Annotated in this window: 46 protein-coding genes and 1 pseudogene (1 of these 47 running past the window's edge); 12 read left to right on the plus strand and 35 right to left on the minus strand. The window is 71.0% G+C overall.

The window, feature by feature from the left end; translation table 11 throughout:
- Positions 1 to 252: 252 nt before the first annotated feature.
- From ACWC94_RS14675 to thyX, 3 genes are all read right to left on the minus strand, one after another.
- Positions 253 to 1,938 (minus strand): ribonuclease J, encoded by a 1,686-nt coding sequence (locus ACWC94_RS14675; protein WP_450796903.1) that lies wholly within the window; start codon positions 1,936 to 1,938, stop codon positions 253 to 255.
- A 155-nt stretch (positions 1,939 to 2,093) separates the two neighbouring features.
- Complete coding sequence (gene dapA / locus ACWC94_RS14680) at positions 2,094 to 2,993, minus strand: 4-hydroxy-tetrahydrodipicolinate synthase (RefSeq protein ID WP_450796904.1); 900 nt, start codon at positions 2,991 to 2,993, stop codon at positions 2,094 to 2,096.
- A gap of 222 nt (positions 2,994 to 3,215) precedes the next feature.
- Complete coding sequence (gene thyX, locus ACWC94_RS14685; RefSeq protein WP_450796905.1) at positions 3,216 to 3,965, minus strand: FAD-dependent thymidylate synthase; 750 nt, start codon at positions 3,963 to 3,965, stop codon at positions 3,216 to 3,218.
- A 170-nt stretch (positions 3,966 to 4,135) separates the two neighbouring features.
- Between thyX and ACWC94_RS14690 the strand changes: the two genes are divergently transcribed.
- Both ACWC94_RS14690 and ACWC94_RS14695 read left to right on the plus strand, forming a co-directional pair.
- A complete protein-coding gene (locus ACWC94_RS14690; RefSeq protein WP_450796906.1) occupies positions 4,136 to 4,372 on the plus strand; it encodes a hypothetical protein in 237 nt (78 codons plus the stop codon).
- 88 nt (positions 4,373 to 4,460) lie between these two features.
- Complete coding sequence (locus ACWC94_RS14695; protein WP_450796907.1) at positions 4,461 to 5,015, plus strand: hypothetical protein; 555 nt, start codon at positions 4,461 to 4,463, stop codon at positions 5,013 to 5,015.
- 124 nt (positions 5,016 to 5,139) lie between these two features.
- On the opposite strand, the gene ACWC94_RS14700 is transcribed toward ACWC94_RS14695, so the two are convergent.
- The 5 genes from ACWC94_RS14700 to rpsO all read right to left on the minus strand — a co-directional run bounded on the left by ACWC94_RS14700 (position 5,140) and on the right by rpsO (position 10,619).
- Entirely contained in the window at positions 5,140 to 5,592 is a 453-nt protein-coding gene (locus ACWC94_RS14700) for a hypothetical protein (RefSeq protein WP_450796908.1), read from the minus strand.
- Between the two features lie 13 nt (positions 5,593 to 5,605).
- Positions 5,606 to 6,358, minus strand: coding sequence for a 4-hydroxy-tetrahydrodipicolinate reductase (gene dapB, locus ACWC94_RS14705; protein WP_450796909.1), 753 nt, complete (start codon positions 6,356 to 6,358; stop codon positions 5,606 to 5,608).
- 33 nt (positions 6,359 to 6,391) lie between these two features.
- The gene (locus ACWC94_RS14710) at positions 6,392 to 7,771 is read right to left on the minus strand and encodes a M16 family metallopeptidase (protein ID WP_450796910.1); all 1,380 of its coding nucleotides are present in this window, start codon (positions 7,769 to 7,771) and stop codon (positions 6,392 to 6,394) included.
- Positions 7,768 to 9,993 carry a polyribonucleotide nucleotidyltransferase gene (locus ACWC94_RS14715; RefSeq protein ID WP_450796911.1) on the minus strand — a complete coding sequence of 742 codons (2,226 nt, stop codon included), beginning with the start codon at positions 9,991 to 9,993 and terminating at the stop codon, positions 7,768 to 7,770. The genes ACWC94_RS14710 and ACWC94_RS14715 overlap by 4 nt, the downstream gene beginning before the upstream one ends.
- A 338-nt stretch (positions 9,994 to 10,331) precedes the next feature.
- Positions 10,332 to 10,619 carry a 30S ribosomal protein S15 gene (rpsO, locus tag ACWC94_RS14720; RefSeq protein ID WP_053664877.1) on the minus strand — a complete coding sequence of 96 codons (288 nt, stop codon included), beginning with the start codon at positions 10,617 to 10,619 and terminating at the stop codon, positions 10,332 to 10,334.
- 266 nt (positions 10,620 to 10,885) lie between these two features.
- Between rpsO and ACWC94_RS14725 the strand changes: the two genes are divergently transcribed.
- Positions 10,886 to 11,179, plus strand: a complete 294-nt coding sequence (locus ACWC94_RS14725; protein WP_450796912.1) for a DUF397 domain-containing protein — start codon at positions 10,886 to 10,888, stop codon at positions 11,177 to 11,179.
- Between the two features lie 62 nt (positions 11,180 to 11,241).
- Here ACWC94_RS14725 and eccD read toward each other — a convergent pair whose 3' ends face one another.
- Positions 11,242 to 12,750 (minus strand): type VII secretion integral membrane protein EccD, encoded by a 1,509-nt coding sequence (gene eccD, locus ACWC94_RS14730; RefSeq protein WP_450797077.1) that lies wholly within the window; start codon positions 12,748 to 12,750, stop codon positions 11,242 to 11,244.
- 335 nt (positions 12,751 to 13,085) lie between these two features.
- Between eccD and eccCa the strand changes: the two genes are divergently transcribed.
- Positions 13,086 to 17,051 (plus strand): type VII secretion protein EccCa, encoded by a 3,966-nt coding sequence (gene eccCa, locus ACWC94_RS14735; RefSeq protein ID WP_450796913.1) that lies wholly within the window; start codon positions 13,086 to 13,088, stop codon positions 17,049 to 17,051.
- 220 nt (positions 17,052 to 17,271) lie between these two features.
- Here eccCa and ACWC94_RS14740 read toward each other — a convergent pair whose 3' ends face one another.
- The 9 genes and pseudogenes from ACWC94_RS14740 to ACWC94_RS14780 form a co-directional block, all read right to left on the minus strand.
- A complete protein-coding gene (locus ACWC94_RS14740) occupies positions 17,272 to 19,386 on the minus strand; it encodes a protein kinase domain-containing protein (RefSeq protein ID WP_450796914.1) in 2,115 nt (704 codons plus the stop codon).
- 104 nt (positions 19,387 to 19,490) lie between these two features.
- Positions 19,491 to 20,909 carry an outer membrane protein assembly factor BamB family protein gene (locus ACWC94_RS14745; RefSeq protein ID WP_450796915.1) on the minus strand — a complete coding sequence of 473 codons (1,419 nt, stop codon included), beginning with the start codon at positions 20,907 to 20,909 and terminating at the stop codon, positions 19,491 to 19,493.
- An 85-nt stretch (positions 20,910 to 20,994) separates the two neighbouring features.
- A pseudogene (locus ACWC94_RS14750) lies at positions 20,995 to 21,405 on the minus strand (serine/threonine-protein kinase); the annotation flags it as partial.
- Positions 21,406 to 21,700: 295 nt separating this feature from the next.
- On the minus strand, positions 21,701 to 22,630 hold the full coding sequence (locus ACWC94_RS14755; protein WP_450796916.1) for a serine/threonine protein kinase: 930 nt from the start codon (positions 22,628 to 22,630) through the stop codon (positions 21,701 to 21,703).
- Between the two features lie 169 nt (positions 22,631 to 22,799).
- Complete coding sequence (locus ACWC94_RS14760) at positions 22,800 to 23,099, minus strand: WXG100 family type VII secretion target (protein ID WP_450796917.1); 300 nt, start codon at positions 23,097 to 23,099, stop codon at positions 22,800 to 22,802.
- An 80-nt stretch (positions 23,100 to 23,179) separates the two neighbouring features.
- A complete protein-coding gene (locus ACWC94_RS14765; protein WP_450796918.1) occupies positions 23,180 to 23,530 on the minus strand; it encodes a WXG100 family type VII secretion target in 351 nt (116 codons plus the stop codon).
- Between the two features lie 141 nt (positions 23,531 to 23,671).
- Complete coding sequence (locus ACWC94_RS14770; protein ID WP_450796919.1) at positions 23,672 to 24,898, minus strand: S8 family serine peptidase; 1,227 nt, start codon at positions 24,896 to 24,898, stop codon at positions 23,672 to 23,674.
- A 90-nt stretch (positions 24,899 to 24,988) separates the two neighbouring features.
- Positions 24,989 to 26,596 (minus strand): hypothetical protein, encoded by a 1,608-nt coding sequence (locus ACWC94_RS14775; protein ID WP_450796920.1) that lies wholly within the window; start codon positions 26,594 to 26,596, stop codon positions 24,989 to 24,991.
- A 215-nt stretch (positions 26,597 to 26,811) separates the two neighbouring features.
- The gene (locus tag ACWC94_RS14780) at positions 26,812 to 27,279 is read right to left on the minus strand and encodes a hypothetical protein (protein WP_450796921.1); all 468 of its coding nucleotides are present in this window, start codon (positions 27,277 to 27,279) and stop codon (positions 26,812 to 26,814) included.
- 333 nt (positions 27,280 to 27,612) lie between these two features.
- On the opposite strand from ACWC94_RS14780, the gene ACWC94_RS14785 reads away from it, so the two are divergent.
- Positions 27,613 to 28,329, plus strand: coding sequence for a hypothetical protein (locus ACWC94_RS14785; protein WP_450796922.1), 717 nt, complete (start codon positions 27,613 to 27,615; stop codon positions 28,327 to 28,329).
- A gap of 4 nt (positions 28,330 to 28,333) precedes the next feature.
- Here the strand turns inward: ACWC94_RS14785 and ACWC94_RS14790 are convergent, their stop codons facing one another.
- The 3 genes from ACWC94_RS14790 to ACWC94_RS14800 are packed head-to-tail and all read right to left on the minus strand — an operon-like array spanning position 28,334 to position 30,494.
- Positions 28,334 to 28,846 (minus strand): hypothetical protein, encoded by a 513-nt coding sequence (locus ACWC94_RS14790; protein WP_450796923.1) that lies wholly within the window; start codon positions 28,844 to 28,846, stop codon positions 28,334 to 28,336.
- A 36-nt stretch (positions 28,847 to 28,882) separates the two neighbouring features.
- Positions 28,883 to 30,169: a putative T7SS-secreted protein gene (locus tag ACWC94_RS14795; RefSeq protein WP_450796924.1), complete on the minus strand. Its 1,287-nt coding sequence runs from the start codon at positions 30,167 to 30,169 to the stop codon at positions 28,883 to 28,885.
- Between the two features lie 19 nt (positions 30,170 to 30,188).
- Positions 30,189 to 30,494 carry a hypothetical protein gene (locus ACWC94_RS14800; RefSeq protein ID WP_450796925.1) on the minus strand — a complete coding sequence of 102 codons (306 nt, stop codon included), beginning with the start codon at positions 30,492 to 30,494 and terminating at the stop codon, positions 30,189 to 30,191.
- Positions 30,495 to 30,913: 419 nt separating this feature from the next.
- Between ACWC94_RS14800 and ACWC94_RS14805 the strand changes: the two genes are divergently transcribed.
- Positions 30,914 to 31,267 carry a DUF4333 domain-containing protein gene (locus tag ACWC94_RS14805; protein ID WP_450796926.1) on the plus strand — a complete coding sequence of 118 codons (354 nt, stop codon included), beginning with the start codon at positions 30,914 to 30,916 and terminating at the stop codon, positions 31,265 to 31,267.
- Between the two features lie 112 nt (positions 31,268 to 31,379).
- On the opposite strand, the gene ACWC94_RS14810 is transcribed toward ACWC94_RS14805, so the two are convergent.
- From ACWC94_RS14810 to eccB, 3 genes are all read right to left on the minus strand, one after another.
- Positions 31,380 to 31,523: a hypothetical protein gene (locus tag ACWC94_RS14810; RefSeq protein ID WP_450796927.1), complete on the minus strand. Its 144-nt coding sequence runs from the start codon at positions 31,521 to 31,523 to the stop codon at positions 31,380 to 31,382.
- Positions 31,524 to 31,717: 194 nt separating this feature from the next.
- Positions 31,718 to 33,007: a type VII secretion-associated serine protease mycosin gene (gene mycP, locus ACWC94_RS14815; protein ID WP_450796928.1), complete on the minus strand. Its 1,290-nt coding sequence runs from the start codon at positions 33,005 to 33,007 to the stop codon at positions 31,718 to 31,720.
- 25 nt (positions 33,008 to 33,032) lie between these two features.
- Positions 33,033 to 34,556 carry a type VII secretion protein EccB gene (eccB, locus tag ACWC94_RS14820; protein ID WP_450796929.1) on the minus strand — a complete coding sequence of 508 codons (1,524 nt, stop codon included), beginning with the start codon at positions 34,554 to 34,556 and terminating at the stop codon, positions 33,033 to 33,035.
- 207 nt (positions 34,557 to 34,763) lie between these two features.
- Between eccB and eccE the strand changes: the two genes are divergently transcribed.
- The 3 genes from eccE (at position 34,764) to ACWC94_RS14835 (ending at position 40,492) form a co-directional block, all read left to right on the plus strand.
- Positions 34,764 to 36,125 carry a type VII secretion protein EccE gene (gene eccE / locus ACWC94_RS14825; RefSeq protein ID WP_450796930.1) on the plus strand — a complete coding sequence of 454 codons (1,362 nt, stop codon included), beginning with the start codon at positions 34,764 to 34,766 and terminating at the stop codon, positions 36,123 to 36,125.
- Positions 36,125 to 36,889: a hypothetical protein gene (locus ACWC94_RS14830; protein ID WP_450796931.1), complete on the plus strand. Its 765-nt coding sequence runs from the start codon at positions 36,125 to 36,127 to the stop codon at positions 36,887 to 36,889. The genes eccE and ACWC94_RS14830 overlap by 1 nt, the downstream gene beginning before the upstream one ends.
- A 357-nt stretch (positions 36,890 to 37,246) precedes the next feature.
- Positions 37,247 to 40,492, plus strand: coding sequence for an SCO5717 family growth-regulating ATPase (locus tag ACWC94_RS14835; RefSeq protein WP_450796932.1), 3,246 nt, complete (start codon positions 37,247 to 37,249; stop codon positions 40,490 to 40,492).
- Positions 40,493 to 40,604: 112 nt separating this feature from the next.
- On the opposite strand, the gene ACWC94_RS14840 is transcribed toward ACWC94_RS14835, so the two are convergent.
- From ACWC94_RS14840 to rimP, 9 genes are all read right to left on the minus strand, one after another.
- Positions 40,605 to 41,552 carry a bifunctional riboflavin kinase/FAD synthetase gene (locus tag ACWC94_RS14840; RefSeq protein WP_450796933.1) on the minus strand — a complete coding sequence of 316 codons (948 nt, stop codon included), beginning with the start codon at positions 41,550 to 41,552 and terminating at the stop codon, positions 40,605 to 40,607.
- A 138-nt stretch (positions 41,553 to 41,690) separates the two neighbouring features.
- Positions 41,691 to 45,737: a trypsin-like peptidase domain-containing protein gene (locus ACWC94_RS14845; protein ID WP_450796934.1), complete on the minus strand. Its 4,047-nt coding sequence runs from the start codon at positions 45,735 to 45,737 to the stop codon at positions 41,691 to 41,693.
- Positions 45,738 to 46,236: 499 nt separating this feature from the next.
- The gene (truB, locus tag ACWC94_RS14850) at positions 46,237 to 47,142 is read right to left on the minus strand and encodes a tRNA pseudouridine(55) synthase TruB (protein WP_450796935.1); all 906 of its coding nucleotides are present in this window, start codon (positions 47,140 to 47,142) and stop codon (positions 46,237 to 46,239) included.
- On the minus strand, positions 47,139 to 47,615 hold the full coding sequence (gene rbfA, locus ACWC94_RS14855; protein WP_450796936.1) for a 30S ribosome-binding factor RbfA: 477 nt from the start codon (positions 47,613 to 47,615) through the stop codon (positions 47,139 to 47,141). The genes truB and rbfA overlap by 4 nt, the downstream gene beginning before the upstream one ends.
- 79 nt (positions 47,616 to 47,694) lie before the next feature.
- The gene (locus ACWC94_RS14860) at positions 47,695 to 47,988 is read right to left on the minus strand and encodes a DUF503 domain-containing protein (RefSeq protein WP_450796937.1); all 294 of its coding nucleotides are present in this window, start codon (positions 47,986 to 47,988) and stop codon (positions 47,695 to 47,697) included.
- 202 nt (positions 47,989 to 48,190) lie between these two features.
- Entirely contained in the window at positions 48,191 to 51,262 is a 3,072-nt protein-coding gene (gene infB / locus ACWC94_RS14865; RefSeq protein WP_450796938.1) for a translation initiation factor IF-2, read from the minus strand.
- A 145-nt stretch (positions 51,263 to 51,407) separates the two neighbouring features.
- Positions 51,408 to 51,704, minus strand: coding sequence for a YlxR family protein (locus ACWC94_RS14870; protein WP_450796939.1), 297 nt, complete (start codon positions 51,702 to 51,704; stop codon positions 51,408 to 51,410).
- Positions 51,705 to 51,805: 101 nt separating this feature from the next.
- Positions 51,806 to 52,792: a transcription termination factor NusA gene (gene nusA, locus ACWC94_RS14875; RefSeq protein ID WP_363217624.1), complete on the minus strand. Its 987-nt coding sequence runs from the start codon at positions 52,790 to 52,792 to the stop codon at positions 51,806 to 51,808.
- A gap of 2 nt (positions 52,793 to 52,794) precedes the next feature.
- On the minus strand, positions 52,795 to 53,340 hold the full coding sequence (rimP, locus tag ACWC94_RS14880; protein ID WP_450796940.1) for a ribosome maturation factor RimP: 546 nt from the start codon (positions 53,338 to 53,340) through the stop codon (positions 52,795 to 52,797).
- A 325-nt stretch (positions 53,341 to 53,665) separates the two neighbouring features.
- On the opposite strand from rimP, the gene ACWC94_RS14885 reads away from it, so the two are divergent.
- The 3 genes from ACWC94_RS14885 to ACWC94_RS14895 are packed head-to-tail and all read left to right on the plus strand — an operon-like array spanning position 53,666 to position 55,630.
- Positions 53,666 to 54,172 carry a hypothetical protein gene (locus ACWC94_RS14885; protein ID WP_450796941.1) on the plus strand — a complete coding sequence of 169 codons (507 nt, stop codon included), beginning with the start codon at positions 53,666 to 53,668 and terminating at the stop codon, positions 54,170 to 54,172.
- The gene (locus tag ACWC94_RS14890) at positions 54,169 to 54,678 is read left to right on the plus strand and encodes a ferritin-like domain-containing protein (RefSeq protein WP_450796942.1); all 510 of its coding nucleotides are present in this window, start codon (positions 54,169 to 54,171) and stop codon (positions 54,676 to 54,678) included. Before ACWC94_RS14885 ends, ACWC94_RS14890 begins: the two co-directional genes overlap by 4 nt.
- Positions 54,679 to 54,730: 52 nt before the next feature.
- Positions 54,731 to 55,630 (plus strand): aminoglycoside phosphotransferase family protein, encoded by a 900-nt coding sequence (locus ACWC94_RS14895; protein ID WP_450796944.1) that lies wholly within the window; start codon positions 54,731 to 54,733, stop codon positions 55,628 to 55,630.
- 73 nt (positions 55,631 to 55,703) lie between these two features.
- Here the strand turns inward: ACWC94_RS14895 and ACWC94_RS14900 are convergent, their stop codons facing one another.
- Together ACWC94_RS14900 and ACWC94_RS14905 are read right to left on the minus strand one after the other, a co-directional pair.
- Positions 55,704 to 57,407, minus strand: coding sequence for a proline--tRNA ligase (locus tag ACWC94_RS14900; protein ID WP_450796945.1), 1,704 nt, complete (start codon positions 57,405 to 57,407; stop codon positions 55,704 to 55,706).
- A 98-nt stretch (positions 57,408 to 57,505) separates the two neighbouring features.
- Positions 57,506 to 57,671, minus strand: the final stretch of a protein-coding gene (locus ACWC94_RS14905) for a GNAT family N-acetyltransferase (protein ID WP_450796946.1). It continues 365 nt past the right edge of the window; only the last 166 of its 531 coding nucleotides appear in the window; its start codon lies off the right edge, out of view; it ends in the stop codon at positions 57,506 to 57,508.

Genomic DNA, 57,671 nt, shown 5'->3' on the forward strand with positions numbered 1-57,671 from the left:
TATCAGATCTTTTCTCGATCCGATTTCCTCGGTGCTTTCCAGGTTCCCGCTTCCGCGTTTCCCTTTCCGGCGGTTCCGACTTTATCAGAAGTTCTGAGTCGGCTTTCCCACCCGCTCCGGGCACCTGTGTCCAGCGTATGAAGTGCTGGGGTTCCCGGTTGGGCGGAGCCGTAAACGTACTGGAGCGGGGCGCCCCGATGCAAATCGAGGCGCCCCGCTCCGGGCTCGCGTCGGCCGGCTGCCGACGAGGCGTCAGACCTCCACGACCACCGGCAGGATCATCGGCCTGCGGCGATAGGTGTCCGAGACCCACTTGCCGAGGGTGCGGCGGACGAGTTGCTGGAGCTGGTGGGGCTCCACGACACCGTCCTGGGCCGACCGCTCCAGTACTTCCGTGATCTTCGGGATGACGTCGGTGAAGGCCGAGTCCTCGATGCCGGAACCGCGCGCCTGGACGTGCGGGCCACCGGTGATCTTGCCGGTGGACGAGTCCACGACCACGAAGACCGAGATGATGCCCTCGTCTCCGAGGATCTTGCGGTCCTTGAGAGCCGGCTCGCCGACGTCCCCGACCGAGAGGCCGTCGACGTAGACGTAACCGGCCTGGACCTTGCCGGAGATCTTGGCCTTGCCCTCGACCAGGTCGACCGCCACGCCGTCCTCGGCGATGACGATCCGGTCGTGCGGGACTCCGGTGAGCGCTCCCAGCTCGGCGTTGGCCCGCAGGTGGCGCCACTCCCCGTGCACCGGCATCAGGTTCTTCGGGCGGCAGATGTTGTAGAAGTACAGCAGCTCGCCCGCGGACGCGTGGCCGGAGACGTGCACCTTGGCATTGCCCTTGTGGACCACGTTGGCGCCCCAGCGGGTCAGGCCGTTGATCACCCGGTAGACCGCGTTCTCGTTTCCGGGGATGAGCGAGGACGCGAGGATGACCGTGTCGCCCTCGACGATGCGGATCTGGTGGTCACGGTTGGCCATGCGGGACAGGGCCGCCATCGGCTCGCCCTGGGAGCCCGTGCAGACCAGGACCACCTCGTGGTCGGGCAGGTCGTCCAGCGTCCTGACGTCGACCACCAGGCCCGGCGGGACCTTCAGGTAGCCGAGGTCGCGGGCGATGCCCATGTTGCGGACCATCGAACGGCCGACGAAGGCGACCCGGCGGCCGTACTCGTGGGCCGCGTCCAGAATCTGCTGGATGCGGTGGACGTGGCTGGCGAAGCTCGCCACGATGATCCGCTTGCGGGCGCCGGCGAAGACCTGCCGCAGCACGCTGGAGATGTCGCGCTCGTGCGGGGTGAAGCCCGGGACCTCGGCGTTCGTGGAGTCGCTGAGCAGGAGGTCGATGCCCTCCTCGCTCAGCCGGGCGAAGGCGTGCAGGTCGGTGAGGCGGTTGTCCAGCGGGAGCTGGTCCATCTTGAAGTCGCCGGTGTGCACCGCCATGCCCGCGGGGGTGCGGATGGCGACGGCCAGGGCGTCCGGGATGGAGTGGTTGACGGCGACGAACTCGCAGTCGAAGGGGCCGATGCGCTCGCGGTTCCCCTCCGCCACCTCGAGGGTGTACGGGCGGATGCGGTGCTCCTGGAGCTTGGCCTCGATCAGGGCGAGGGTCAGCTTGGAGCCGATCAGCGGGATGTCCGGCTTCTCGCGGAGCAGGAACGGGACACCGCCGATGTGGTCCTCGTGGCCGTGCGTGAGGACGATGCCCTCGATGTCGTCGAGACGGTCCCGGATGGACGAGAAGTCCGGCAGGATCAGGTCGATTCCGGGCTGCTCCTCCTCCGGGAAGAGCACTCCGCAGTCGACGATCAGCAGACGGCCGCCGTACTCGAAGACCGTCATGTTCCGGCCGATCTCGCCGAGACCGCCGAGCGGGGTGACCCGCAGACCGCCCTCCGGGAGCGGCGGGGGCGGACCGAGTTCGGGATGCGGATGACTCAAAAGACCCTCCTCACCACACGCGCCACGTACCGGTCGGGCACGTGGCGCGCATGACGTTCGTGCAGAAGCAGTTGTCGTTGTGGGGTGCGGGCACCGGTGGCCCGCCTCTTCTGTTGTTCTTCAGTTGTGAAGCCTGTGTGCTGCCAAGTCTGTTGTCAGAGCTGTACCCCGCCGGCGGCAAGATCGATCTTGAGCTGGGCGATCTCCTCGGGCGAGCACTCGACCATGGGCGAGCGCAGGGGTCCCGCGGGCAGGCCCTGCAGAGCGAGCGCGGCCTTGGTGGTCATCACGCCCTGGGTGCGGAACATGCCGGTGTAGACCGGGAGCAGCTTCTGGTGGATCTCGGTGGCCTTGACGACGTCGCCGGAGACGTAGGCGTCGACCAGGGCGCGCAGGTCGGGGGTGACGACGTGGCCGACGACCGAGACGAAGCCGACCGCGCCCACGGAGAGCAGCGGGAGGTTCAGCATGTCGTCGCCGGAGTACCAGGCGAGGCCGGACCGGGCGATGGCCCAGCTGGCGCGGCCGAGGTCGCCCTTGGCGTCCTTGTTGGCGACGATCCGGGGGTGCTCGGCGAGCCGGACGAGGGTCTCGGTGCTGATCGGGACGCCGCTGCGGCCGGGGATGTCGTAGAGCATGACCGGCAGGCCGGTGGCGTCCGCGACGGCCGTGAAGTGCCGGTAGAGGCCCTCCTGCGGGGGCTTGTTGTAGTACGGCGTGACGACGAGCAGGCCGTGTGCGCCGACGCGCTCGGCCTCGCGGGCCAGCTCGATGCTGTGGTGGGTGTCGTTGGTGCCGACGCCGGCGACGACGTGGGCGCGGTCGCCGACCGCCTCCAGTACGGCTCGTACGAGGTCCGATTTCTCCGCGTCGCTGGTGGTGGGGGACTCGCCGGTGGTGCCGTTGACGATCAGGCCGTCGTTGCCTGCGTCCACCAGGTGGGCGGCGAGCCGCTGCGCGCCGTCGAGGTCGAGTGCGCCGTCCGCCGTGAAGGGCGTGACCATGGCGGTGAGGACCCGCCCGAAGGGGGTCTGCGGAGTCGAGGTCGGAGCCATGGGTAACACGCTACTCGGTGCTCAATGCGCGGTCTGCCCGTGGGGTGTCGGGAAAGTCAGGACAAATGCGGAGCCCGGCACTGCCTGCTCGGGGGTTCAAGCAGTGCCGGGTCCGTTTGATCAGGCTAGATGAACTTCTCTAAATGCCGCAATACGGACACTTCGCGAGGCTGATCCGGACATCCGTTCCTGGTGGGGGAACAGAGCTTCGTAGGCCTTGCCTTACGGGGCCACACGTCCGTTCGCGTTGAAGGCGGCGTACGTGAGCGGCATGAGCTTCGCCCACTCCGCCTCCATCTTCTCGCCGACCATCTCGATCTCCCGCTGCGGGAAGGACGGCACCTTGGCCAGCTCGTGCTGGGTGCGCAGACCGAGGAAATGCATCAGGGAGCGGGCGTTGCAGGTGGCGTACATCGAGGAGTACAGGCCGACGGGGAGGGCGGCGCGGGCGACCTCACGGGCGACGCCCTCGGCGAGCATCTTCCGGTAGGCGCCGTAGGCCTGCTCGTACGACTCCCGCAAGGTGCTGCTGACGGCCTCGTGCTGGGCCGGGGTGCCCTCGACGAAGACGTACTTGCCGGGGCGGCCCTCCTGGACCAGCTTGCGGTCGGCGCCGGGGACGTAGAAGACCGGCTCCAGCTCCCGGTAGCGCCCGGACTCCTCGTTGTACGACCAGCCGACGCGGTGCCGCATGAACTCACGGAACACGAAGATCGGGGCGCTGATGAAGAACGTCATCGAATTGTGCTCGAACGGGCTGCCGTGCCGGTCGCGCATCAGGTAGTTGATCAGCCCCTTGGAGCGCTCGGGGTCCTTCTTCAGCTCGTCCAGGGACTGCTCGCCGGCGGTCGAGACCCGCGCGGCGAAGAGGACGTCGGCGTCCGAAGCGCTGGACTTCACCAGCTCGACGGTGACGTCACTGCGGAACGTGAGCGACTCGGGGGTGGTCACGGGGGTTGGGGTCCTTCCCATCACAGCTGTGGTTCGCGCCCACCTTACGGGGCACCCGCCCGGGCCACGGCAGTACCTCACCTCAAAAATCCCACCACGGATTTTTTCCGACATGGGCACCTTTTGTGTCACTCGAGCGTCTGTACCGGTGAGGCCTGCTCGTTCGATCCCCGAGAGGAGACGTAACCGCGATGTTCCGTCGCCGCGAGCCCGTACCCTTCGCCTTCCTGGCCGAGGCGGACCGGTTCAGCAGCAATGTCACTCCCCCGCCACGTCAGCGGGTGTCCTTCGGCGAGATGGCCGGGCGCTCGCTGCTGGGTCTCACGATCGTCGCCGGGCTGGTGGGAGCCCTCATACTCGGCCTGCCGGCGATGTCGACGCCGTCCAGTACGCCGGTGCAGCAGTCCCAGGCCTCCCAGGGGCACTGACTCTTCCGGCCGCCCACGGGTGGTGAGCGGGAACACCGGCGGATAGCCTCACCGGGCACAGCTCACGCAAGGATTGTGAGGACCAGCCGTGCCCCTGTCCTTCCTGACGGCCGACCGGACCTTCGAGGCCGCCGCCGAGAGCGCGCTGCCGTACGACGACCGGGAGCGCTGGCGGCGCCCCTACCGTCCCGGTCCCTGGCGTGTGGCCGCGGCGGCACTGGTGCTGCTGTTCGCCTCCTTCGTGCTGTTCGCCGCGGTGGCCCTCGCCCTGACCGACTCGGTGTCCTCCGGCGGAGCGGTCTTCGTCGCGGCGCTCATGGTGATCGCCGGCGCGCTGCGACTGCTGCGCATGGGCGTGTGGGTCAGCGGCCGGGGGCTGCGCCAGGTCGGTTTCCTGGTGACGCGTACGGCGCCGTGGGCCCGGGTGGTCTCCGTACGGACCGTGCAGCAGCCGGTGCGCTGGCTGGGGCTGCCGCGGACGGTGCAGGGGCAGGCGCTGGTGCTCGTCCGCAAGGACCGGTCCGCCAAGGACGCGGCGCCGCTGCTCACCACGCACACGCTGGACTTCCTGGGCCGCCCGGCCGCCTTCGACCGGGCCGCGGACGTGGTGGAGGCGTGGGCGGCGGAGTGCGGGCGGCCGTAGGGGCCGGTTCGCCGTGCCGAGCGGTGCCGCTGCGCCGCGGAGGGGCGCGGGGTACCGGGCGACCGGCCACGGCGCACGGGCACTCGCGCACGCCCCGGGCCGGTTCGGCGCATGGGCGCCGCGGTCAGGCCTGGACCGGTTTTCCGTCGTGCAGGGCGATAGCCCTCTGCATGGCCTTGCGGGCGCGTGGCGTGTCGCGGGCGTCGTGGTAGGCGACGGCGAGGCGGAACCAGCAGCGCCAGTCGTCGGGTGACGTCTCGGTCTCGGCCTTGCGCCTGGCGAAGACCTCGTCGGCCGAGTCGCGGTCGATCCGGCCGCTGGGCAGGCGCTTCAGCTCGTCGACCGGCAGTCCGCCCTCGGCGTCCAGCTCGGCGGCGAGGGCGTTGGCCCTGCGGACGAACTGGGTGTTCTTCCACAGGAACCACAGGCCGATGACCGGCAGGATCAACACCGCGACCCCGAAGGTGACGGTGACGACCGTGCCGGACTCGATGAGCATCACGCCGCGGCTGCCGACCAGGACGAAGTAGAAGACCAGGACGGCGGCCGTGACGAGGTAGGTGATCTTCGCGCGCATGGCAGGGTCTGTCTCAGCTCAGGTCCAGGAAGTGTTCCAGGCCGAACGTCAGGCCCGGAGTGGTCACCACGCGGCGGGCGCCGAGCAGGATGCCCGGCATGAAGCTGCTGTGGTGCAGGGAGTCGTGGCGGATCGTCAGGGTCTCGCCCTCGCCGCCGAGCAGCACCTCCTGGTGGGCCAGCAGGCCGCGCAGGCGGACGGCGTGGACCGGGATCCCGTCGACGCTGGCGCCCCGCGCGCCGTCCAGGGCCGTGGCGGTGGCGTCCGGTGCCGGGGCCGTACCGGCCGCCCGGCGGGCCTCGGCGATGAGCTGGGCGGTGCGGGTGGCCGTACCGCTCGGGGCGTCCACCTTGTTCGGGTGGTGCAGCTCGACCACCTCGACCGACTCGAAGTACGGCGCGGCGATCTGCGCGAACTTCATCGTCAGGACGGCCCCGATGGAGAAGTTCGGCGCGATGAGCACACCGGTCTCGGGGGACTCGGCGAGCCGGCCCTTCAGCTGCGCGAGGCGCTCCTCGGTCCAGCCCGTCGTGCCGACGACCGCGTGGATGCCGTGGCGCACGCAGAAGTCGAGGTTGTCCATGACGGAGTCCGGGGTGGTCAGCTCCACCGCGACCTGGGCGCCGGCCGCCGTCAGCGTCTCCAGCGTGTCGCCCCGGCCGAGGGCGGCGACCAGCTCCATGTCCTCGGCGGCCTCGACCGCCCTGACCGCCTCGGACCCGATCCGGCCCTTGGCACCGAGGACCGCCACGCGCAGCTTGCTCATCTCTTGCTTCCTTACGGGAGTGACCGGGAGGGGTTAGGCGACGGCGTCGTGCAGCCGCGCGGCCTGCTTGTCCTTCAGCGGACCGATGACCGACAGCGACGGGCGCTGTCCCAGGATGTCGCGGGCGACCGCGCGGACCTCGTCCGGGGTGACCGCCGCCATCCGGTCCAGCATGTCGTCGACGGACATCTGCTCGCCCCAGCACAGCTCGCTCTTGCCGATGCGGTTCATCAGCGCGCCGGTGTCCTCGAGACCGAGGACGGTGGAGCCCTGGAGCTGGCCGACGGCGCGGGCGATCTCGTCGTCGGTGAGGCCGTTGGCGGCGACGTGGTCGAGTTCGTCGCGGCAGATCCGCAGCACGTCGTGCACCTGGCTCGGCCGGCAGCCGGCGTACACGCCGAACAGGCCGCAGTCGGCGAAGCCGGAGGTGTACGAGTACACGCTGTACGCCAGGCCCCGCTTCTCGCGGACCTCCTGGAAGAGGCGGGAGGACATGCCGCCGCCGAGGGCGGTGTTGAGCACGGCCATGGCCCAGCGCCGGTCGTCGGTGCGGGCGAGGCCGGGCATACCGAGGAGGACGTGCGCCTGCTCGGTCTTGCGGCCGAGCAGTTCGACCTTGCCGGAGGTGCGGATCGTACGGCTGCCGTCGCGCGGGGCGATGGGCTGCGCGTCGGCGTTCCGGAGGGCGTCCGCCTTCTCGAAGGCCGCGCGGACCTGTCGTACGACCTTGGCGTGGTCGATGTTGCCGGCGCAGGCGACCACGAGGTGGGTCGGGTCGTAGTGCTTCCGGTAGAAGCGGCGGATGCGGTCGGCGGTGAGGGCGTTGACGGTGTCGACCGTGCCGAGGACCGGGCGGCCGAGGGCGGTGTCGCCGAACATGGTGTGCGCGAACAGGTCGTGCACGCAGTCGCCCGGGTCGTCCTCGGTCATGGCGATCTCTTCGAGGATCGCGCCGCGCTCGACGTCGACGTCCTCCTCGAGGATGAGCGAGCCGGTCAGCATGTCGCAGACGACGTCGATGGCGAGCGGCAGGTCGGTGTCGAGCACGCGCGCGTAGTAACACGTGTACTCCTTCGCCGTGAACGCGTTCATCTCGCCGCCGACGGCGTCGAGCGCGGAGGAGATGTCCAGCGCGCTGCGCTTGCGCGTGCCCTTGAAGAGCAGGTGCTCCAGGTAGTGCGTGGCGCCGTTCAGGGCCGCGGTCTCGTCGCGGGAGCCGACGTGCGCCCAGATGCCGAACGTCGCGGAGCGGACCGAGGGCAGGGTCTCGGTGACGATGCGCAGGCCGCCCGGAAGGGTGGTCTTGCGGACCGTGCCGATGCCGTTCTGGCCCTTGATGAGGGTTTGGGTACGGGCGACGGCCCGCGCCTCCGAAGAGGTGCGGGCCGTCGCCTTGGAGCTACGGGACGTCACTGCTCGGCGTCGTCCTTCTGCGTCTCGTCGGAAGAGCCTTCCTCGCCCTCGATCACGGGAACGAGGGAGAGCTTGCCGCGGGAGTCGATCTCGGCGATCTCGACCTGGACCTTCTGGCCCACGCCGAGGACGTCCTCGACGTTCTCCACGCGCTTGCCGCCGGCGAGCTTGCGGATCTGCGAGATGTGCAGCAGACCGTCCTTGCCGGGCAGCAGGGAGACGAACGCACCGAAGGTGGTCGTCTTGACGACCGTACCGAGGTAGCGCTCGCCGACCTCGGGCATCGTCGGGTTGGCGATGCCGTTGATCGTGGCGCGGGCGGCCTCCGCCGAGGGACCGTCGGCGGCACCGATGTAGATCGTGCCGTCGTCCTCGATGGTGATCTCGGCGCCCGTGTCCTCCTGGATCTGGTTGATCATCTTGCCCTTGGGGCCGATGACCTCGCCGATCTTGTCGACCGGGATCTTGACGGTGATGATCCGCGGAGCGTGCGGGCTCATCTCGTCGGGCCGGTCGATGGCCTCCATCATCACGTCGAGGATGTGCAGGCGGGCGTCGCGGGCCTGCTTGAGGGCCGCGGCCAGGACGGAGGCCGGGATGCCGTCCAGCTTGGTGTCGAGCTGGAGGGCGGTCACGAACTCCTTGGTGCCGGCGACCTTGAAGTCCATGTCGCCGAAGGCGTCCTCGGCACCGAGGATGTCGGTGAGGGTGACGTAGTGCGTCTCGCCCTCGATCTCCTGGGAGATCAGGCCCATGGCGATACCGGCGACCGGGGCCTTGAGCGGCACACCGGCGTTCAGCAGCGACATGGTGGAGGCGCAGACCGAGCCCATGGACGTCGAGCCGTTGGAGCTCAGCGCCTCGGAGACCTGGCGGATCGCGTACGGGAACTCCTCGCGCGTCGGCAGGACCGGCACGAGGGCGCGCTCGGCGAGGGCGCCGTGGCCGATCTCGCGGCGCTTCGGGGAGCCGACGCGGCCGGTCTCGCCGGTGGAGTACGGCGGGAAGTTGTAGTTGTGCATGTAGCGCTTGCGGGTCACCGGGGAGAGGGTGTCCAGCTGCTGCTCCATGCGGAGCATGTTGAGGGTGGTGACGCCCAGGATCTGGGTCTCGCCACGCTCGAACACCGCGGAACCGTGCACCCGCGGGATGGCCTCGACCTCGGCGGCCAGCGTACGGATGTCCGTGACGCCACGGCCGTCGATGCGCTTCTTCTCCTTGATGACGCGCTCGCGGACCAGGGTCTTGGTCAGCGAGCGGTACGCGGCGGAGATCTCCTTCTCGCGGCCCTCGAACTCCGGCAGGAGCTTCTCGGCGGCGAGCGCCTTGACGCGGTCCAGCTCGGCCTCGCGCTCCTGCTTGCCGGCGATGGTGAGCGCCTGGGCCAGCTCGGGGCGGACGGCCGCGGTCAGGGCCTCCAGGACGTCGTCCTGGTAGTCCAGGAAGATCGGGAACTCACCGGTCGGCTTCGCGGCCTTGGCGGCGAGGTCGGCCTGGGCGCGGCACAGGACCTTGATGAAGGGCTTCGCGGCCTCCAGACCGGCGGCGACGACCTCCTCGGTCGGCGCCTCGGAACCGCCCTCGACCAGCTGGATGGTCTTCTCGGTGGCCTCGGCCTCGACCATCATGATCGCGACGTCGCCGTCCTCCAGGACACGGCCGGCGACCACCATGTCGAAGACGGCGTCCTCGAGCTCGGTGTGCGTCGGGAAGGCGACCCACTGACCGCGGATCAGCGCGACGCGGACGCCGCCGATCGGGCCGGAGAAGGGCAGACCGGCCAGCTGCGTGGACGCGGACGCGGCGTTGATCGCCACGACGTCGTACAGGTGGTCGGGGTTGAGCGCCATGATCGTGGCGACGACCTGGATCTCGTTGCGCAGGCCCTTCTTGAAGGACGGGCGCAGCGGGCGGTCGATCAGTCGGCAGGTGAGGATGGCGTCCTCGGACGGCCGGCCCTCACGGCGGAAGAAGCTGCCGGGGATCTTCCCGGCCGCGTACATCCGCTCCTCGACGTCCACCGTCAGCGGGAAGAAGTCGAGCTGGTCCTTGGGGTTCTTGGAGGCGGTGGTGGCCGACAGCACCATGGTGTCGTCGTCCAGGTACGCCACGGCGGAACCGGCGGCCTGCTTGGCCAGGCGGCCCGTCTCGAAGCGGATGGTACGGGTGCCGAAGGGGCCGTTGTCGATGACGGCCTCGGCGTAGTGGGTCTCGTTCTCCACTAGCGTTTTCTCCGTTACTTATCGTCTTTCGTCCCTTGGCTGCCCGTGTGGCAGGGGGACGGTGGTGGAGAAGCGCGCCGTCTGGTGCGGGCCGGTCTTCGATCGAAGCACCCGGGGCTCGCATCCCCCGGGGGCCACTACCGAGGACCGGCGGCGGCGAGGAGCGCTTCTCCTCGTTCTACGTCGTACGTCGTGCTGTGCCGTACGCCGTTCTGTGTCGTGCGTATTGCGTTGTGCTACCACACTACAAAGCGTGAGTGACACTCCGCACGTTTCCACGTGTACGACGAAGGGAGCGGTCCCCGGGTGCTACCGGGAACCGCTCCCTTCACGGCGTCTTACTTGGCGCCCGCCGCACCACGGCGGATGCCGAGGCGGTCGACCAGCGTACGGAAGCGCTGGATGTCCTTCTTCGCCAGGTACTGGAGAAGGCGGCGGCGCTGACCGACGAGGATCAGCAGGCCACGACGGGAGTGGTGGTCGTGCTTGTGGGTCTTGAGGTGCTCCGTCAGGTCGGAGATCCGACGGGAGAGCAGAGCGACCTGGACCTCGGGGGAGCCGGTGTCACCCTCCTTGGTACCGAACTCGCCGATGATCTGCTTCTTCGTAGCGGCGTCGAGCGACACGCGTACTCCTCATAGTCTGTTGAGTGCCTCCGAGTGCCCCCGGTCTGCGTCTCGGGGGAGCTTCCGTTACTCGGGAGGCGGGGATCCGCTGGGCGCGGCCACCAGAACCGACGGTTCCGGGGGTGCGTACACAAACGGCCGTCACCCAGGGTACCAGCAGGTGGCCGGCACCTTTCCCCCGCTCCCCGAACCACCCGGACGGGGGGCCGCGGGCCACTAGGGTGAGCGCCGGGACCGTACGCACGCCGGAAGGGGATCGCGCCACGATGACGGAGACGGAAGCGGAGATCAAGGCACGCAAGGAGCGGGAGCGGGACGAGCTGTACGCGCTCGACATCTCGGGCGTGGAGTGGCACTGCGCGCCCGGCGCGGAGGAGCACGAGGAGCGCGTCGAGATCGCTTACCTGCCCGACGGAGCCGTGGCGATGCGCTCCTCCCTCGACCACGGCACCGTGCTGCGGTACACCGAGGCGGAGTGGCGGGCGTTCGTGCTGGGGGCGCGGGACGGGGAGTTCGACCTGGAGCCCAACGAGCGCAACGGCGGTCTCGCGGCGCAGTGAACGGAACACGGGAAAAGGGGCGGCACGCATGCGTGCCGCCCCTTTTCCCGTAGCGCCGGTCCTCAGCTGGTCATCGCCCGTGCGCGCGCGTACACGTCGAACACGGCCAGCGCCAGCGGGATCAGGGTGAGCAGGACGAAGCTCTCGGCGATCTCCAGGAAACGCCCCCAGAAGGGGGTGACACCGCGCCGCGGAGTGATCAGACCGATCGCGGTGACCAGGGCGGCGGCCGCGCCGACCGCCGCAGCGAGCCAGACGCTGCGGATGTCGAGGGCGGTGGTGTCGCCCTGGAAGGCGTCGATCAGGTACCCCCGGGGCGGGTTCAGGGCGAGCCCGATGCCGAGGAAGACGATCGCGGCGAGGCCCGCGGCCAGGGTGGCGCCGACCTGCGCGGTGTAACGGAACAGGTGCGCCCGCATCAGCATCGCCACGCCGGTCGCGAGCGCGAGGAGCTGGGCCCAGGTGTTGCTGGAGAAGCCGAGGACGATCGACGCGCCCACGGCGACGAGGGCACAGCCCCCGACGAGGCCGACGAGGAGTTCGTGGCCGCGCCGGGCCTGGGCGGCCACCCGCTCGGCGTCCACGGGCTCCTGCGGGGCGGGCTCGGCGGTGCCGTAGCCGCCGCGGGAGGGGTTGGGCGGTTCGAAGCCGATGGGCAGTCGCGCGAAGCGCATGGACAGCCCGGGCAGGAAGGCCAGGGCCACCACGGACAGCGGGGCGCAGATGGCGGCCGTCTCGATGGGCCGCAGGTCGGTGAGGGTCGCGATGAAGGTGGTGACCAGACCGATCGCGGAGGCGAAGAGGAACGCCACGAAGGGTCCGTCGCCGCCCGGCGAGACCAGGGTGAGCACCAGGGAGGCGACGAGGACCGCCGTGCAGGCGAGCAGGAACTGGAGCCGCCCGATGCCCTCGCCGGCGGCGAGCGGCAGCAGTCCGGAACCGGCCACGCCGATGTTGGGCAGGGCGCCGAGTCCCAGCGCGACCGCGGAGCCCCGGTCGTCGTAGACACGCGCGCGTACGCAGGCGAGGGTGACCAGCAGGATGCCGGTGACGCCCGCGATGATGCCCTGCAGGCTGTGCATGTCGTGGTGGACCTGGGAGCTCCAGGCCACGAAGGCGAGGAGCACGGGCAGGATGCCGCCGGCGACGAGTCCCGCGGCGCGGGTCAGGTCGCCGCTCCACAGGGTGCGGTCGCGGGTGACGGCGGAGGCCACCGCCTCGGAGACGTCGTCGAGGACGGCGGGCGGCAGCGACTCGGCGAACGGGCGCAGGGTGAGCAGCTCACCGTCGAGGATGCGCTGAGCCGTGAAGGACCGGGCACCGTCGAGGACGGTGCCGTCCCGCCGTACGAGGTGGTAGCCGACCGGAGCGCCCTCGGCGGGGCTCTGCTGGGACAGGCGCAGGATCTCCGGGTACAGGTCGGCGACCGGTACGTCGTCGGGCAGCGCCACGTCGATACGACTGTCGGGCGCCACGATGGTGACCCGGCAGAAGCCGAATCCCATGCCCGCCCCGGAAGGGGCTCCGGTGCCCGGTCCGCCGGTCGCGCCGGCCGGCGCGGAGGCCGTCATGCTCACCTGCTGTTCCCCCTCGTCGGTGGTGGGGCGGCCCACGGTGCCGCCGCGCACGTCCGCCCGTAAAAATCCTGTGTAGGTTGTGCGGCGCCCCCCGCTCAACCGGCCGACCGGGCGGTCGCATCCGGGCTCTGCGGGCAGGCGCCCCCTTCGAACCGTTGCGGATTGCCCGGGTTTTCCCGGAACGATTCGCAACTGCTCACGCGTCTCACCGGCACCCTACCGCCAGCCGTTGTCCGTGGTTGTCAGTAGGATCGCGCTTCGCGATCGACGTTCGCCTGACACGGGGCGGCGGACGAAAAATCTCGGTCCGGCAAGGGAATTGGTGCGTAGTGAGCCACATCGTCGTCAAGCGCCCACCGCGGGCACTGCCGAAGGAAGTGCCCACGGACGAGGTCGTGCTGGAGCCGCCGCCGGAACTGCCGCGCGGCCAGCAGGAAAGCGCTTGGATGCAGCTCCTGCCCATGCTGGGCATGGGCGGGTCCGTGGTGTTCTTCTTCAACCCCCAGGCCCAGCCGTTCATGAAGATCATGGGCCTGCTGATGGTGGCCTCGACGGTCGCCATGGGCATCTCGATGCTCGTGCGCTACCGCCGCGGCAACCAGGGGCAGATGGCGGACATGCGCCGTGACTACCTCCGTTACCTCTCCCAGACCCGGCGCTCCGCCCTCGACACCGCCAAGGCCCAGCGCGACGCCCAGTACTACCTGCACCCTTCGCCGGAGCAACTGTGGGCACTGGTCGCCGAGGGCAGCCGGGTGTGGGAACGGCGCACCGGTGACGAGGACTTCGGGCAGGTGCGGGTGGGTCTCGGCCCGCAGGCCCTGGCCACTGCCCTGATCCCGCCGCAGACCGCCCCGGTGGACGAGCTGGAGCCGCTGACCGCGGGCGCCATGCAGCGCTTCCTGGCCACGCACAGCACCCTCGACGAGCTGCCGATGGCGGTCTCGTTGCGGGCCTTCTACCACGTGACGATCAGCGGAGAGCCCGGCACCGTGCGCGGCGCCGCCCGTGCCGTCGCCGCCTCCCTGGCCTCGCTGCACTCTCCCGAGGACCTGGTCATCGCCGTCGCCACCGGACGTCAGTCGGCGCCCGAGTGGGAGTGGGCCAAGTGGCTGCCGCACGTACAGGCCCCGGGTCTCGCCGACGGCGCCGGCAGCATGCGTCTGATCACCACCGACCCGGTGGAGCTGGAGGACCGGCTCGCCTCCCGCCTCGAGGGCCGCCCGCGCTTCCACCCCGACGGCGCCCCGGTTCCCGAACAGCCGCACCTGGTGGTCGTACTCGACGGCGTCTCCCTGCCCCCCACGTCGCTGCTGGCCAACCCCGAGGGCCTGCAGGGCGTGACGGTCCTGGAGGTCGTGCCGGGCGACCTCACCGTCGGCCGCGGCGACCTCTCCGTCATCGTGCGGCCCGAGGAACTGCGCCTGGAGTCGGCGCACGGCATGGTCTACGAGGGGACACCCGACGTCCTGTCGTACGAGGCCGCCGAAGCCCTCGCCCGCCAACTGGCGCCGCTGCGGTTGGGATCGGGCGGGGACGACGACGAACCGCTGCTGGCGAACCTGGAGTTCACGGATCTCCTGAACCTGGGTGACGCGGCTTCCGTCGACCCGAAGCGGACCTGGCGACCGCGCTCGCAGTCGGAGCGGCTGCGGGTGGCGATCGGTCTCGGTGAGGACGGCCGGCCCGTGATGCTGGACCTCAAGGAGGCGGCACAGGAGGGCATGGGCCCGCACGGCCTGTGCGTCGGTGCCACCGGTTCCGGCAAGTCGGAGCTGCTGCGTACGCTGGTGCTCGGCCTCGCCGTGACCCACTCGTCCGAGACGCTGAACTTCGTCCTCGCCGACTTCAAGGGTGGTGCCACGTTCGCGGGCATGGCCCAGCTGCCGCATGTGGCGGCCGTGATCACCAACCTCGCGGACGACCTGACCCTCGTCGACCGCATGGGCGACTCGATCCGCGGTGAGCTCAACCGCCGTCAGGAGATGCTCCGCGACGCGGGCAACTACGCCAACATCCACGACTACGAGAAGGCCCGCGCGGCCGGCGCCCCGCTGCAGCCGATCCCGTCCCTGGTCCTCGTGATCGACGAGTTCAGCGAGTTGCTGACCGCCAAGCCGGACTTCATCGAGATGTTCGTGCAGATCGGCCGTATCGGCCGTTCGCTGGGTGTGCACCTGCTGCTGGCCTCCCAGCGCCTGGAGGAGGGCCGCCTGCGCGGCCTGGAGACGTATCTCTCGTACCGCATCGGTCTGCGGACGTTCTCGGCGGCCGAGTCCCGCGCCGCGCTCGGTGTCCCGGACGCCTACGAGCTGCCGAACGTCCCGGGTTCCGGTTTCCTGAAGTTCGGCACCGACGAAATGGTGCGCTTCAAGGCGGCGTACGTCTCCGGCGTGTACCGCACGAGCTCGCAGCAGGCCGCGGCGCTCGGCGGCCCGCTGCCCGTCGACCGCAGGCCGGTCGTGTTCACCGCGGCCGAGGTGCCGGTGCAGTACGTGCCGGTCCCGCAGCAGCGTCAGGAGACGGCAGCCGAGCAGCAGGACGACGCGCTCGCCGACACCGTGCTCGACGTGATCGTGCGGCGCCTGGAGGCGCAGGGTCCGGCCGCCCACCAGGTGTGGCTGCCCCCGCTGGACAGCCCGCCGTCGCTCGACACGCTGCTGCCGGGCCTCGCCCCGGTGCCCGGCCGCGGCATGACCCAGCCGGGCTACGAGGGCGCGGGCCGGCTCGTCGTCCCGGTCGGTCTCATCGACAAGCCCTACGAGCAGCGCCGCGACCCGCTGTGGCTCGACTTCGGCGGGGCGGCCGGCCATATGCAGATCATCGGCGGCCCGCAGTCCGGCAAGTCGACGCTGCTGCGCTCGATCATCGCGTCGTTCGCCCTCACCCACACCCCTTACGAAGTGCAGTTCTACGGCCTGGACTTCGGTGGCGGCGGTATGGCCGCGGTGGCCGGCCTGCCCCATGTGGGCGGGGTGGCCTCACGCCTCGACCCGGAGAAGGTCCGGCGTACGGCGGCCGAGGTGTACGGCGTCATGACCCGCCGCGAGGAGTACTTCCGCTCCACGGGCATCTCCTCCATCGCGGAGTTCCGCTCCCGCCGCGCGCGCGGTGACATCTCGGTGACCGACCAGCCCTGGGGCGACGTCTTCCTGGTCATCGACGGCTGGGGCAACTTCCGCACGGACTACGAGGCCCTGGAGCCGCTGGTCCTGGACATGGCCCAGCGCGGTCTCGGCTACGGCATCCACGTGATCATCACCGCGTCGCGCTCGATGGAGGTCCGGGCGAACCTCAAGGACCACCTGATGAACCGCCTCGAACTGCGGCTGGGTGACCCCATGGACTCCGAGGTCGACCGCAAGATCGCGGCCAATGTCCCCACCGGCGTGCCGGGCCGTGGCCAGACCCCGCAGAAGCAGCACTTCATGGCGGCGGTCCCGCGCATCGACGGCCTCTCCTCGGACACGGACCTCGCGGAGGCGTCGACCGCTCTGGCGGCCGAGGTCACCCGCCACTGGCAGGAGCCCGGCGCACCGGAGGTCCGTCTGCTGCCCCGCGAGTTCGCGGCGGCCCAGCTCCCGCCGGGCGACCGCTTCCCGGACCGGGGCATCTCCTTCGCCCTCGACGAGGACAACCTCGAGCCGGTGTTCGTGGACTTCGAGCAGGACCCGTTCTTCCTGGTGTTCGGGGAGAGCGAGTCCGGCAAGTCGAATCTGCTGAAGCTGCTGATCAAGGGCCTCACGGAGCGCTACGACGGTCACAGCTGCAAGCTGTTCGTCGTCGACAACCGCCGCTCGCTGCTCGGGGTGACCCCGGACTCGCACCTGGCCGAGTACATCCCGATGTCGAACCAGATGCAGCACCACATGGACGCCTTGGCCGACCTGATGCAGCGTCGCACGCCTACGGCCGACGTGACCCCCGAGCAACTGCGCAACCGCAGCTGGTGGCGGGGTCCCACGGTGTACGTCGTCATCGACGACTACGACCTGGTGTCCACCTCCAGCGGCAACCCCCTGGCGGGCCTGACGGAACTCCTCCCCTTCGCCCGCGACGTCGGTGTCCGCTTCATCATCGCGCGCTCCACGGCGGGCGCCGGCCGCGCCGGCTACGAAGCCTTCATGCAGCGCATCAAGGAACTCGGAGCCCAGGGCGTGGTCCTCGCGGGCGACCCGGCGGAGGGCGAGCTGCTGGGCGGCGTGCGCCCGCGGCCGATGCCCGCGGGACGGGGCATCTTCGTGTCGCGGAAGCGGGGGAAGCCGATGGTGCAGGTGGGGCTGGTGGAGTCCTAGAGGCCTCCACTCTCGCAGCCGTTCCCGGGCCCGGTCTTGGCCCGACCTGGATGCCGCGGGCCGTGTAGGTCCGCGGCATCTTGCCGTTCCGGATGGGGCGGCACACATGCAGCTCAACCACCCGCGCGCTCCGAGGAGTGGCAGCAGAGCGAAAAACTGAGGCCTACATGGCGAACCTGGTGGACCACCGAGTTCACCGATGGGGTGACCCGCGCAGGTCTCAGAACGTCGAAAGGGCGATGACCGAGCTGTCGTACATGACGAAGACGCGGTTTCCGGCGGCGGCCAGGCGGGCGTAGTCGGGATCGGGGACCATGTAGCTCCGTGATTCCTTTCCGTCCGAGGCACGCACCGCGCTGATCAACAGCTGGGGCCCATAACCGTTTTCGGCCCTGCCGAACGTCCAGACACCGTGGCCCTGCCGGATCACTGGACTTCCCCAAGTCGCGTTCTGCGACGCCTCCCACAGCACCTTCCCGTCGTACTTGTCCAGGCGCCTGGTGCTGGTACCCGCGTTCATGTAGACCCCGTCCGCGTAGACCGCGGCAGGGCCCCACTTGTATCCGTCGGTCTCCCAGTCGTCGAGCTTGGTGTTCCAGACCCTCGTTCCGTCGCTGAGCCGGCGAGCGTCCATGGACTTGCCGTTGATGTACACCGTGTCGTCATAGACGGCCGGGCTGACCGTGAGGTCCTCGTCCTGGTCGAGGCGGGTCCATGCCGTGCTGCCATCGCTGGTGTGCACGACGAGCACGGTGCCGTCCGCGGCCGATATGACCAGCCTGCCCCGGGCGGCAACGGCAGGGGCGAGCAGATTCCCGCGGAATTTCGTGGGGACGGCAGTCGTCCAGCGGATCCGGGCGTCGGAGCGGTTCACGCTGCGCAGCCTGTGGTCCTTCGTCACCAGGTACACCGCGTCGTCGTCGGCCGCGAGCAGCGCCGCCGCCTCCGCTGCCGGACACGTCCACTTGGGTTCGCCTGTGGACGGCACGAAGGTCCGTAGGGCGCCCTTGTCGTCGACGCCGATGACCAACCGGTCGGAGAGGGACAGATAGCCGCTCTTCGTTCTGAGGTGAGGCGCCCTCCAACGGCGCTCGCCGCTGGTGATGTCGAACCCCGCGATGCCGCCGGTCGCGACACCGAAGACGATGACGTCCCCGATCGGCAGCAGCGTCTGCGAGTAGGCGTCCGCCTGACCGTGCACTTCCCAGAGAGGCGTCGGCTGGACGTCATGGTTGACCGGGTCCTCGATGCCGTGCGGGTCCAGCTTTTGCACACGAGCGGGCACTGCCGGAGGGATGTCGAAGGGATCGTTCCTGGTCCCCGCCGATCCACCCCGTATTCCGAACCACCATGCGGCCGTGCCACCTCCGCCCGCCAGGACCACGCCTCCGGCGGCAAGTCCGGTGAGCAGGCGCCTGCGGGTGACGGACGGACCCGTCTCGGTCGTGACCGGTATGGGCAGTCGGCGTGCCACTGCCTCCCGTTCTTTGATGGCATCGGCGACCGGTCCGCGCCGCCACACCCGATCGGCCCCCTTGGGCACCGCCATGGCGTCGGCGATCTGCGGCGGTGCGGGACGCGCGGCCGGGTCCTTGGCCAGACAGGGCAGGATCAGGGCCTGCAGTTGCGGCGCGATGCCGTCGAGCCGTGGTTCGCCGTGCACCACTTCGTACTGCACGGCCGCCACATGCGAGCCCCCATAGGCACGTCTGCCGCTTGCCGCGTAGGCCAGAACCGCGCCGAGGGAGAACACGTCCGCCGCCGGCGTCACCCTCCGGCCGAGCACCTGCTCGGGGGCACCGTAGCCCGGGGTGACGGGCACCTGCCCGGTCGTGGTCAGGGTCAGCCCGTGTTCGGGCCGGGCGATACCGAAGTCGATGATGCGCGGTCCGGCCGAGGTGAGCACGATGTTGGGCGGCTTGAGGTCACGGTGGATGAAACCGGCGGCATGGATGTCGGCGAGGGTCCGGGCGAGCGCGGTGGCAAGGGCACGCAGCGCCGGCTCGTCGAGAGGTCCGTGGCTGTCGACGGCCTGGTCCAGGGTGAGTCCCGCGAGGAACTCGGTGGCGATCCAGGGCCGTCCGCCCTCGGTCCACGCGCCGAGCACATTGGCGATGCCGTTGCTCCGCACCGCCTGCGCGGCCTGCGCCTCGCGCACGAACCGCTGGGCCAGGTTGGTGTCGTGGGCGAGCTCGGGCCTGAGCACCTTGACGGCGGCCAGGCAGCCGGCACCGTCCTGGCCGACGTAGACCTTGCCCATGCCTCCTTCGCCGAGAACGCCGAGTACACGATAGGGACCGAGGCGGAGTGGGTCGCCGGTACCGAGGGGTTTCATGGTGGGTCTTCCTGCCCGGGGGAAGTCGGTGGGAGCGGTCGAGCGGCCAGGCCGTCGTCATGCGCCGTTCCGCATGGCCGGTGTTCCGCCGCTTCGCGGTCACATCACTGGAGGGGGTACGCGAGCAGATTCTGGCTGTCCACACCGAGGACCAGCTTCGAGTCCGCGTCGGCGTAGAACTGTTTGCCGCTCGTCTGGTACGTCAGCGAAGTCGTGTGGTCCGACAGGCTGATCGCGCGCAGCAGGGATCCGTTCTTGTAGTACGCGTAGCGGGTGCCGAGGACGGGCGGCCAGGCGGTGGACGCCTCCCCCACCTCCCCGCCGCGCTCGGTCCAGAGCGCCTTCCCGCTGCGCGCGTCCAGCGCCGTCAGACCGGCGCCGTCGCCCACGGCATACAGGATGCCCGCCTTGAGCACCGGCGGACCGTACGCGTGCTCTGTCGAGGTCTTCCACGCCACGGCCCCGTCGCTCAGCCGCAGCGCCCAGAGCCGGCTGCCGCCGAGATACAGGTGATCGCTGTCCGCGGCGATCCCTCCCCGCAGGATGTCCGGGTCGTCGATGTCGTACGGCCGCTCCCACCCAACGGCTCCGGTCGAGACGTCCCGCACCACTACGTGAACCGTCCCGTCCTTCACCTGCTGGAGTGTCACCAGGCGGCTGCCGACGACCCTCGCGGCGAGGAAGTGCAGGCTCGTGCTCAACTCGAACCGAACGGGCAGCTGTTTCGACCACAGGAGCTTGCCGGTCTCGATGTCGGCGGCACCCAGGACGGAGGTCTCCCCGGCCGAGAAGCCGCCGCCCCCGTCGTACTTCCCCTTGCCTACGACGACGTACGCGACGCGGTCCGTGAGGCAGAGGAGCTGATGTGTCCTGAGCTCGTCATTGGTGCCCGCGAACCGGACCAGGGTCTTGATTTTTTTCCCGTTCTTCGGATCGACGGTCTGGAGCGTGACGGCGGACCCGATCCCGCCGTCGGTTTCCTCCCCGGTCGACAACCGGTAGAGCCGGCCACCCGCCACGAGCATCTGCCAACCGCTCCCTTCGGAGTCGCCCCACTTGCGGGCTCCGCTCGCCGAACTGAAGCCCTGGGTTCCACCGCCCGTGGGAACGACGATCATCCCGCCGATCGCCCAGGGGACGGCCGCGCCCAGCTCATCCGTGAGTGCGCTGTCGAACGTGTACGTCCACAGTGGATCGATGTTCCTCGACTCACGGGCGCCGCCCTTCGCGGTCGTGCCACCGCCGCCCCGCGCTGCGGCCCGCTCCTGCGACCACCACCACGCGCCTCCGCCCGCCGCCGCTCCGACGGCGAGAGCGCCGCCGAGGGCGAGGAACCCGCGGCGCGACGGGCGACGGTCGGCCGCCGTGGTGCCCACCGCGGCCTCCGGACCGACCGCCGGCGCGGGCAACCGCCGTGGCACCAGCCGCCAGACGTCGGCGGCTCGCCGTCCGATCTCCGCGATCAGCTCGGGGGGCAGGTGATCGGCGAAGTTTCCCTGGCCGTCGTGGAGTTGAGCGGCCAACTGCTCCGCGGTCGGCCGTCCCCCCCGGATCCTTGACCAGGCACTGGGACAGCACCGGTACCAGCGCGGCCGGTACCCCGCCGAGGTCCGCCTCCGCGTACCGCACCCGGTACAGCAGGTCCGCCGCCTGTCCGTTCCCGAACGGGCCGCGCCCGGTGGCCGCGTAGACCAGCACGCCGGCGAGGGCGAACACGTCGCCGGCCGCGTCGTGCTCCTGCCCGGTGGCCTGTTCCGGGGACATGAAGGCCGGTGTGCCGACGGCCGCACCGGCCCGGGTCAGGTGATCGTCACCGATCGCCCGCGCGATGCCGAAGTCGATGACCTTGGGTCCGTAGACCGTGAGGAGGATGTTGGACGGCTTGAGGTCACGGTGCACGACGTCCGACCGGTGCAGTTGGCCGAGCGCCGAGCACAGGGCCGCGCCCAAGGCACGTACGGACTGTTCGGGCAGCGGTCCCCCGGGTTCGACGGCCTCGTCGAGCGGGGGCCCCAGCACATACTCCGTGGCCAGCCAGGCGTCTCCGCCAACGGGTCCGCGTCCATCACCCGCGCCCCGAACCGGTCGCCGATGACCCTGGCCGCGTCCACCTCGAGCCGGAAGCGGGTGCGGGCCGCCGGATCGGTGGCGATCGCGGCATGCATGGTCTTCAGGGCGACGGTACGTCCACCGGCGGACCGCGCCGCATAGACCGTGCCCATGCCTCCGCTGCCGAGCCGGGCGATGAGCCGGTACGGGCCGAGTGCGACGGGATCGTCGTGGGTGAGAGGAGTCGGCATGGAGATTCTTGTCGTCAGTGACTGCGGTGGGATGCCGGGGCAGGGGACGGCGCTCCGCCGGGCGGCCAGGGCGCTTGCTCCGGTGCCTGTGGCGGCTCCGGCAACCGCACCTCCGCGGCCAGGACGGAAGCCGACTGGTGGACGATGGCCGCGATGAGCGGGGCGGGCAGCCAGCCGGGGCCCAGCAACGCCTCCGCACGCGAGGGCGGAGTGAATCCCGTCGGGCCCTCCGGTGGGGCGCTGCCCGCCAACTCATCTATGGCTTCGGAGAGTTGCAGTCGATGAGCCGGGTCGCGGGAGAGGCACCTGGTGATGACCGAGCGCAGCGCGAGCGGCAGTTCCTCCCGTTCCGGCATCGCGTATCCCGTGGCGGCATAAGCCAGCGTCGCACCGAGGGCGTACACGTCACCCAGCGGGCGCGGCTGTCCACCCGCGGCCTGTTCCGGCGGCAGGCTGCCCGGATCGAGCCCGGGCGCCCCGCGGCGTGCGGCACCGTCCGACGCTGCAGCCCGTACCGCTCCGAAGCAGGTGAGCCGGGGACCGTCCGCGGCGATCAGCACGGCGGACGGGCAGAGTCCGGCGTGGGTCAGGTTCTGCCCGTGCATGACGGCGAGGTTCTCGGCCAGCGCGACGCCGAGCGCCCGGACGGTCCGCTCGGGCAGCGGTCCCCCGTGCACGGCGAGGGCGATGGGCAGCGGCAGCGCGGGCAGATAGGGACGCGCATGCCACGGCTGCTCGCCGGGGGCGGCGAGCTCGACGGCGGGGAGGACCCAGGGTCCCAGAAGGTAGCGGGAGGTGTCGGCTTCGGCCATGAACCGCTGCGGGTCGACCTCCGGCAGCGGGCTGCTGAGCAGTACGGTGCGGTCGCCGTCGGCACTGCGGGCGATGAAGCGCTGCTCGGGGACGGGCGTGTGTGCCGGGATACCGCTGTCCAGTCGGGTCACGACTGTCTAGGGCCCGATCTGCCGGCCACCTCGGGTACCGGTGCCGCTGCCTGACGCGCGCGTGTTCACTCTCGCTTGTTCCTCTGGCTCGGATCCATGGCTCGGCACAACAGCAGGGTGGGCGCCTCCCGCGCGCGCCCACCCTGGAGTTGCTTCTGCGAGCCGTGTCCTAGTGGAAGTAGGAAGCCGCCTTCTTGTCGCCTTCCATGTACGTACCGCCGGACTGGGCGACGACGTGGCCGATACCCTGCAGCGCCTGGTGGATGTGGGCGGCTTCCTTGTCCCAGCGCTGCAGCTTCTCGTGGAAGCTGCCCTGGGCCTCGCCCTCCCAGTACTGCAGGCTGTTCACCACCAGACCGCGCAGGTCACGCAGGTCGTCCTCGAGCTGGCTCGCTTGGTTGCCGATGCTCGTCGCCGCGGTGTCGAGCCCGTCATAAGTGACTGACAGCCCCTCAGCGTTGTTGGCCATGCCTCTTTACCTCGTCTCGCTGGTGTGTAGCTGATGAGTGCGCCGGGTCGCCCGGCAGACGTTTCCGAGTGCTGCTCGGCTCAGTAGGAGCTCAGCGCGGACGGCGGGGTCGAGGAAGCACCGTCGTGGACGTCGATCTTGTTGACGGCCGCGCGGACCTCGTCTTCCTTGCTGTCCTTGATGTTGCGCGTCTTGGTCATGGACTCGACGACGTCACCGAGGATGCCGCCAATGGCGCGCAGCGACTCGTTGATCTCGATCTGCTTCCTGTCGAACGCAGCACGGCCGATTCCCTGCCACTGGCCTTCGAGGCTGTCGATGACGCCCTGAAGCGTGTGCGCACGCTTCTGGATGTTCTCGTACTTCTCGACCATCTGCTGCTGCAGCTTGACTACTGCATCATCTTGAAGCTTCTGCTTTCCGCCGGCCATGATCGGCCCTGCCTTTCGTGTGTCCGTTGTTGATCTGAAGGTTTCAGCTCACCGCTGTGCTTTTCGTGTCCAGCGGCGAGCACGCAGTGCCTGCCCTGTCCGAACGGCACCGGGCTGCTACGGCTGTTGATTCCGAGGAACTCACCTGGCGCGTCGCGCCCGCGCGATGGCCAGGGCGCCACCGCCGACCACGACGACTGCGCCGACGGCGCCCAGTACCACCCACGTGGTGTTGCCGCCGCCACTCGACGACTCCACGTTCGATCCTGCCGCCGAGGTCGCCCCGGTGGAACTCTTGTCCTGGGCTTGTGACGAGGCTGATGCAGAGGGAGAAGAAGAGACTTTGGGGGCTACAGGGGCCACGCTTTCCCACCCCTTGCTGCGGTCCTGCTTCTGGAGCGGATCGACATCGGCGGGGCCGGGGTCGTAATTCTTGTCCTTCAGGACCAGGCGAGGACGGATGATTCCATAGCCGAGGTACTTGCTCGGCTTGTCCTTCGGCCAGGTGCGTCCAGCGGTGTCGAGAAGGGCTCGCTCGACCTGATACACCGTCCAGTCGGGGTGCGCGGACCAGATCAGGGCGGCGGCGGCTGAGGTGAGGGCGGTGGCTGGGCTCGTGCCTTGACGGTTGTCGCAATAACGGACGGTGCCGCCGTCGCAATAGCCTGGGTATCCCTCACCGGGGGCTGCCAGGTCGGCATAACCTCCACTCGAGGCAAAGCTCGATACCGTGAGGGACTTGCCGACAGAGGCGACACCGAGGACGTATGGGTACGCCGCGGGATAATCGGTATAGCCGTTCTTCCCCTGGTTACCCACGGCCGCCACCAGCAGCTTGCCTTTCGAGAGCGCGTATTTGACCGCAGCCTCGTCCTCGGCGCCACCCATCCCACCGAGCGAAATACTGATGATCTTTGCGTCAGTATCGGCGGCGGCCCTCAGTGCCTGGTACGCGTCCGGAGTCCTGGCCTCTTCCTTCGCTCCTTTGATGCCCTCGACCTTGACACGGTACGGAACAATCTTCGCGCCTGGCGCCAGTCCCTTCAGCCCTCCACCTGCCCCAGTACCTGCGATCAACTCGGCCATGCTCGTGCCGTGGCCCGCGTAGTCGTCCGTCGCGTGATAAGCCACCGCCTTGGGGACCTCATCGGTCAAGACCTGTCCCTTGAGCGACGGCGTATTCGCGTTCACTCCAGAGTCGATGAGCGCGATCTTGACACCCTTCCCCGTGCTCACCTTCCACATCTGTTCGGCTTGCATGGGGCCCAAGTACCACTGCTTGGACTGTTCGTCGGACGCAGCGGCACCTGGTGCCAGACCGACGGTCACAGCAGTCAGGGCGCCAACGGCCGCGCCCACCGCACGCACACGTCTTCCGCAGCGCGCCCTGCGGGCCACAGCCTGCTCGGCTCGTCGGCTGGTCCCTGACTTCATGGCGTTGACTGTCCTCGCTTGCGTTCAGTTGGTGACCGGCGGCACATCGCGCCGGGCCTTGTTCGGCAGGTGTGTCTCTTCGTCCTCGACCAGGTAGTCGGGTCGCGGAGCTCCCTCCGCCTTCCGCTCGTCGCCGGGCTTTCCCCTCTGGCCGGCGCCACGCGTGAGGCCGGCACCACCACGGGTCATGCCGTTGCGTTCGGCCCCTGCCTCGGAGTTGCGCGCGGTGGGCCTGCCCGTGACAGCCTCGGTCGACCGGGCACCGGTACGGGACCCCGTGGCGCCCGAACCCGGCCGCGCCGAGGATTCGGGCGTACCGAAGACACCGCGCTGGCCCGGTCGGCCCGTCGTGGCCCGCGTGTTGGCCTCTTCCTCTCCGCCGACGACCGTGCCGCGAGGAATCCTCGACGCGTTCTTCGCCGACGGGTTCGTGGTGGACGGCCGTCCCCCGACGACTCCGTTGGACCGGGCGGCCCCCGTGGCCGGTCCGTCGCTCGTACGCGGTGTCGCCGCGCCTGTGGGTCGGGGTGTGCCGCCCGTGATACCCCGGCCCATCGGCGAGGAGGACCTCGGTCCGGAACCGGTGCCCTTGACAGCGGACTGGCCAGTCGACGTGGCCCGGCCCATCTGGTCCATGGGTCCTCGCCCGATGGCGCGGCCCGAGCCCTGGTTGGGCAAACCGGATGTACCTGCGCGCCCCTGTGCAGACGGCGGTGTACGGAAACCGCCGGCGCCATTCAAGCCCCGGCCCGATGTGGCAGGGGGCATGGGGAGCCTGAACCCGCCGCCGTCGAACACGTTGGGCTGACCGCCGCCTGTGGGCGGCGTGCCGGTGACCGGGGGGGTGTGACTGGGCCCGGGAGCGGTGGTCGTGGGAGGCGGCAGCGTGCCGGTGGTGTCGATGTGCGTACCCACCGGGACGTCCGGGTGCCTGACTCGGTCCGTGGTGTCTCGCGAGGGTGCCGGCGTGTCGTTTGCAGGTGCCGGTGTGTCGCCAGTGCCACTCGCACCCACATGACGCACCGGCTCCACCGTCACATGATGCCCCCCGACCGCTGCCGAGCCTGTGCCTTGGTAACCGTGTGATGCGGAGCCCTGCGGACCGGAAACGTCATATTTGGCGGGTGCGGGCACGCCGACGTTCGGGAGGTCGTCGAAGCGGGGCGCGCTGCCGTGCAAGTCGCGCAGCGACTGGTTCGACACCGCGTAATACGACGCCAACCGGTTCATCTGGTTGACCGCCTCTTGACGGTGCTTCTCCACCGTTACGGCAGTGGCGTACCCCTCTTTGTCCGCCGTCTTTTCGGCCGCCGTGAAATCCTCGGGCCGCTTCGCATGCGCTCTCGTGTCACGAGGAAGCCGCATGGCGTTGCGGACAGACGCCAGCCCCTCGGCGGCCGCGGTGATCGAGTCACCGGCTCCGCCCGCGAAGTCGGCCAGTCCGTGCGCATGCTTGACGAGACCGTCGCCCCATGTGCGGAAGTCGTCGCCCGCCTTGCCGACCCAAGGGACCGTGTCGAACTTTCCCTTGAGTGTTTCAGCTGCCGCCTTGATGGCATCGCGCGCGTCCCAGAGGGCCCGTCCAGAGGACTCCAGGTCCTCCGGGTTCGCCTGCTCGACCAGGTCGATCATCGCGTTGAGTGGATAGGTCCCCGGGGCGTCGAAGTCCGTGTGCTTGGCCATGGCCTGCCCGTACGGTGTGGCCTTGACCGCAGAGCGAAGGAGGTCGACGGGATTGAGAAAGAGACCACCGGTGCTGGGCTGGTCCCCGAGGCCCCGGGCCAGGTCGGTGAGGCCGTTCTCCGCGGAGACCCGATCCATGTCCGCCTTGTGCTTGTCGGTCATGCTCAGATCTCTCCCTTCTTGCCGTCGCCGGTGTTCTTGTCGCCCTTCGGATTGAGCCGGTTGATCTCCGCCTGGATCTCGTAGAACCTGCGACGCTGCTCTTCCTCGAGCTCGGTGAAGGTGCCCTTCGCCCCCTGGACCGCGATGCCGATCGCCTCGATCTGCAGATGCAGGTTTCTGGAAAGGTTCGTCAGCGCCTGGTGGACCTCGTTGAACGTCCCGTACAGGGCGTCGGCCTCATGGAAGGGTGCAGATCCGCTCCTGAGCGACGTCTGCCGGATCGTCTGGTCCCCGACTCGCGCCGGGTTGCCCGGCGACTTCTCCAGATCTGCCAGAACGCCGTCCACCGTGTTGACGAACTGCGTCAGGGCGTCCTTGCTGACCTCGAGGTTCGCCGCTGACCCGCCCCCGCTCATGTTCCTCCCCGTTTCCCCGTGCACCATCGGCCCGATCGGATCGAGACCGACCATCGGCTCACCGTACGATCGCAAAGCGAGCCGCGCCTCACAACGCGTTTACCACTGTAGTCACCCTGCACAACGGGTCCAACCGGCCTGTGTGTTAACTCAGTTACGATGCTGGCCCCGGTGCCGAGCTTTGCCCGGTTTGTCGCGCCGGAGCGAGCGGTTCCGCCAACTCCCGGACGCGCTACGCCGGGCGGCACGGCCCCATCGTGGCCATGGTCGACACAGCCCGCATCTTACCGTTTGCGATCTTCATGGAACTTCCACACCGGAGTCACTCGGCCCAGCAAGCGGAAGGCTTCGTTCACGCCACCGTCCGCGTCCGCCATAATCTGGGACATGGAGCAATGGGCTGGGATTCTGGCGAAGGTGCTGATCGTCGCTTTCATCGCGGGCATGTTCGCCCTCGTGTTCACGGTATCTGCACGCGGACGCAAGAAGAGCACACAAATCAGAGAGGATTATGCGCAACTTGCCCGCATGGCTCCGGAACGTGGGTGGACATACGAGGAACGTGCGCGTGGCCGGATCGATCAGTATTGCGGTGCCGGGCCCATGCCTGGACGCGGGAGCAATCTGAGCGCGTGGCACTACACCACGGGCGAGTTCCGAGGTCGTTCCTTCACGTACTTCGAGTACCGATACGTCAACCCGATGTCGGGCGCTGATGCGGTGGAACGCAAGCAGCCCATCGTCGAGACGGTCTTCGTCGTCACGACTCCCGGCTCGGCGCCCCCCATGGAGGTACTTCTCCCGAGCAAGCTGGACTCCGTTCTGGACCGGAGGACCAGGACACAACTCGGCGTACCGGAATTCGATCAGAACTTCCGCCTTGTCACCACGCACGAGGACTTTGTCCGGAACACCCTGACCAGCACCCTGGTGCCCTTCCTCCTCGAGGATCCCCGAGCGAAGAAGTCACCGCTCCAGCTACGGGACAGCGAACTGTTCACCTGGTACAGGGGCACGCTGTCTCCGCAGAACGTCGACGAAAAGCTGAACTACCTGTGTGACGTCCTGGACCGGATTCCGGCACAGGCTTGGACTGCAGCCTGAGTAATCAGAGTGCGTCTGCCTCAGCCGGCCGTACTGTCCGCAGGAAGGCCTGGAAGTCCTCGATGACCGCGTCGAGTTGTGTCGGCTTCGCGGTCAGCACGAATTCAAGCACCGCACGCTCCGCCGGATTCCTGACATCCTCCATGCCGAGGTAGAACTGGCTCTGGAGCAGTTCCAGCGGCTCTCCCCGGAGGGTGGTGTGGAGGCGGAGGTTCTGGACCACGCCGGGAGAATCCGTCAGGCCGGGGATGTCCGGAGTTCCCACCTCGGCCTTCTTGACGACCTCCACGGTCCCGGCCTGTTCCAGACGCCGCACCGACTCTTCGGCGATCTGCCACATCGTGGCACTGTCACTGCGCATCCGCCCGGCGATCGTGATGTTCGCCGTGAATCCGTCGATGGAGGCGGGATGGAGTGCGACGAAGGCAACGCCCGGGGCTCCCACCTCGTCCGGCGGTGCCGCCTGCCAGCCGTCCGGCAGCGAGAACGAGATCTTGACCGGCAGCGTGGTCGCCATGGTGAAATCCACTTTCTTGATGAGCTTCAGTTGAGCCTAAAGCCAACTGCCGACCGTGTCGTCCCAGGTGTCGCCCACCCAGTCGGCCGCGTCACCGACCGAGTCGACCATCTTGTGGGGATCGACGGTGACGTCGAACGAGACCTTGCCGCCGACGCCCAGACCGACTCCCAGTTCGCCGCCGATGGTGAACTTGCCGTCCTTCATGCCCAGGTCCGCGTTGGCGGAAGCGCCGACGCCCGCCCACGCCTCACCGGTGACACCGGCACCGACTCCGCCGACGTCGGCGGAGACCGACCCGGTGGCCTTGGCTCCGGCGAACGCCTCCGCGCCGGCATGCAGGCCGTCCTTGCCGACGCCGACGTTCGCGGAGGCCTCGGCGCCCACATAGGCCTTCCCATCGGCCTGGGCAGCGGCAATGCCCCATTCCGCACTGCCGTTCGCGGAGGCCTGCGCCAGGTAGGCACTACCTGAGACGCCGGCCTGCAGCCGTCCGTTGGTGATGCTCGCACCGGCGGCTCCGTCCACTCCGAGCACGGACACACCGGCTGCGCCCTTCAGCTTCACACCTCCCACGGACCCTTCCTTGCTGACGCCGTCCGACCAGACGTTGGCGTCTCCCGTCCACTCGGCGAGTTTGACGGTCAGGTTGGTCTTCCCGCCGGGCGCGGCTGGGTCCCCCGGCTCGGCCGATGGCTTGCTTCGGACGAACCAGTTACCGTCGGCGTCCTTGCCCCACTCCTTCTCCTGGTGCCACCGGCTGGACTCGCCCCCCAGCCATTTCCGCGTCTCCCACTTCCACCGGTTCTGACTCGTCTTACCGACCCCGCGGTCCTCGAGCCACTTCCAGTCGTCGACCTGCTGCCTGGCCTTCGTAAGCCAGCCCGGGCTGTGCGCGGCACCCCCCGCCAGATCATCCAGTTTCCTCGTCAGTTTCTCGGCCTCGGGCCTGAGCTGTTTCTGCGCGGCCCTCAGCGTCGTCTCCGCCGTGTCGTGGTGTCCGGACTTCCACTGCTCGATCGCCGTGTGGGCCTGCTTCTGGGCCCAGTCCAGCGTCGAGGAGTACGAGGTGATCTGCTGGGCCGCGCCCGACATGGCGTCGGCCGCCAGGTACCAGTTGGTCTTCTCCTTGGCCAGGGTGGGCCAGAAGACGTCACTGGCCTGGCCGGTCCAGCCCTGGATCCTCAGGTCGCGCAGGCCGTCGCCGATCTTCTCGAACTTCTTGGACCAGCCGGTGAGGGTGGTGGCGAGACCGGTCAGCTTTCCGGGGTCCCCCGGGATGAGGTCCTTGGGGTCGCTCGTCGACCCCAACTCGTCTGCCATGGCTGCGGATTCCCCGTCCCTAACTCAAATCCGTCTTGACCGAATTCGCCGCGTCACGGATCGCCTCGTCCGTCTCCGCGTAGTCGTTGTTGGCCTTGTTCAGCCCGCCCGCCAGGGTTGCGGTGGAATCCGCGAGGAACTGTGCTCCCAGCTGCCATGTGGCACAGAATGTGACCAGCGAGGCAGCGGCCGAATCGTCTCCCAGCGAAGTACCTTGCTCGGCCGGGTCCTTGAGGTCCACCTTCTGGACCGGCGTGAGGCATTCCAGAATGTCCGAAGCGCCTTTCTTGAGGACTCCCGGCCCCACTCCAAGATCAGCCGACACGAGATCCCCGTCCCCTTTCTTTCAACCCCGCCAACTCATACGGCCGTTGGCGGCGCCCCACAAACGCTAGCACCAACATCATCATGCGAATGCCGAGCTCATCTGCCCCGCCAGGCGCCTTTCGCCGAGCGCCACCGGCGACACCAGGGCCGCAGCGTGCGTCAACTTCCGGGAAACTCAGGGCTGTTGCGTCACCCTGCCGACTTCGAATTCACACCAGCGGGTGAGGCGCTGCACCTCGTGCACGGGATATGCAGGCCTTTTATGCACCTGGGACCGCTCGCGGAGAAAGTGAAGAACTTATGGAGCATCATCTGGTGGTTGCAAATGACTGGTTATGGCTTGCGCATGGGCACAGGTGCTCGCCAAGTATGCTCTCCGGGTCTTCTTTTCATCGCCAGCCCCTGTGGAGTGTCACCATGTCCAAAGCCCGGATGACCACAGCCGTTTCGATTCTCTCGGCCGTGGCCGCCGGCTCGCTGCTCGTCGGCTGCTCGGGCTCGGTGAGCGTGAGCAAGTCCGAGCCGAAGGTGTCCGCCGACAAGCTGGCCACCACGGTTTCCGAGCGGCTCGCCGCGCAGACGGGCCGGCCGAAGCCGCACATCACCTGCCCCGAGGACCTCACGGGGAAGGCCGGCACCAGCACCCGCTGCAAACTGACCGCGGACGACGGCAGCACGCTGGGCGTGACCGTCACCGTCACCTCCGTCAAGGACGGCCAGGTCAACTTCGACATCAGGGCCGACGACAAGGCCTCTCCGGCCCCGAACTGACCAGGTCCGGGCGGACCTCCCTCGCGGCATCCGTCGCCGCGTCAGTCGCCGCACCATGCCGCATCCGTGGGGGCCGGGTGACGGTCGCGCCGGTCTGTGCGGCTCGGCCGCCTCAGTACGGGTCGAGCTTGTCCCCCGGCGGCGACTTGCAGTCGTCGAAGGAGAGCGGGGTGCCGGAGCCGTCCGTCGTGGGCGTGTTGCCGTCCGGGCGCCCGCGGCCCGCCGTAGCCCGCTGGTCATCCCGCCGCTGCCCCACGGCACGTCGTCAAGGACGCGGAGGCCCCGGTCGCCGTGGGGATGCCGATGCGGGCCAGGGCGAGGAAGAGGACGCGTGCGCCGGCGGGTTCGTGCCCGCGTGCCAGGAGCGCGCCCGGTCCGCCGCGACGCAGGCCATGGCCGGCTGCACGGCGGACCCGGTCAGGCTCAGTGCCTTCTGCTTGTCCAGGGTGTTCAGCGACCGGCCCGGGGCATCCGTGCGCGCCTGCGCCGTGCGTCCCGAACCGCCACCGCCGTACCGCTCAGGCCCGCCACCAGGACCAGGAGACCGACGACCACGTAGGTCGCGATACGGGAGTTCCGTTCCTCCGCCGTCTCGCCGAAGTGCAGGGGCGTGACGGACGGGGCCTCGGCCCTGGACACGCCGCCCTCGGGCTGGGGGGACTGGACGGGGTGTTCCGGGTCGACGTCCGTCAGTGCCTTCACGGGGTCCACCACGCCCCAGCCGACCAGCTGGTCATGCCCCGGGATCGAGCGTTCCGCGGTCTGCTCGATCTGGGCGACGACCTCCTGGGCCGACCAGTTGGGGTACTTGGACTTCAACAGGGCGGCCACCCCCGCCACATAGGGGGCCGAGAAGCTCGTGCCGTTGTCCGAGCAGTGGCCGCCGCCCGGGACCGTGGAGATCATGTCTACGCCGGGTGCCGCGACGCCCACCGTGTCCTGCGACTGTGAGAAGGGCGCCCGTTCGTTGTTGCGGTCGGATGCGGCCACGGCCAGGACGCCCTTGTACGACGCCGGGTAGGTCAGCTTGACGTTGCCGCCGAGGCCGTCGTTGCCGGCCGAGGCCACCACCACGACCTTCTGCTTCAGGGCGAAGTCGACGGCGTCCTCCAGCTTCGAGTCCTTCGGGTCGAGCGCCTTGGCCGTGTCCTGGGAGATGTTGATGACGTCCGCGCCGGCGCGGACCGCGTCGTGGATGGCCTGGGCCAGGGTGTCTGCCGTGCCGTCGCCTTCGGCGTCGTTCTGCTTGATCGGGATGATCGTCGCGTCCGGGGCCAGGCCGACGAAGCCCGTTCCCTTCATCGGGCGGGCCGCGATGATGCCGGCCACGCGCGTGCCGTGACCGACCGTGTCCGTGGTGCCCGACTTGTTGCCGCGGTCGATCTTCTCGCCCTTGGCGTTCTTCGCGGGCAGCAGGTTCTCGCCCTTGGCCGCGTCCACGGCCTTGGTGAGTTGCCGGTTCTTGACGTCGACTCCGGTGTCGATCACGGCGACCTGGACGTTCTTGCCCGTCGACTGCGCCCACAGCTCGTCGAGGTTGACGCGTTGCAGTGCCCACGGCCGGCCCGTGTACGGCTTGGACGGGAAGGTGCACTGGCCGTCGTCCGCCAGGGCCGGGGAGGCGGGGAGGGCGATCACCGTCGTCGTCGCGGTGAGGGTCACCGAGGCGGCCAGGGCCGCCGCTCTCGCCGCGGTGGCCGATGTCCTGGTCCCCGGCGTCCTTGCCTTCGCCTTCAGCATGATTCCGTTCTCCTCCGCCCCGCCGCTACGAGCCCTGCGGCTGCCGGGCCGCCGCCTCCGACAGACGCGGCCCCGTCGGCAGGAACGTGGACCACTGCATGGGGATGGGGGTGGGCGTCACCTGCGCGTAGCCGAGATGGGTCTGGGCGATCTTCGCCTCCTGCAGCTCCTCCTTGCGCTTCTTGGCGGAGGTGCCGACGCCCTCGTTCTTGGAGTCGTTGTCGCTGTTGGACTGGAGGGCGTAGCGCAGGCCGGTGTCGGTGACCAGGAAGACTCCGCCGACCGTGGTCTCCGTGCCCTGGAACTGACGGTAGAGCTGGCCGGAGCCGGGGGTGACGTACCCGCTGGAGGAGCCGGTGGGCAGCTGGTCGGGGAAGTCCTTGCCCACCCAGGTCGACAGGGTGGTGCTGCCCTTGGCGCCGACCGAGCGCAGGACGTTGCAGACCGTGTTGCGGCCACTGGTGGCGCTGGAGCCGTCGTTCACCGTGTTCGGCTTGTACGTCGGCCAGTTCTCGCTCATGCGGAACGTGGTGCTGTCGGCGACCGCGCCGGGGCTGACCTGCTGGGCCTCGCCCGCCTGGCCCACCTTGAGGAGCTGGGGGCTGTTGAGCAGGAGCGTGGCCGTGAACTCGGAGACGCGGGCCACCTTTCCCTGAAGCACGACGTAGTACTGCAGGGTCTGGCCGTCGTACGCCTTGATGACCTCGCCGACCTTGTCGTACTGCACCGGAACGATCCCGGCGCCGGCCTTCGCACCGGGCGTGCCCTGGATCCTCGGGATGGAGACCGAGTCGCCCTTGTGCAGGGTGTCGAGCCACTCCTGGGAGACGCGCTGCGGGGGGCGGCCCTGGGTGTCGAGGGCCTTGAGTAGTTCCTTGTCACCGGGATCGGCGATCTGGTACGCCGTGCCCCGCGCGTCGACGACGTACTGCGTCCTGCCGTCCGGGGCGACGACGTACATCAGATCTCCACGGGTGAGCCTGTTGGGCCCCTCCGTGGTGGACCATTCCTTCTTCGCGAGTACGAACGCCGCCTTCTGGATGGCCCGGCCGCCGTCTCCGGGACGTTCGCAGACCGCCCAGCGCTTGGCTGCCGAGGCCTCGTCCGGGGAGGGCAGGCGGTCGGGGGCGTACGGGATGCCGATGGTCACGCCGTGCGGGGGCTTGCCGCTGTCGAGGACCTTCTCGTCGACGGTGATGACGCTGTCGTTGTCGGGGCTCAGGAGCAGCTTGGCCGAGGCCATGTTGAGGACCGGGTGCAGCTGCTTCTGGTTGCCCGTCTTCAGTACGACGTAGCGTGTGGTCGACTCGCTCGCGACGATGACGTGCTTTTCCGGGTCGTCCCAGCCCTTGGGCGCCGTCGGACTGAACATGCCGATCCCGCCGAACACCGCGAGGACCACGGCACCGACGACGAGGCCGGGCACCAGCGCGCTCAGCGGTTTGGGAGCGCCTTCCTCCGAGCCGGAGGGCGAAGGCCGAAGGAATGATGCGAGCGTGCGGCGCTTCGCGAAGGTGTAGGCGTTGAGTTCGTCCCGCCGTGATGCCATCTGTGTCCGCTCTCTCCCCGTTGCGGAGCCGTGGGGGACCTGTGAAGATCCGTCCCCCGCCCTCGGTTGCCTCTGGTGACTCGACTGTCAGACCCGCCCCCTACTATGCCTGTTGCGTGGACGTGCTGGTGGCACGGGTAGGGTGCTCAGGGCTTGAAGGGACCGGAGCTGAAAGGGTTTCCGGGTGAGTTCGGGGGTTTTGGAGTGATGGCTTCCGCAACGCGGACCCGGTCGCGATCGCAATCGGGATCAGGACCTCGTCGCGCGCGCCGGTCGAGTGGCCGCGGCGATTCTTCCTCCCAGCCCACCGCCCAGCAGGCACCCACGCCCCCTCAGGGCGCCTTCTCGCCGCATCCGGAGTCCCGCTCGGGTCGTGGCGGTTCGTTCGCGCTGCAGCGGCTGGTGCTGCTGGAGATCGCGGCGGCGCTCCTGGTGTGCGGGTGGCTCATGGGGACGGTCGCGCTGATCGCCGTGTCCCCCGTCGCCGTGCTGTTCGTGGTGCTCGCCGTGGTACGACGCCGGGGTCGCTCCCTGCCGGAATGGCTCAGCACCCTGCTGGCGCTGCGGGCCCGTAAGCGGCGGGCCGCGAGCACACCGGTGCCGCCGGGAACCGACTCCGGTCTCGCGCCCGCCGTGGAGTGCGACCCGACCCTGCGGACGTACAGCTACAGCCGCGGGGACGACCGCGACCAGCGGCCGATCGGCATGGTCGGCGACGGTGGATTTCTGACCGCGGTGCTCCAGGTGGAGTCGGACGCCGACGCACTGCGTGCGGAGCGCAGCCGCAGACCGCTGCCGGTGGCCCTGATCCGGGACGTCCTCGAAGTCGACGGGATCCGGCTGGAGTCGGCGCAGATCGTGGTGCACACCCAGCCCGCACCCGCGCTGCACCTGCCCCAGCAGTCGGTCGTGGTCAGCAACTACGCGCCGCTGCAGGCCCAGACCGGCTCCCCTGCCGTACGCATCACGTGGATCGCGCTGAAGCTCGATCCCGAGCTGTGCCCGGAGGCGGTGGCCGCGCGCGGCGGCGGACTGACAGGCGCGCAGAGGTGCCTGACGCGCGCGGCCGAGCACCTGGCGAGCCGGCTGACCGGCGCCGGCTTCCGGGCGAGCGTGCTCACCGAGGAGGAGCTGACGGCGGCCATCGCCACCTCCGCCTGCGCCAACCCCATGGTGACGGCCCAGGCCGGGCGGGGCGAGGCCCCGCAGCGTCGTACCGAGGAGTCCAGCCGCAGCTGGCGCTGCGACAACCGCCGGCACACCACCTACTGGGTGCGCCGCTGGCCTCAACTGGGCGGGGCCGGCGGCTCGCTGGCCCAGTTGGTGGCGCAGCTGACCGAGGTCCCCGCACTGGCGACGACCTTCAGTCTGACGCTGGCCAAGGGTACGCAGCAGAACGTGGCCATCACCGGCCATGTGCGGATCACCGGCCGCAGCAACCAGGAACTGACCAACGCACGCCGCGACCTCGAGCGTGCGGCACGACAGGCGCGGACCGCTCTGGCGCGTCTGGACCGTGAACAACTCCCCGGCGTTCTGGCCACCCTGCCGCTTGGAGGTGCCCGCTGATGGCCCTGTCGACATCGTCCGCGCCGTCGCGCACCACCGCGTCCGCGCCCGGCCTCGGCGAGCGGCTGCGCACCGGCTTCGGTCTCCTGGGCCCCCGCCACCCGCGGCACGCGCTGCCCGCGGAGCAGGCCGACGCCCTGTCCCTGCCCATCGGCGACGACGGTGTGGTGGTCGGCGACAACGCCGAGGGACAGCCCGCCGTCCTCGGGGTGAACCGTCCCACGCCCTACGACATCGTGCTCATCGGCGGCCTGTGGACCGCACAGGTCATGGCGTTGCGGGCGGCGGCGACAGGGGCGCGGGTGGCCGTCGAGACGGGGCGCGCGCAGGCCTGGATGCCCATGGTGCACGCCATGGGCGGCGGGCAGAACGGCCTGGCGGTGTACGAGGTCGGCCGCGTGCCCCCGCAGGGTGCCTCGGCCGGTACACCGGTGCTGGTGGTGCGGGACTGCGGGATGCGGCCGCCGCGCGGACGCGTGGTGTCGGCTCCCTGGCAGTCCGTGCTGACGCTGCTGCCCTACCTGAGCCCGGTGGCGCCGCGGTTGATGCGTCAGGCGCGTCTGGTGGGCGTGCAGCGGGTGTCGCCGGACGAGGCGGCGGAGATCGGGCGGGTGATGGGGCTTCCGCGTCCCGAGCTCGAAACGCTGCCCACGCTTCCGGACGGGGTGACGCTCTGGTGCACGGAGCGGGACCGGCAGTACGTGGTGACTCGGGCGACCGACGCCGAGACGGGACTGCTGGGCGTGGCACGCCGGATGGACTGAGACGGCGTCCAACTTGGCCGTCTTTCACGCGCGCTGGTGGCTTGTCGCCTGAATCTGCCCGTTTCAAGGGCTTCTTCCGATGCGTCTTCGTCACGTTTTGGTGTACGCGCCCGTGCGACGCAGCGGTCTCGGGCCCGGTGTAACGCGTCGGACGGGCGTGAAGGGCGGACGGGCCTGCCAGCCGCGTCGATTTGGTGATTAGGCTGGGGTCGGGCACGTCGCGAGTCCCCGCGAGCCGGTGGTGCGCGCTCCGCGACGCAGGGGTCCGGTGACCCAAGGGGGAAGCCCGGCGAATCGTACGACAGGAACGGTCGCCCCCAAGCACGGCATGAGGGTGTTCGACCACCAGGAGGAACTGTGAACAGCGATCGGGACGGGATCCGCGGGGGCTGGGACACACCCGACGACGACCAGACCGACGCGGAGTCCGCCATCGAGATGACGGGCGAGTTCACCATCGACTACGCCCCGCCCGCCTGGTACACGCAGAACGCGTCGGGTCCGTCCGGTGCGCCTTCGTCAGCCCCGGTGCCGCCTCCGCCGCCGCCGCACGGCACGCCCTACGCCGCGCCCGTGGCGCCCGTCGGGACCCCGGTGCCCATGCAGAAGTTGCCGGACGGGTTCGAGCTGCAGCAGGCGCAACCCGTCCAGCAGCCGCAGCCCGTCCAGCAGCCGCAGCCGGAGGTCGCCCAGCCGGCGCAGCCGGAGGCCGTGGCGCCGGCCGGGGCGGTCGAGCCGGAGACGGGCAACGGCGACCTGGAGAGCGGGGCCACCATGCGGTTCTCCGCCGTGGCCCTGAAGCGCGAGATGGCCGAGATCGCCGAGCGCGCGGCGGCGGCCACGAAGGAGACCGGGACCGGCGACGAGGGCTCCGCCGAGGTCGCGGGTGCGGCTGCGGCTGCGGCCGACGGGGCGGCCACGCCGTCCGCCGGTGCCGAGGGCACCGCGTCCGAGGAGTCCGCGCCGGATACCGCGGCAGCACCGCAGGGCTCCGCGGAGCCCACGGGCGCGGAATCCGGGGACGGGGCCGCCGGGGAGGACCGCCCCGGGGCCGACACCGCCGCCTCCGAGGGCCTCGGAGGCTCCGCGCACCTCGGCTCCTCCGACGCCGACGGTGAGGAGGAGCAGGGTGACGGCGAGGCCGAGAGCCCGGTTCGGGCCGAGGGCGACACGGGTACCGGGGCCGGCGACGCGGCCGGTGCTCGGGCGGGTTCCGCCGACGGCACCAAGGCCGACGACACCGGGTCGGACGGGGCCGACTCCGCCGGCACCCCGTCCGGCGCGGCGGAACCCACGGACGCCGTCGTCCAGGACGGCATAGCGGTGGACGCCACCGCCCAGGACAGCACGCCGCAGCCTGGCACGCCGGAGAGCGGCGCCCAGCCGCAGGGCAGCCCGCCCTACGGCACCCCGCAGCCCGGCGCGCCCCTGGCCGCCGCACCGCCCGCTCCTCAGGACGCCCAGCCCGCCTGGGCGCCTCCGCCCGCGCCGCAGAACGGGGTACCCCCGCTGCCGCCCTCCTACCAGCCCGCGGCGCCCGCTCCGGCGGCCCAGTGGCCCGTGCAGCAGCCCGCACCGCAGCAGCCCGGTCCGATGCCGGGGCAGCCGCAGCCGGCGTCCGCGCAGGGGCCCGGCGGTGTGCCCGGACAGCAGCTGCCGTTCCAGCCCCAGGCCCCGCAGCCCGCCCCCGCCACCTGGAACCAGGCCGGCCAGCCGGGCCAGCCGGGCCAGCCGGGCCAGCCGGGCCAGCCGGGCCAGCCGGGCCAGCCGGGCCAGCCGGGCCAGGGTAGCCAGGCCGGTGCGCCCGCGGGACCGCCGCAGCCGGGTCAGCCGACGGCGGGACCGGGAGCCCAGCCCACCCCGGCGGGGCCCCCTGTGCCGAGCGGCTACGGCTTCCCGCAGCCCGGCACCCCCAACGCCCAGCCCCAGCCCCAGCCCCAGCCCCAGCCCGGCGCCTACGGTTTCCCGCAGCCGCAGGCGCCGCAGGCGAACCCCAACGCACAGGCTCAGCCCGGCAGTTACGGGTTCCCCCAGCCGCAGGCGCCGCAGGCCCCGCAGGCGAACCCCAACGCGCCCACTCCGCAGAGCGGTTACGGCTTGCCCCAGCCCCAGCCCCAGCCGGGTGGTTACGGTTTCCCCCAGCCCCCGGAGAACCCGCACGGGGCGCAGGGACCGGAAGCCGCGCAGGGCGGCGGCGCGCCGCAGGTTCCGGTCGATCCGCGGTCCGGTGCCGCGTGGCCGCAGCCGGTTCAGCACGACCAGCGGCAGCCGACCAACCCGGGTGCGGCGCCGCTCGGTTACACCGCCGCCGTGGAACTGTCCTCGGACCGGCTGCTCAACAACAAGAGGCAGAAGGCGAAGAGCGGGCGGCCCGCTGCGGCGGGCGGCCGGTTCAAGCTCGGCGGCAAGAAGGAGGAGGCCGAGCGGCAGCGCAAGCTGGAGCTGATCCGCACGCCGGTGCTGTCCTGCTACCGGATCGCGGTCATCAGCCTCAAGGGCGGTGTCGGGAAGACCACGACCACCACGGCCCTCGGCTCCACCCTCGCCACCGAGCGGCAGGACAAGATCCTCGCCATCGACGCCAACCCGGACGCCGGCACGCTCGGCCGGCGTGTGCGCCGGGAGACCGGGGCGACCATCCGCGACCTCGTCCAGGCGATCCCGTACCTGAACTCGTACATGGACATCCGGCGGTTCACCTCGCAGGCGCCCTCCGGTCTGGAGATCATCGCCAACGACGTGGACCCGGCCGTCTCGACGACGTTCAACGACGAGGACTACCGGCGCGCGATCGACGTGCTCGGCCGGCAGTACCCGGTCATCCTGACCGACTCGGGTACCGGTCTGCTGTACAGCGCCATGCGCGGCGTGCTCGACCTCGCCGACCAGCTCATCATCATCTCCACGCCGTCCGTGGACGGTGCGAGCAGCGCCAGTACGACGCTGGACTGGCTGTCCGCACACGGGTACGCCGACCTGGTCTCGCGGTCCCTCACGGTGATCTCCGGGGTTCGCGAGACCGGCAAGATGATCAAGGTCGAGGACATCGTGGCGCACTTCGAGACGCGGACCCGCGGGGTCGTGGTCGTGCCGTTCGACGAGCATCTGGCCGCCGGTGCCGAGGTCGACCTCGACATGATGCGGCCGCGGACGCGCGAGGCGTACTTCAACCTCGCCGCGCTGATCGCCGAGGACTTCGTACGGCACCAGCAGTCGCACGGGCTGTGGACCAGCGACGGCAACCCGCCCCCGGTGGCCGCCCCGCCCATGCCGGGCCAGGCGATGCCGGGCCAGCCCATGCCGGGTCAGCCCATGCCCGGCCAGCCGATGCCGGGCCAGCCCATGCCCGGCCAGCCCATGCCGGGCCAGCCCTATCCTCAGGGCCAGCAGCCCTATCCGCCGCAGCAGGGTCAGCCGTACCCACAGGCCGCGCCGGGCCAGCAGCCCTACCCGCAGGCCGCGCCGGGCCAGCAGCCCTACCCGCAGGCGGTGCCGGGCCAGCCGCAGCCGTACCCGCCGCAGCAGCCCGGCCAGGCGTACGGCTACCCGCAGCCTCCGCAGCAGGGACAGCAGCCGCCGCAGGCCCCGCCCCAGCAGCAGTAGCAGTAGCAGTAGCAGTAGCAGTAGCAGTAGCACGCCAGGATGCGTGAAGTAGTAAAGGGCGGCCGGTGCGTTCTCCGCACCGGCCGCCCTTTCTCGTTGCGCCGGAAAAGCCCTACGCCTCCGCGGCGACGATCTCCCGGCACCGCTTCACATCCGCGGCCATCTGCTCCAACAGGGCCTCCAGCGAGTCGAACTTCGCCTGGCCGCGCACATAGGCGAGGAAGTCGACGGCGACGTGCAGCCCGTACAGGTCGAGGCCGACGCGGTCGATGGCGTACGCCTCCACCGTGCGCTCGGTGCCGTCGAACTGCGGGTTCGTGCCCACGGAGATCGCGGCCGGCATGGCCTCGCCCTGGACGTGCAGATAGCCGGCGTACACGCCGTCGGCCGGGATGGCGGTGTGCGGGAGCGTCTCGACGTTGGCCGTAGGGAAGCCCAGTTCGCGACCGCGCTGGGCGCCGCGCACGACCACGCCCTCCACGCGGTGCGGGCGGCCCAGGATCTCGCGGGCGCCCTCGACGTCGCCCTCGGCGACCAGGCGGCGGGTCAGGGTGGAGGAGAAGGGCTCGCCACCGCCCGCCGAGCCGCTGACGTACAGGTCGACGACCTCGACCTCGAAGTCGTACGTCTTGCCCTGCTCCGCGAGGAACTCGACATTGCCGGCGGCCTTGTGCCCGAAGCGGAAGTTCGGGCCCTCCACGACCGCTTTGGCGTGCAGCTTGTCCACCAGGACCTTCACGACGAACTCGGCGGGCGAGAGCTTCGAGAACTCGGTGGTGAAGGGGAGGATGAGGACCGCGTCCACGCCCAGGTCCGCCATCAGCTCGGCGCGGCGGTGGTGCGGGGCCAGCAGCGGCGGGTGGCTGCCGGGGCGGACGACCTCGCTGGGGTGCGGGTCGAAGGTGACCACGACGGCCGGGACGCCGAGCTCGCGGGCGCGGTCGACGGCATGCTTGATGATCAGCTGGTGGCCGCGGTGGACGCCGTCGTAGGAACCGATGGTGACGACGCTGCGCCCCCAGTCCTGGGGGATGTCCTCCAAGCCACGCCAGCGCTGCACTGTGACCGCTCCTCGAACCCGTGTCCGTGTCTGTCCTGACCTCTTGTGCAGGTCTAAGGGTGCCATGCCGGGTGCCCCGGGCCCGCATCGGCATCGGGGCTGTGACCGGGCGCACGTTCACCGCTCGCCGCGGGCGGCTCACGCGGGTACGCGTAGGCCCGCCAGGTTCTCGAGCATGCGGCGGGTGCTGGGGCCCACCACGGCGGCCCAGTCCTCCGGGGTGGCGGCCAGCCAGCGGGCCATCCGGGCCGCGAAGCCGGGCACGTGCCGGCCCAGGTCGACCAGGCCGCGGTCGAAGTGGGTGGCGCCCTCGGGGGTGCGGACGAGGAGCAGGCCGGTGCGGTGGACGAGCCCGCGGGCCTCCTCCTCCCGGTCGTAGCCGTGCTCCGCCGCCGCGTGCAGGACGGCGTCCAGGACGCGGGGGGCGTGTTCCCGGGCGAGCAGGAACTCCAGCAGTTCGCGGCGCAGGGGGCGGGAGGCCGTGGTGCCGGGGGCCGCCAGGACGGTCGCGAGGGCGGCGCGCAGCTGTTCGGGGGCGTCGTCGAGCAGGCCGGTGACCAGCGGCAGCAGGACCAGGCGGGTGGTGGGGCCCTGGGCGAGGCGGCGGTCGACATGGGCGGCGACGTGTCCGGCGGTCTCCGGGTGCAGCCGTACCGCCTCCCGGACCAGGACCGCGACACGGCGGGCCAGGGCGGGGGTCGTGACGTCGGTCAGGGTGCCCAGCGCCTCGCGTGCGTACGGGCCGCGCAGCCGGGCGCGGAAGGCCTCCAGGACCGGATCGGGATGGGTGGTGAGGGCGGCCGCCAGGGCGCCCGGCGGGAACTGCGGGTCGCCGTCGGCGAAGTGCCGCAGGGCCGCGGCGAGATGCTGGTCGCGGGTGTGCGGGTCGCCCACCAGCAGCGCGAGGGCGCCGCCGTGCAGGGTGCAGTCGGCGGGGCGCGCGAGCAGGGCGAGTGCGGCGTAGCGCAGCAGCTCGCGGTCGGCCGCCGAGCGGACGTGCGGGGCCGCGCGCAGCCCGAAGGTCACGGCTGCGACCCGGCGGGCGGGGCGCTCGTCGTGCGCCCAGCGGTCCACGGCCCGGCACACGGCTGACGGCTCGTCCTCGGCGAGAGTGGTGAGCAGTTCGTCGGCGCGCCGGTGCGCGCTCGCCACCAGGGTCTCGGTGAGGTCGTCCAGCGCGCCGTGCCGGTGCGTGTGCAGCAGCGCCTGTGCGGCGGTCGCGACGGTGGCGTGCGGGGTCGCGGGCAGCGGCCGTTCGTCGTCGAACCAGCGCGTCAGCCGCGGCTGTACGGCGGTGGGGGCGGCGGCGAGCAGCCGGGCGACGGCGTCCAGGTAGCGCTGCCCGGCCTCCGGGGGCGCCTGGTCGGCCAGCACGAGCCGGCGCAGCAGATCGAACCGCTCGGTGTCGGGGATCGGCAGCTCGGTCCAGAAGGCGGGACCGAACTCGGCCGGTACGGGCCGCCGGGCGCGGCGCCAGCCGACGACGCGGTCGGCGAGCAGCCGCAGCACCTCGATGTAGGGCGTCGCGTCCGGGACCTGGAGCAGGGTGCGGGTGAGCAGGCGGGCGGCCCACCAGGAGCCGGTGTCGCGGTCCAGGGCCTCCGTCAACTCCCGCAGACGAGCGGCGAGTTGGTGGTCTCCGTACTGCCGGGCGAGGAGCAGCAGGGCTTGGACGACGGGGCCGATCCGGTGGTGCGGCACCGGTACGGGGGCGGATTCGCGGTCGGCGCGGGGACGGTGGACCAGGGCGTGCAGGGCCTCGTCGAGGTCGAGGTGCAGGCCCTGGATCCAGTCGGCCAGCTCTTCGTGAGCGAAGCGGTAGCCGCGGCCGGCCGGGACGAGGAGGCCCTCGGTGAGGACGGCGGACGCCCAGCCGGTACCGCCGCCGAGGCCGGCCGGGGCGGGGCCCCAGGGGAACACCGCTTCGAAGGACTCCCGGTCCAGCTCGCCCTGCCCGGGTCCGAGGCTGCGCCGGGCGGCCTCGTGCACCTGTCCGGCGACACGTGCGGCGAGCCGGCGTACGGCCGTGCCGCGCAGGCCGCTCCCGGCGGCGAGCCGGACGGCGATACGCAGGCACATCAGGTCCAGGTGGGCCGCGAACACCTCGTGCCGGTCGACCGGCCCGGCGACCGGCACGTCCGGCATGGCGGCGCGGACCTCGGCCAGCAGCCGGAGGGTCAGCGGATGCCGGGCATCGCGATCGGCGAGCACGCCGTCCGGGATCCAGTAGCGGGCCCGGGCGAGACGCGCCTCGTCCTCCGTGAGGTCGGGGAGGTGCAGGCGGGGTGGGAAGGGAGGGGCCGGCTCGGTGGGGGTGGGTGTGGCCGCCGGCACGGTGGACCCGGGGGCGGTGGGGGGCGCGGCCTGCACGGTGGTGATGCCGGGGGCTGGGACCGGGGCGGGCGTGGAGATGGGGCTCGGCGTGGCGGTGGCGGTGGCGGTGCCGGGGGCCTGCGGGGCGGAGAGGGCTGGGGACGTGGGGACGGTGGCGGCTGCGGGAACGGGCCGCACGGTGACGGGAGCGGGAGTCGCCGCGGGCGCGACGGGCACGGCAGGCCCGACGGGCACGGCAGACACGGCAGGCACGGCGGGCAAGGCGAGACCCGCGGTGCCCGCCCAAGCCGCGGGGGCCGCGGAACCGATCCGGGCGGCTGGAGCACCAGGAACCCCAGCTGCTCCAGCCGGGCAGTCCGCGGGGACGGGCGGAGCAGTGGGAGCCCCGTGAGCCGCGGAACCCGCCGACGCGGGCCGAGCCTCAGAAGCGGCGGGAGGTGCGGGAGCCGAGGGAGGCTCCGGGGCGGCCGGGGCCGTGGCGGTGCCCGGGGATGGCGGGGCGTACAGGAGGTCGGTGGGGAACTCCGCCCCCGCGCGCTCCCAGTACTCCTCCCGGCAGGCCACCACCAGCCGTGCCCCGGTCTCGCGCAGCCAGGCGGCCGTTCCCCTGGTCCACTCGGGCAGCCGGTGAGCGAGGACGGGGGGCATCTCCTCGGGGCCGTCGAGCAGGAGCAGGAGCGGGCGGCCGGCCCGTGCGGCGAGGCGGGCCAGGTGTTCCGGGCCGAGATCGCCCAGGTCGGCGGGGTGGACGGCGCGGGCGGCGGCGACGATCCGGGCGGCCCGTTCCAGGGTGCGGCGGGCCGCGTCGGCCAGGGAGCCGTCGGCGTCCTCCAGGTCGGCGCCGCGCAGCCACAGCGTCGGGGCCGCCCGCTCACCGTGGGCCCGCCGCGCGACCAGGGCGGCGAGTTCCGTCGTACGGCCGCTGCCCGGGGCGCCGACGAGCCCGAGCACCGTGCGGTCGCCGTCCGTGAAGGCCGTCAACTCGCCTACGACATCGACTCGTTCGACCGGTGCCACGGCACCTGCGAGGAAGCCCTGGGGGCCCTCCTGGCCGGCCGAGGTGGCGGTCAGCTGCAGGATGCCGGCCAGGTTGAGGTCGGTGCCGTAGGCGGGCACGGTGGCCGCGTTGCGGGCGAGCAGCTCCGCGAGGGGGCCGTCGGCGGGGCGGAGCGGCACCGCGAAGCCCGTGTCGCGCTGCGCGGAGTGCAGGGCGGTGCCGAGGACGCCGAGCACCGCGCCGGTCCGCGCGTCGAGCACCGGTCCCCCGGCCGCCCCGCCGCCCAGCCGCAGCGCGTCCTGGCCGGCGGTGCCGATGGCCAGCTCCAGCGCCTCCTGGACGAGGTGGAAGCGGTCGGTGGCGGTGTAGGTCACCTCGGTGGCGGACAGCACCCGCGCCTCCCGCCAGCAGCCCGCCGGGAGCCGTACGTACGTTCCGGCGTCGATGCGCTCCCGCACGGTCAGTGGCAGCGGCTCCAGGCCCAGGCCCTCGGTGCGGATCAGGGCCAGGTCGAGGGCCGGCAGAGGAGTGACGGCGTCCGCGGCCACCACGCAGGTGCGGTCGTCCGCGGCATGCAGCACGAGCCAGGGCAGACCGTCGACGGTCTCGTGGCTGGTGAGCAGGGTCCCTTGGTGATCGGCGAGAAAACCGACCCCCCGGGGACGCCCGGCGAGGTCGCGGACCTGGACGAGGGCGGGGCCGGCAGCGGGGCCGTCGCCGTCGCCGGAAACCTGGGGGGCGGCAGTGGCTGTGGAGCGGCTTGGAGTGCCGCCGGTGCAAGCGGGACCGGTGGCGCCCCCGACCTCGCCGATGCCACTGGTACCAGTGGTGTAGCCGGTGCCAGAAGCGTCCATGGTGCTCCCGGTGCGAAGGGCGTTCCTGGTGTCCCCGGTGCCGGCAGGGTCGCCGCCGCGGCAACCGCCGGCCGTGCCGGTGGTGTATCCGGTCTCATCGGCGCGGCCCCCGCCGACCCGGTCGGCCCTACCGACCCCGTCGGCCCTACCGTCCCCATACTCCCGTCGAGCGCCGTACGCCGGTTCCCCCGTGCCGTCCGCCGCAGCCCCGCGACCGCTTCCGGTGCGCGGGCCCCGTCCTGCCATGCCGTACCTCCCGCCCTACCGCGTGCCCTGTTTCCCGACGGTAGGCGCGCGGTGATCGACGGGACAGATCGCGGGGCGAAAGCGCCCCCTTCCGCTCCCCTGGTTCACTCCGAGCGCCTGCCCGGACGGGTGAATGGGCGCGAGCCGTTGGATAACCCTAGAGGTGGGGGAACCGAGGGGGGACCGTGGAGCGGCGGCAGGGGCTCACCCCGTGGCCGGCCGCCGCTCCACGGGCGACGCCTGTGCAGGTGTCTCAGCCGAAGACGGCCAGGCTCTTGGCCTTGCCCTTCTGCTGCTCGACGAGCGCGAGAAAACGGCCCTCGGGGCCGAACACGGCGACGGGCCCGGCGCCCGCGTACTCGTCGGGCATCTCCAGCCGGACGCCGTTCAGCAGCAGCCCGGCCCGCCGGGCGTCCACCTGCCAGCGCGGGAACGCGGCCTCGGCGGCCTGGGCGATCGGCATCACGGTCAGCTCCTGCTGGAGCTGGTCCAGCGTCTTCGCCGTATCGATCTTGTACGGCCCGACGCGCGTCCGGCGCAACGCGGTGAGATGGCCGCCGACGCCCAGGCCGGCGCCGAGGTCACGGGCCAGGGCGCGGATGTAGGTGCCGGAGGAGCAGACCACGGACACGACCAGGTCGAGCACCGGGGTGCCGTCCTCGGCCACGGCGTCCCGGACGTCGTACACGGCGAAGGAGGAGACCGTCACCGGGCGGGCCGGGATCTCGAAGTCCTCGCCCTCGCGGGCCCGCTTGTACGACCGTACGCCGTTGATCTTGATGGCGCTGACCTTGGACGGGACCTGCATGATGTCGCCGGTCAGCTTGGCCACGCCGGCGTCGATGGCGTTCCGGGTCACCTTGGAGGCGTCGGTGGACGAGGTGATCTCGCCCTCGGCGTCGTCCGTGAGCGTGTTCTGGCCCAGGCGGATGGTGCCCAGGTACTCCTTCTCGGTCAGCGCGAGGTGCCCGAGGAGCTTGGTGGCACGCTCGACCCCGAGGACCAGGACACCGGTCGCCATCGGGTCGAGGGTGCCGGCGTGGCCGACGCGGCGGGTCCTGGCGATCCCGCGCATCTTGGCGACCACGTCGTGCGAAGTGAAGCCCGACGGCTTGTCGACGATGACGAGGCCGTCGGGCGTGGTGTGCTTGTGGGTCATTCCGCGGCGTCGCCGTCCGTCTCGCCGTCCGTCTCGCCGTCCGTCTCGTCGTCCGACGGCTTGCGGTACGGGTCCGCGCCTCCCGCGTAGCGGGCGCCCGCGGAGGCCTCGCGGACCTTGGCGTCGGACTGCCGCGCCTTGTCGAGGAGGTCCTCGATGGTCCGGGCGGTGTCCGGCAGGGCGTCCGCGACGAAGGTCAGGGTCGGCGTGAACTTCACACCCGCGGCGCGGCCGACCTCCGAGCGCAGGATGCCCTTGGCGCTCTCCAGGCCCGCCGCCGCGGCCTTCCGTTCCTCGTCGTCGCCGTAGACCGTGTAGAAGACGGTCGCCTCCCGCAGGTCACCCGTGACCCGGGTGTCCGTGATGGTGACGTGCGAGCCGAGCCGCGGGTCCTTGATCCCGCGCTGCAGTTTCTGGGCCACCACCTCCCGGATGAGGTCCGCCAGCCTTTTCGCCCGCGCGTTGTCGGCCACTGGTCCGTCTCCCGTTCTTTCTTCTTCTTGCGTTCTGTGGTCTGGTCGTCCGGTCGTCGCCGGTTGTCCGCGGTCGTCCTCAGTCGTCTTCGCCGTGGAAGCGGCGTCGGACGGACAGCAGTTCCACTTCGGGGCGGCCGGCGACCAGCCGTTCGCACCGGTCCAGTACGTCGGTGAGGTGCGCCGCGTCGCCGGAGACCATGGCGAGGCCGATGACCGCTCGCCGGTAGAGGTCCATATGGTCCACCTCTGCCGCGCTCACCGCGTACTTCCGCTGGAGTTCGGCGACGATCGGGCGGACGACGGAGCGCTTCTCCTTCAGCGAGTGGACGTCGCCGAGGAGGAGGTCGAAGGACAGAGTCCCCACGTACATGTTTTTTGCCGGGTTCACCCGCCGGTACGGGATCGATGGCCCCGGGTCGGTGTGGCCGGGGACATCAAGAACGGTACCGCGTACCTGCCGGTGACTCGACAGGGTTTCGGTGCCGTGGGGGCGCCACCCGCGGCGGAACCCCCGGCAACGGCGCGCTGGCCGACAGGACCGGAGTCCCGTCGGCCAGCACGAACCGTAGGCGTTACGCCCGCGGCTTCTCCCGCATCTCGTACGTCGCGATGACGTCGTCGACCTTGATGTCGTTGAAGTTGCCGAGGTTGATACCGCCCTCGTAGCCTTCGCGGATCTCGGTGACGTCGTCCTTGAAGCGACGCAGGCCCTCGATGTTGAGGTTCTCCGCGACCACCTTGCCGTCGCGGATGAGGCGCGCCTTGGTGTTGCGCTTGACCTCGCCCGAGCGGATGAGGACACCGGCGATGTTGCCCAGCTTGGACGACTTGAAGACCTCGCGGATCTCCGCCGTACCGAGCTCGACCTCTTCGTACTCCGGCTTGAGCATGCCCTTGAGGGCCGCCTCGATCTCCTCGATCGCCTGGTAGATGACCGAGTAGTACCGGACGTCCACGCCCTCGCGCTCGGCCATCTGCGCCGCGCGGCCGGCCGCACGGACGTTGAAGCCGATCACGATGGCGTCCGAGCCCATCGCCAGGTCGATGTCCGACTCCGTGACCGCACCGACGCCGCGGTGCAGGACGCGGATGTCGACCTCTTCGCCGACGTCCAGCTGGAGCAGGGAGGACTCGAGAGCCTCGACGGAACCAGAAGCGTCACCCTTGATGATCAGGTTCAGCTGCTGGACCTCGCCGGCCTTGAGCACCTTGTCCAGGTCCTCCAGGGACACGCGACGCGTGCGCTTGGCGAAGGCCGCGTTGCGCTCACGGGCGGCACGCTTCTCGGCGATCTGACGGGCCGTACGGTCCTCGTCGACCACCAGGAAGTTGTCACCCGCACCCGGGACGTTGGTCAGGCCCAGGACCTGGACCGGCGTCGACGGGCCGGCCTCGGCGACGTTGTTGCCGTTGTCGTCGAGCATGGCGCGGACCCGGCCGTAGGCGTCGCCCACGACCATCGTGTCGCCGACCCGCAGCGTGCCTCGCTGGACGAGGACCGTCGCCACGGCACCACGGCCGCGGTCGAGACGGGACTCGATCGAGATGCCCTGCGCGTCCTGGGCCGGGTTGGCCCGCAGGTCGAGCGAGGCGTCGGCCGTGAGGATCACGGCCTCCAGCAGCGAGTCGATGTGCAGACCCTGCTTGGCGGAGATGTCGACGAACATGGTGTCGCCGCCGTACTCCTCGGCCACCAGGCCGTACTCGGTCAGCTGACCGCGCACCTTGGTCGGGTCGGCACCCTCGACGTCGATCTTGTTGACCGCGACCACGATCGGCACGTCGGCCGCCTTGGCGTGGTTGAGCGCCTCGACCGTCTGCGGCATGACGCCGTCGTTGGCCGCGACGACCAGGATCGCGATGTCGGTCGACTTCGCACCACGGGCACGCATGGCGGTGAACGCCTCGTGACCCGGGGTGTCGATGAAGGTGATCTTGCGCTCTTCGTCGTTGACCTCGGTCGCGACCTGGTAGGCACCGATGTGCTGGGTGATGCCGCCGGCCTCGCCCGCGATGACGTTCGTCTTGCGGATGGCGTCGAGGAGTCGGGTCTTGCCGTGGTCGACGTGACCCATGACGGTGACGACCGGCGGGCGGACCACCAGGTCCTCCTCGTCGCCCTCGTCCTCGCCGAACTCGATGTCGAAGGACTCCAGCAGCTCGCGGTCCTCCTCCTCGGGGCTGACGATCTGAACCTCGTAGTTCATCTCGCCCGCGAGGAGCTGCAGCGTCTCGTCGGAGACGGACTGCGTGGCCGTGACCATCTCGCCGAGGTTCATCATGACCGCGACGAGCGACGCCGGGTTGGCGTTGATCTTCTCGGCGAAGTCGGTGAGCGACGCGCCGCGGGAGAGACGGATGGTCTCGCCGTTGCCGCGCGGCAGCATCACGCCGCCGACGCTCGGGGCCTGCATGGCCTCGTACTCCTGGCGCCTCTGCCGCTTCGACTTGCGGCCACGACGCGCGGGACCGCCGGGACGGCCGAAGGCGCCCTGCGTGCCACCACGGCCACCGGGACCACCGGGACGGCCACCGAAGCCGGGACGGCCACCGCCGCCACCGCCGGGACCACCGGGACGGCCGGCGAAGCCGCCGCCACCGCCACCGCCGGGACCACCGGGACGACCGGCGAAGCCGCCGCCACCGCCACCGGGACGACCGGCGAAGCCGCCACCCGGACGACCGCCGCCGCCACCGGGACGACCGCCGCCACCGGGGCCGCGGCCGCCGGGGCCACCGCCGCCGGGACGCGGGCCGGCAGCGGGACGCTGCGGCATCATGCCCGGGTTCGGACGCGGACCGGCCGGGCCGGGACGCGGACCGCCCTGCGGCCGGGGCATGCCGGCCGGCGACGGACGGGGACCGCCGGGAGACTGCGGACGCGGACCGCCGCCCTGCTGGCCGGGAGCCTGCGGACGGGGACCGGCGCCGGGGGCGCCGTGGCCGCCGGGGCCGCCAGGACGGGGACCGCCCTGCGGGCGCGGGGCCTGCGGGCGGGCCATGCCGGTGGAGCCACCGGAGGTGAAGGGGTTGTTGCCCGGACGCGGACCGGCCGGACGGGCACCCGGACGCGGGGCCTGGCCACCGGGACGCGGGGCACCCTGGCCCGGACGGGCCTGGCCCTGACCGGGAGCCGGACGGCCACCGGGCTTCGGGGCACCCGGACGGGCGCCCGGACGCGGACCCTGCGCGGCCGGGGCCTGCGGGGTCTGGGCGGCCGGGGCGGCCGGCGGAGCGGTGAACTCCGGGGCGGCCGGAGCCGGGCGCGGCGCGGGCTTCGGACCGGGAACCGGACGGGGACCCGGGCTCGGCGCGGGGGCCGAGGGAGCCGACGGGGCAGCGGGCTGCTGGGCAGCGGGTGCCGTCGGCGGCTTGGGGGCTGCCGGCTTCGGGGCAGCGGGACGGGCCGCCTGCGCCGGAGAGGGCGCGGCGGGCCTGGGGGCGGCCTTGCGCGGGGCGGGCTTACCGGCGGACTTGCCGTTGCCACCGCCCTGGAAGGCGTCGGTCAGCTTGCGTACTACGGGCGCTTCGATGGTCGAAGACGCCGAACGGACGAATTCACCGAGCTCCTGGAGCTTGGCCATGACGACCTTGCTCTCAACGCCGAACTCCTTGGCGAGTTCGTAGACCCGGACCTTAGCCACTTCGCTCCTTTGAGGTCCGGGTTGAAGCCGGACCGTCGCTAGTTCATGGGCGTACTCATCGCGTACTCATCGAGTGCTCATCGCAATCTCGACCTGCTTTCGACTCGCGAGGTACCAGGCCGCACGGGGTTCCGCACGGCATGTCTTACGGTGTTGCCTGCTCGGCAACTGTTGTCTGCTCGACGTGTCGGCGCAACGCCTTTGTGTCGAGCGGCCCCGGGACGCGCAGTGCCCGCGGGAACGCCCGGCGGCGTACCGCCTGGTCGAGACAGACCAGGGCGGGGTGTACGTAGGCACCCCGGCCGGGCAGCGTACCGCGAGGATCGGGGGCGCATGCGTCCTCGATCCTCACGATCCGCAGCAGATCGTTCTTGGCCGCCCGCTCCCGGCACCCCACACAGGTGCGCTCAGGGCATGCTCGGGCGTGCGTCCGGCCAGACACAGTTAAGTCTACCTCCCCGCAGCGACCTCACCCCTTTGGGGCAAAGATCGAACGGTTGTTGTCGTGATCTCAGCGACCTGCGGCCGGGATTTATTCCCCGCCTATTCCCCGGCCTGCTCGGTGTCGGGCCGGATGTCGATGCGCCAGCCGGTGAGCCGGGCGGCGAGGCGGGCGTTCTGCCCCTCCTTGCCGATCGCCAGCGACAGCTGGTAGTCCGGCACGGTCACCCGGGCGGAGCGGGAGGCCATGTCGACGACCTCCACCTTGCTCACCCGAGCGGGTGACAGGGCGTTCGCCACCATCTCGGCCGGGTCGTCCGACCAGTCGACGATGTCGATCTTCTCGCCGTTCAGCTCGCCCATCACATTGCGTACCCGGCCGCCCATCGGACCGATGCAGGCACCCTTGGCGTTCAGACCCGAACGGGTGGACCGTACGGCGATCTTGGTGCGGTGACCGGCCTCACGGGCGATCGCGGCGATCTCGACGGACCCGTCGGCGATCTCCGGCACCTCCAGGGCGAAGAGCTTCTTGACCAGGTTCGGGTGCGTACGGGACAGGGTGACCGACGGCCCCCGGACGCCCTTCGCCACCCGGACGACGTACGACCGCAGGCGCATGCCGTGCGGGTAGGTCTCACCGGGCACCTGCTCCTGCACCGGCAGGATGGCCTCCAGCTTGCCGATGTCGACCAGCACGTTCTTCGGGTCGCGGCCCTGCTGGACCACACCGGTGACGATGTCGCCCTCGCGCCCGGCGTACTCGCCGAGCGTCGCGTCGTCCTCGGCGTCGCGCAGCCGCTGCAGGATCACCTGCTTGGCGGTGGTGGCGGCGATACGGCCGAAGCCGGTGGGGGTGTCGTCGAACTCGCGGGGCTCCTGGCCCTCCTCGAGGTCCTCGGGGTCCTCCTTCGCCCACACGGTCACATGCCCGGTCTCCCGGTTGAGCTCCACGCGCGCGTGTCGGCGGCTTCCCTCGGTGCGGTGGTAGGCGATGAGGAGGGCCGACTCGATCGCCTCGACCAGCAGGTCGAAGGAGATCTCCTTCTCCCGAACCAAGCCCCGCAGGGCACTCATGTCGATGTCCACGGCTACGCCTCCTCCTCTTCCTTCATGTTGTTCTTGTCCGTCTTGTCGACCTTGCCGGTCTTGTCGTCCGTGTTCTTGCGGTTGAACTCGACCTGTACGCGCGCCTTGTCGATCTCGGGGAAGCCGAGCCTGCGGGTGGTCGCCTTGCGGCCCTTGACCCCGGGGACCTCGACGTCGAGACCGTCCTCGTCGACGGTCAGGATCCGGGCGACCAGTTCGCCGCCCTCGGCCAGCTGGAACTTCACGAGCCGGTCGGTGGCGCGCACGAAGTGCCGGTGCTCGGTGAGGAGGCGCTCCGCGCCGGGGGTTCCGACCTCCAGGTCGTACGCCGCGTCGCCCATCGCGTTGGTCTCGTCGAGCTTCGCCGAGAGCGCACGGCTCACATCGGCGATGGCGTCCAGATCCGCTCCGGTGTCGGAGTCGACGACCACGCGCAGCACCCGCTTGCGTCCGACGGAGTCCACGGCGATCTCTTCGAGATCCAGTCCCTGGGAGGTGACGAGCGGTTCCAGCAGCTCTCGCAGCCTCTCGCTCTGGGTGGTGCTCATCCGGGTGACTCCTCGGCCGCGTGTGCTGTTGTGGGATAGGGCGCGTGTCTGGTCAAAGGGTATCCGGTCGCGGGGGGTGTTGCGTCCTGCCTCCGGCCGTGGGACCGGTGGGCCGTCGCGCTCGGGGCCGGGGTTCGCGGGCGGGTGCGGGGCGGGCGTGACGGGTCGCGCCCGCGCGGCCGGGCGCATGCCGGTACGGCCCCCGCGTCCCTTGGGTGGGTCTGCTGAGCCGGTGAGAGGAAGCGAGGGGATGCGCGGGTACCGTGATCACGGCGGGGTGCCCTCCCGCCCGTGTGTTCGTACGAGGCCCCCGAGGACGTCAGCCGTGCCGTACCCCCCGCCCCTGCCCGCCCCGCCGGGGCCGCGCAGAAGATCCCTGTTCGCCTCGGCCGCCGGGGCCGCCCTGCTGGTGGGGTGCTCGGCCGGTCCCGGCTCCGGCGGCGACGGCCCGTCGGCGACGGATCGGGCACGCGCGCGTGCGGCGCGGGACAGCCAGGGGCTGCTGGAGCGGTACGACGCCGTCCTCGCGGCGCACCCGGGGCTCGCGGAGCGGCTGCGCCCGCTGCGCGCCCAGGTGGCGGCGCACGTCCGGGCGTTCACCGACGGTACGAAGGCCACACGGACGCCCTCGAAGTCCGCCTCCCCGGCCGCGTCCCCCGCCCCGGCCGCCGAGAAGGACGCGCTGGCCGCGCTGGCCGCCGCCGAGCGCACCCTCGCCGACCAGCGTGCGAAGGAGCTGCTGGAGGTGCCGGGCGAACTGGCGCGGCTGCTTGCGTCGGTGGCGGCGGCGGGCGCCACGCACGCGTACCTGCTGACGAAGGCGGCGAAGTGAGCGGCAGGGCGAGGGACGAGGCGAATGCGGCCGAGCTGGCCGCGCTGCAGGCGGCGCTGGCCGCGGAGCACGCGGCGGTGTACGGCTACGGCGTCGTCGGCGGCCGGATCGGCGCGGCGCGCCGGTCCGAGGCACAGGCGGCGTACGACGCCCACCGGGCCCGCCGGGACGCGCTGACCCTGGAGGTCCGCGACCTGGGCGGCCAGCCGGTCGCCGCGAACGCCGCGTACGCGCTGCCGTTCCCGGTTCCGGACCCGGCCGCGGCCGTACGGCTCGCCGCCCGGCTGGAGGAGCGGGTGGCCGGCGTGTACGCGGATCTGGTGCGGGCGGCGACGGGCACGCGGCGTGGTGCCGCCGCCGCGGCGCTGCGGGAGGCCGCGGTGCGCGCGGGGCGCTGGAGCGGGGGGAGCGTAGCCTTCCCTGGGCTCGCGGAGCGGGCCGACGAGGGGGCGGGCGCGGCCGGCGCGGCCCCGTCGGCCTCCGCCTCGGTGACACCGTCACGGTGACCCGGTGAACGCCCGTACGACAGGAGCCGGACTGGAAGGGAACGACTCGCGCATGGCTTTCGAACCGCCGCCGCGCCTGGTACGGGCGCTCGGTGAGACGGCTCCGGGCGGGGACGCCTGGCTGGCGGAGCTGCCCGCACTCGCCGAACGGGCCGTCGCCAGGGGCGGCTTGGCCGTGGAGCGGGTCCAGGTACCGGGCGGGCGCAGCAGCCTGGTGGTGCTGGTGCGGCGGGCGGACGGCACCCCGGCCGTGCTGAAGCTCGCCCCGCCGAGGGCCCGCCCGGAGAGCGAACGGGCGGCGCTGGCGCACTGGGGCGGCCGGGGCGCCGTACAGCTGCTGGAAACCGGTGCCGAGGACGGCGTGCTGCTGCTGGAGCGGCTGCACCCGGATGTGTCGGTGCGGTCGCTTCCGGAGGCGAAGGCGCTGCTGGAGGCGGCGGGGACGCTGCGGCGGCTGTGGGTCGAGCCGCCGGCCGGCCACGCCTTCGAGACCGTCGCCGAGCGCACCGGGCGGCAGGCGACGGCGATGCGGGCGGGCGCGGAGGCGGACCCCGAGGTGGCACCGCTGGTCGACGCGGCGCTCACGGCCCGCGAGGAGCTGCTCGCCGCGCCGCCCGAGCGGCGGTTGCTGCACGGCACCTTCCGGCAGAGCAAGGTCCTCGCCGGGGAGCGGATGCCGTGGCTCGCGGTGGGGCCGGACCCGGTGGTCGGCGAGTGCGCGTTCGATCTGGCGCGGCTGGTGCGGGACCGGGTGGAGGACCTGATCGCGGCACCGTCCGGAGCGGCCGTCGTCCGGCGGCGGGTGAAGCGGCTCGCGGAGTCGCTGGAGGTGGATCAGGTGCGGCTGCGGGGGTGGACGCTGTTCCGGGCTGTGGAGTCCGGGGTCCGTGCGCTGCGGGTGGGGCGGCCGAAGGACGGGGAACTTCTGCTGGAGTTCGCGGGCTGGCTGTAGGGCGCCCGCTCTCGGCCGGCATGACGAGCGGCCCGCTCGCGCGAGGCGAGCGGGCCGGCGGACAGGCTTCGGGTCAGGCCGTCAGGCGGGCGATCGCGTCCTCGACGGAGAGTTCCTCGCGCTCGCCGGTCTTGCGGTCCTTCAGTTCGAGGACGCCCTCGGCGGAGCGGCGGCCGGCGACCAGGATCCGGGGTACGCCGATCAGCTCCGCGTCGGTGAACTTCACGCCCGGGGAGACACCGGCCCGGTCGTCCACCAGGACGCGGACGCCCGCGGCGGCCAGCTTCTCGGCGACGTCGAGGGCCAGCTCGGTCTGCAGGGCCTTGCCGGCGGCGACGACGTGCACGTCGGCCGGGGCGACCTCCTCGGGCCACACCAGGCCCTTCTCGTCGGCGCTCTGCTCGGCGATCGCGGCGACCGCGCGGGAGACGCCGATGCCGTAGGAGCCCATGGTGACGCGGACCGGCTTGCCGTTCTGGCCGAGGACGTCGAGCTTGAGGGCGTCGGTGTACTTGCGGCCCAGCTGGAAGATGTGGCCGATCTCGATGGCGCGGTCCAGCTTCAGGCCGGTGCCGCACTTCGGGCAGGGGTCGCCCTCCTGCACCACGACGACGTCGACGTACGTGTCGACCTCGAAGTCACGGCCGGCGACGACGTTCTTCGCGTGCGTGTGCTCCTTGTTGGCGCCGGTGATCCAGGAGGTGCCGGGGGCCACGCGCGGGTCGGCGATGTACGTGACCTTCTCGCCCAGTCCCTGCGGGCCGACGTAGCCGCGGACCAGGTCGGGGCGGCCGGCGAAGTCCGCCTCGGTGACCATCTCGACGACGGCCGGGGCGAAGTGCGCCTCGACCTTGTCCAGGTCCACCTCGCGGTCGCCGGGCACGCCGACGGCGACGATCTCGCCGTCCACCTTGACCAGCAGGTTCTTCAGCGTGGCGGAGGCCGGGACGCCGAGGGAGGCGGCGAGGGTCTCGATGGTCGGGGTGTCGGGGGTGGGGATCTCCTCGAGCGCGGGCACGTCCGCCCCGTCCGCCGGCTTCAGGGCGTAGGTGATCGCCTCGGTGTTGGCGGCGAAGTCGCAGTTCGGGCAGTCCGCGAAGGTGTCCTCGCCGGCCTCGGCCGGGGCGAGGAACTCCTCGGACTTGGAGCCGCCCATGGCGCCGGCGGTGGCCGCGCAGATGCGGTAGTCGAGGCCGAGGCGCTCGAAGATGCGCTGGTAGGCCTGGCGGTGCAGGGCGTACGACTGGGCCAGGCCCTCGTCCTCCAGGTCGAAGGAGTAGGAGTCCTTCATCTGGAACTCACGGCCGCGCAGGATGCCGGCTCGGGGGCGGGCCTCGTCACGGAACTTGGTCTGGATCTGGTACAGGATCACCGGCAGGTCCTTGTAGGACGTGCACTGGTCCTTGACCAGGAGGGTGAAGATCTCCTCGTGGGTGGGGCCGAGGAGGTAGTCGCCGCCCTTGCGGTCCTTGAGCCGGAACAGCTCCTGGCCGTACTCGTCCCACCGGCCGGTCGCCTCGTAGGGCTCGCGCGGCAGCAGGGCGGGGAGCAGCACCTCCTGGGCGCCGATCGCGTCCATCTCCTCGCGGACGATCCGCTCCACGTTGGAGAAGACCTTCTTGCCGAGCGGCAGCCAGCTCCAGATACCGGCGGCGGTGCGGCGGACGTAGCCGGCGCGGACGAGGAGCTTGTGGCTGAGGACCTCGGCGTCCGCCGGGTCGTCGCGCAGCGTCTTCGCCATCAACTGGGACATGCGCTGGACCGGTGCGTTCGCCATGGTTCTCGTACTCCTGCCGGGAAAGGGTGATGGCATAGGAGGTTAGCCGGGCCTGCTGTGCCGGTGGAAATCGATATGCCCCGGCTTTGTCCGCGACTTTATCCGCGGCGCAGTGGCAGGGGGGCGCCCATCACCACGTACGGCCGCGGCGCGCTCGGGAAGTGGACCTGGCGGGCGAGGTCCACGTAGCCGAGGGAGTGGTAGAGGCCGCGGGCCGGGCTGTCGGTGTCGATCGCGGAGAGGATCGAGCGGGGTTCGGTGGCG

The sequence above is a fragment of the Streptomyces sp. NPDC001135 genome (genome assembly GCF_053598395.1).

Excerpts from the sequence above, each read along its gene's own strand:
- ACWC94_RS14900 (WP_450796945.1), bottom strand. The coding sequence starts at position 57,407 with ATGGCGAACGCACCGGTCCAGCGCATGTCCCAGTTGATGGCGAAGACG.
- ACWC94_RS14895 (WP_450796944.1), top strand. The coding sequence starts at position 54,731 with ATGGCTTTCGAACCGCCGCCGCGCCTGGTACGGGCGCTCGGTGAGACG.
- dapB (WP_450796909.1), bottom strand. The coding sequence starts at position 6,358 with ATGAGCAAGCTGCGCGTGGCGGTCCTCGGTGCCAAGGGCCGGATCGGG.
- eccB (WP_450796929.1), bottom strand. The coding sequence starts at position 34,556 with ATGGCATCACGGCGGGACGAACTCAACGCCTACACCTTCGCGAAGCGC.
- ACWC94_RS14740 (WP_450796914.1), bottom strand. The coding sequence starts at position 19,386 with ATGAAACCCCTCGGTACCGGCGACCCACTCCGCCTCGGTCCCTATCGT.
- dapA (WP_450796904.1), bottom strand. The coding sequence starts at position 2,993 with ATGGCTCCGACCTCGACTCCGCAGACCCCCTTCGGGCGGGTCCTCACC.
- truB (WP_450796935.1), bottom strand. The coding sequence starts at position 47,142 with ATGACCCACAAGCACACCACGCCCGACGGCCTCGTCATCGTCGACAAG.
- ACWC94_RS14760 (WP_450796917.1), bottom strand. The coding sequence starts at position 23,099 with ATGGCCAACAACGCTGAGGGGCTGTCAGTCACTTATGACGGGCTCGAC.
- ACWC94_RS14805 (WP_450796926.1), top strand. The coding sequence starts at position 30,914 with ATGTCCAAAGCCCGGATGACCACAGCCGTTTCGATTCTCTCGGCCGTG.
- ACWC94_RS14725 (WP_450796912.1), top strand. The coding sequence starts at position 10,886 with ATGACGGAGACGGAAGCGGAGATCAAGGCACGCAAGGAGCGGGAGCGG.
- mycP (WP_450796928.1), bottom strand. The coding sequence starts at position 33,007 with ATGCTGAAGGCGAAGGCAAGGACGCCGGGGACCAGGACATCGGCCACC.
- ACWC94_RS14795 (WP_450796924.1), bottom strand. The coding sequence starts at position 30,169 with ATGGCAGACGAGTTGGGGTCGACGAGCGACCCCAAGGACCTCATCCCG.
- ACWC94_RS14700 (WP_450796908.1), bottom strand. The coding sequence starts at position 5,592 with ATGCGCGCGAAGATCACCTACCTCGTCACGGCCGCCGTCCTGGTCTTC.
- ACWC94_RS14765 (WP_450796918.1), bottom strand. The coding sequence starts at position 23,530 with ATGGCCGGCGGAAAGCAGAAGCTTCAAGATGATGCAGTAGTCAAGCTG.
- rimP (WP_450796940.1), bottom strand. The coding sequence starts at position 53,340 with ATGAGCACCACCCAGAGCGAGAGGCTGCGAGAGCTGCTGGAACCGCTC.
- ACWC94_RS14860 (WP_450796937.1), bottom strand. The coding sequence starts at position 47,988 with ATGTACGTGGGGACTCTGTCCTTCGACCTCCTCCTCGGCGACGTCCAC.
- ACWC94_RS14830 (WP_450796931.1), top strand. The coding sequence starts at position 36,125 with ATGGCCCTGTCGACATCGTCCGCGCCGTCGCGCACCACCGCGTCCGCG.
- eccE (WP_450796930.1), top strand. The coding sequence starts at position 34,764 with ATGGCTTCCGCAACGCGGACCCGGTCGCGATCGCAATCGGGATCAGGA.
- eccD (WP_450797077.1), bottom strand. The coding sequence starts at position 12,750 with ATGACGGCCTCCGCGCCGGCCGGCGCGACCGGCGGACCGGGCACCGGA.
- ACWC94_RS14775 (WP_450796920.1), bottom strand. The coding sequence starts at position 26,596 with ATGATCGACCTGGTCGAGCAGGCGAACCCGGAGGACCTGGAGTCCTCT.
- ACWC94_RS14690 (WP_450796906.1), top strand. The coding sequence starts at position 4,136 with ATGTTCCGTCGCCGCGAGCCCGTACCCTTCGCCTTCCTGGCCGAGGCG.
- ACWC94_RS14785 (WP_450796922.1), top strand. The coding sequence starts at position 27,613 with ATGGAGCAATGGGCTGGGATTCTGGCGAAGGTGCTGATCGTCGCTTTC.
- ACWC94_RS14845 (WP_450796934.1), bottom strand. The coding sequence starts at position 45,737 with ATGGACGCTTCTGGCACCGGCTACACCACTGGTACCAGTGGCATCGGC.
- thyX (WP_450796905.1), bottom strand. The coding sequence starts at position 3,965 with ATGGGAAGGACCCCAACCCCCGTGACCACCCCCGAGTCGCTCACGTTC.
- ACWC94_RS14790 (WP_450796923.1), bottom strand. The coding sequence starts at position 28,846 with ATGGCGACCACGCTGCCGGTCAAGATCTCGTTCTCGCTGCCGGACGGC.
- ACWC94_RS14780 (WP_450796921.1), bottom strand. The coding sequence starts at position 27,279 with ATGGTCGGTCTCGATCCGATCGGGCCGATGGTGCACGGGGAAACGGGG.